At 63.6% G+C, this 55,811-nt stretch carries 56 protein-coding genes and 1 riboswitch (2 of these 57 running past the window's edge); of the genes, 24 read left to right on the top strand and 32 right to left on the bottom strand.

Annotated elements, in window-relative coordinates; genetic code table 11:
- Both BHD07_RS26060 and BHD07_RS26055 read left to right on the top strand, forming a co-directional pair.
- Positions 1-180, top strand: the 3' portion of a protein-coding gene (locus BHD07_RS26060; RefSeq protein WP_100672807.1) for a MarR family winged helix-turn-helix transcriptional regulator. It extends 300 nt beyond the left edge of the window; 180 of the gene's 480 nt are visible here — the last part of the coding sequence; its start codon lies beyond the left edge, outside the window; it ends in the stop codon at positions 178-180.
- Positions 177-1,415, top strand: a complete 1,239-nt coding sequence (locus BHD07_RS26055) for a multidrug effflux MFS transporter (protein WP_338283729.1) — start codon at positions 177-179, stop codon at positions 1,413-1,415. Before BHD07_RS26060 ends, BHD07_RS26055 begins: the two co-directional genes overlap by 4 nt.
- Positions 1,416-1,478: 63 nt before the next feature.
- Here the strand turns inward: BHD07_RS26055 and BHD07_RS26050 are convergent, their stop codons facing one another.
- Entirely contained in the window at positions 1,479-2,696 is a 1,218-nt protein-coding gene (locus BHD07_RS26050) for an argininosuccinate synthase (RefSeq protein ID WP_100672720.1), read from the bottom strand.
- A gap of 250 nt (positions 2,697-2,946) precedes the next feature.
- On the opposite strand from BHD07_RS26050, the gene BHD07_RS26045 reads away from it, so the two are divergent.
- On the top strand, positions 2,947-3,588 hold the full coding sequence (locus BHD07_RS26045; protein ID WP_100672719.1) for a LysE family translocator: 642 nt from the start codon (positions 2,947-2,949) through the stop codon (positions 3,586-3,588).
- 227 nt (positions 3,589-3,815) lie between these two features.
- On the opposite strand, the gene BHD07_RS26040 is transcribed toward BHD07_RS26045, so the two are convergent.
- The 9 genes from BHD07_RS26040 to BHD07_RS26000 form a co-directional block, all read right to left on the bottom strand.
- The gene (locus BHD07_RS26040) at positions 3,816-4,610 is read right to left on the bottom strand and encodes an ABC transporter ATP-binding protein (RefSeq protein ID WP_100672718.1); all 795 of its coding nucleotides are present in this window, start codon (positions 4,608-4,610) and stop codon (positions 3,816-3,818) included.
- Positions 4,607-5,485 carry an ABC transporter permease gene (locus BHD07_RS26035; RefSeq protein ID WP_100672717.1) on the bottom strand — a complete coding sequence of 293 codons (879 nt, stop codon included), beginning with the start codon at positions 5,483-5,485 and terminating at the stop codon, positions 4,607-4,609. The genes BHD07_RS26040 and BHD07_RS26035 overlap by 4 nt, the downstream gene beginning before the upstream one ends.
- Before the next feature lie 219 nt (positions 5,486-5,704).
- Complete coding sequence (locus BHD07_RS26030) at positions 5,705-6,658, bottom strand: ABC transporter substrate-binding protein (protein ID WP_018097379.1); 954 nt, start codon at positions 6,656-6,658, stop codon at positions 5,705-5,707.
- Positions 6,659-6,862: 204 nt separating this feature from the next.
- Positions 6,863-8,098 (bottom strand): 23S rRNA (adenine(2503)-C(2))-methyltransferase RlmN, encoded by a 1,236-nt coding sequence (gene rlmN, locus BHD07_RS26025; RefSeq protein WP_100672806.1) that lies wholly within the window; start codon positions 8,096-8,098, stop codon positions 6,863-6,865.
- A 258-nt stretch (positions 8,099-8,356) separates the two neighbouring features.
- Positions 8,357-8,860 carry an invasion associated locus B family protein gene (locus BHD07_RS26020; RefSeq protein WP_100672716.1) on the bottom strand — a complete coding sequence of 168 codons (504 nt, stop codon included), beginning with the start codon at positions 8,858-8,860 and terminating at the stop codon, positions 8,357-8,359.
- Between the two features lie 328 nt (positions 8,861-9,188).
- Positions 9,189-9,566, bottom strand: a complete 378-nt coding sequence (locus BHD07_RS26015; RefSeq protein WP_100672715.1) for a YkvA family protein — start codon at positions 9,564-9,566, stop codon at positions 9,189-9,191.
- A gap of 128 nt (positions 9,567-9,694) precedes the next feature.
- Positions 9,695-10,012, bottom strand: coding sequence for a 4a-hydroxytetrahydrobiopterin dehydratase (locus tag BHD07_RS26010; RefSeq protein ID WP_028010554.1), 318 nt, complete (start codon positions 10,010-10,012; stop codon positions 9,695-9,697).
- 127 nt (positions 10,013-10,139) lie between these two features.
- A complete protein-coding gene (thpR, locus tag BHD07_RS26005; protein WP_100672714.1) occupies positions 10,140-10,727 on the bottom strand; it encodes an RNA 2',3'-cyclic phosphodiesterase in 588 nt (195 codons plus the stop codon).
- Positions 10,728-10,841: 114 nt separating this feature from the next.
- On the bottom strand, positions 10,842-11,483 hold the full coding sequence (locus BHD07_RS26000) for an arylesterase (protein ID WP_100672713.1): 642 nt from the start codon (positions 11,481-11,483) through the stop codon (positions 10,842-10,844).
- A gap of 70 nt (positions 11,484-11,553) precedes the next feature.
- Between BHD07_RS26000 and BHD07_RS25995 the strand changes: the two genes are divergently transcribed.
- The 4 genes from BHD07_RS25995 to BHD07_RS25980 all read left to right on the top strand — a co-directional run bounded on the left by BHD07_RS25995 (position 11,554) and on the right by BHD07_RS25980 (position 16,528).
- On the top strand, positions 11,554-12,273 hold the full coding sequence (locus BHD07_RS25995) for an ABC transporter ATP-binding protein (RefSeq protein WP_018097386.1): 720 nt from the start codon (positions 11,554-11,556) through the stop codon (positions 12,271-12,273).
- Positions 12,270-14,861, top strand: a complete 2,592-nt coding sequence (locus tag BHD07_RS25990; protein WP_100672712.1) for an ABC transporter permease — start codon at positions 12,270-12,272, stop codon at positions 14,859-14,861. Before BHD07_RS25995 ends, BHD07_RS25990 begins: the two co-directional genes overlap by 4 nt.
- A gap of 246 nt (positions 14,862-15,107) precedes the next feature.
- On the top strand, positions 15,108-15,845 hold the full coding sequence (locus tag BHD07_RS25985) for a Bax inhibitor-1/YccA family protein (protein ID WP_338283722.1): 738 nt from the start codon (positions 15,108-15,110) through the stop codon (positions 15,843-15,845).
- A 125-nt stretch (positions 15,846-15,970) separates the two neighbouring features.
- Positions 15,971-16,528, top strand: a complete 558-nt coding sequence (locus tag BHD07_RS25980; protein WP_338283721.1) for a GNAT family N-acetyltransferase — start codon at positions 15,971-15,973, stop codon at positions 16,526-16,528.
- A 17-nt stretch (positions 16,529-16,545) separates the two neighbouring features.
- Here the strand turns inward: BHD07_RS25980 and BHD07_RS25975 are convergent, their stop codons facing one another.
- The 6 genes from BHD07_RS25975 to acnA all read right to left on the bottom strand — a co-directional run bounded on the left by BHD07_RS25975 (position 16,546) and on the right by acnA (position 22,571).
- Positions 16,546-17,163, bottom strand: a complete 618-nt coding sequence (locus BHD07_RS25975) for an ATP-dependent Clp protease proteolytic subunit (protein ID WP_338283719.1) — start codon at positions 17,161-17,163, stop codon at positions 16,546-16,548.
- A 44-nt stretch (positions 17,164-17,207) separates the two neighbouring features.
- A complete protein-coding gene (locus BHD07_RS25970; protein ID WP_100672708.1) occupies positions 17,208-17,567 on the bottom strand; it encodes an SRPBCC family protein in 360 nt (119 codons plus the stop codon).
- The gene (locus tag BHD07_RS25965) at positions 17,564-17,878 is read right to left on the bottom strand and encodes an ArsR/SmtB family transcription factor (RefSeq protein ID WP_018097392.1); all 315 of its coding nucleotides are present in this window, start codon (positions 17,876-17,878) and stop codon (positions 17,564-17,566) included. The genes BHD07_RS25970 and BHD07_RS25965 overlap by 4 nt, the downstream gene beginning before the upstream one ends.
- A gap of 207 nt (positions 17,879-18,085) precedes the next feature.
- Positions 18,086-18,496 (bottom strand): DUF2794 domain-containing protein, encoded by a 411-nt coding sequence (locus BHD07_RS25960; protein ID WP_018097393.1) that lies wholly within the window; start codon positions 18,494-18,496, stop codon positions 18,086-18,088.
- Between the two features lie 326 nt (positions 18,497-18,822).
- Positions 18,823-19,641 (bottom strand): DUF1223 domain-containing protein, encoded by an 819-nt coding sequence (locus BHD07_RS25955; protein ID WP_018097394.1) that lies wholly within the window; start codon positions 19,639-19,641, stop codon positions 18,823-18,825.
- A 239-nt stretch (positions 19,642-19,880) separates the two neighbouring features.
- Positions 19,881-22,571 carry an aconitate hydratase AcnA gene (gene acnA, locus BHD07_RS25950; protein WP_100672705.1) on the bottom strand — a complete coding sequence of 897 codons (2,691 nt, stop codon included), beginning with the start codon at positions 22,569-22,571 and terminating at the stop codon, positions 19,881-19,883.
- Between the two features lie 270 nt (positions 22,572-22,841).
- Between acnA and ccmA the strand changes: the two genes are divergently transcribed.
- The 5 genes from ccmA to BHD07_RS25925 are packed head-to-tail and all read left to right on the top strand — an operon-like array spanning position 22,842 to position 25,729.
- Positions 22,842-23,465 carry a heme ABC exporter ATP-binding protein CcmA gene (ccmA, locus tag BHD07_RS25945; protein ID WP_338283716.1) on the top strand — a complete coding sequence of 208 codons (624 nt, stop codon included), beginning with the start codon at positions 22,842-22,844 and terminating at the stop codon, positions 23,463-23,465.
- Positions 23,462-24,121 (top strand): heme exporter protein CcmB, encoded by a 660-nt coding sequence (gene ccmB / locus BHD07_RS25940; RefSeq protein WP_338283715.1) that lies wholly within the window; start codon positions 23,462-23,464, stop codon positions 24,119-24,121. Before ccmA ends, ccmB begins: the two co-directional genes overlap by 4 nt.
- Before the next feature lie 59 nt (positions 24,122-24,180).
- Entirely contained in the window at positions 24,181-24,951 is a 771-nt protein-coding gene (locus BHD07_RS25935) for a heme ABC transporter permease (protein ID WP_100672704.1), read from the top strand.
- Positions 24,948-25,124, top strand: coding sequence for a heme exporter protein CcmD (gene ccmD / locus BHD07_RS25930; RefSeq protein ID WP_100672703.1), 177 nt, complete (start codon positions 24,948-24,950; stop codon positions 25,122-25,124). The genes BHD07_RS25935 and ccmD overlap by 4 nt, the downstream gene beginning before the upstream one ends.
- Positions 25,121-25,729 (top strand): DsbE family thiol:disulfide interchange protein, encoded by a 609-nt coding sequence (locus tag BHD07_RS25925; RefSeq protein ID WP_338283714.1) that lies wholly within the window; start codon positions 25,121-25,123, stop codon positions 25,727-25,729. Before ccmD ends, BHD07_RS25925 begins: the two co-directional genes overlap by 4 nt.
- A 95-nt stretch (positions 25,730-25,824) precedes the next feature.
- On the opposite strand, the gene BHD07_RS25920 is transcribed toward BHD07_RS25925, so the two are convergent.
- From BHD07_RS25920 to BHD07_RS25895, 6 genes are all read right to left on the bottom strand, one after another.
- Entirely contained in the window at positions 25,825-26,415 is a 591-nt protein-coding gene (locus BHD07_RS25920) for a DUF2585 domain-containing protein (protein WP_100672701.1), read from the bottom strand.
- On the bottom strand, positions 26,412-27,044 hold the full coding sequence (locus tag BHD07_RS25915) for a septation protein A (protein ID WP_100672805.1): 633 nt from the start codon (positions 27,042-27,044) through the stop codon (positions 26,412-26,414). Before BHD07_RS25915 ends, BHD07_RS25920 begins: the two co-directional genes overlap by 4 nt.
- 97 nt (positions 27,045-27,141) lie before the next feature.
- The gene (gene ftsY / locus BHD07_RS25910) at positions 27,142-28,773 is read right to left on the bottom strand and encodes a signal recognition particle-docking protein FtsY (protein ID WP_100672700.1); all 1,632 of its coding nucleotides are present in this window, start codon (positions 28,771-28,773) and stop codon (positions 27,142-27,144) included.
- A 14-nt stretch (positions 28,774-28,787) separates the two neighbouring features.
- The gene (gene mtaB / locus BHD07_RS25905) at positions 28,788-30,062 is read right to left on the bottom strand and encodes a tRNA (N(6)-L-threonylcarbamoyladenosine(37)-C(2))-methylthiotransferase MtaB (RefSeq protein WP_100672699.1); all 1,275 of its coding nucleotides are present in this window, start codon (positions 30,060-30,062) and stop codon (positions 28,788-28,790) included.
- Positions 30,059-30,964, bottom strand: coding sequence for a diaminopimelate epimerase (gene dapF, locus BHD07_RS25900; RefSeq protein WP_198516758.1), 906 nt, complete (start codon positions 30,962-30,964; stop codon positions 30,059-30,061). Before dapF ends, mtaB begins: the two co-directional genes overlap by 4 nt.
- 93 nt (positions 30,965-31,057) lie before the next feature.
- Positions 31,058-32,074, bottom strand: a complete 1,017-nt coding sequence (locus tag BHD07_RS25895) for an MBL fold metallo-hydrolase (protein ID WP_100672697.1) — start codon at positions 32,072-32,074, stop codon at positions 31,058-31,060.
- 407 nt (positions 32,075-32,481) lie between these two features.
- Here BHD07_RS25895 and ffh point away from each other — a divergent pair, with 407 nt between their 5' ends.
- The 5 genes from ffh (at position 32,482) to trmD (ending at position 36,190) form a co-directional block, all read left to right on the top strand.
- Positions 32,482-34,014, top strand: a complete 1,533-nt coding sequence (gene ffh, locus BHD07_RS25890) for a signal recognition particle protein (protein ID WP_338283713.1) — start codon at positions 32,482-32,484, stop codon at positions 34,012-34,014.
- 12 nt (positions 34,015-34,026) lie between these two features.
- Positions 34,027-34,362, top strand: coding sequence for a chorismate mutase (locus BHD07_RS25885; protein WP_003529740.1), 336 nt, complete (start codon positions 34,027-34,029; stop codon positions 34,360-34,362).
- Between the two features lie 38 nt (positions 34,363-34,400).
- Positions 34,401-34,775 carry a 30S ribosomal protein S16 gene (rpsP, locus tag BHD07_RS25880; RefSeq protein ID WP_018097407.1) on the top strand — a complete coding sequence of 125 codons (375 nt, stop codon included), beginning with the start codon at positions 34,401-34,403 and terminating at the stop codon, positions 34,773-34,775.
- A 136-nt stretch (positions 34,776-34,911) separates the two neighbouring features.
- The gene (gene rimM, locus BHD07_RS25875) at positions 34,912-35,475 is read left to right on the top strand and encodes a ribosome maturation factor RimM (protein ID WP_338283712.1); all 564 of its coding nucleotides are present in this window, start codon (positions 34,912-34,914) and stop codon (positions 35,473-35,475) included.
- Between the two features lie 10 nt (positions 35,476-35,485).
- On the top strand, positions 35,486-36,190 hold the full coding sequence (trmD, locus tag BHD07_RS25870) for a tRNA (guanosine(37)-N1)-methyltransferase TrmD (protein ID WP_100672694.1): 705 nt from the start codon (positions 35,486-35,488) through the stop codon (positions 36,188-36,190).
- Here the strand turns inward: trmD and BHD07_RS25865 are convergent.
- Positions 36,172-36,918 carry a sulfite exporter TauE/SafE family protein gene (locus BHD07_RS25865; RefSeq protein ID WP_100672693.1) on the bottom strand — a complete coding sequence of 249 codons (747 nt, stop codon included), beginning with the start codon at positions 36,916-36,918 and terminating at the stop codon, positions 36,172-36,174. The two genes, trmD and BHD07_RS25865, sit on opposite strands and share 19 nt — an antisense overlap.
- Before the next feature lie 284 nt (positions 36,919-37,202).
- On the opposite strand from BHD07_RS25865, the gene rplS reads away from it, so the two are divergent.
- From rplS to BHD07_RS25850, 3 genes are all read left to right on the top strand, one after another.
- Positions 37,203-37,736 (top strand): 50S ribosomal protein L19, encoded by a 534-nt coding sequence (gene rplS, locus BHD07_RS25860; RefSeq protein ID WP_003529750.1) that lies wholly within the window; start codon positions 37,203-37,205, stop codon positions 37,734-37,736.
- A 126-nt stretch (positions 37,737-37,862) separates the two neighbouring features.
- Positions 37,863-38,672, top strand: coding sequence for a basic amino acid ABC transporter substrate-binding protein (locus tag BHD07_RS25855; protein ID WP_100672692.1), 810 nt, complete (start codon positions 37,863-37,865; stop codon positions 38,670-38,672).
- Positions 38,673-38,739: 67 nt separating this feature from the next.
- Entirely contained in the window at positions 38,740-39,561 is an 822-nt protein-coding gene (locus BHD07_RS25850) for an amino acid ABC transporter permease (protein WP_100672691.1), read from the top strand.
- A gap of 48 nt (positions 39,562-39,609) precedes the next feature.
- Here the strand turns inward: BHD07_RS25850 and BHD07_RS25845 are convergent, their stop codons facing one another.
- From BHD07_RS25845 to BHD07_RS25835, 3 genes are all read right to left on the bottom strand, one after another.
- Positions 39,610-41,436 (bottom strand): ABC-F family ATP-binding cassette domain-containing protein, encoded by a 1,827-nt coding sequence (locus BHD07_RS25845; protein ID WP_338283710.1) that lies wholly within the window; start codon positions 41,434-41,436, stop codon positions 39,610-39,612.
- Positions 41,437-41,440: 4 nt separating this feature from the next.
- Positions 41,441-42,091: a thiamine diphosphokinase gene (locus tag BHD07_RS25840; RefSeq protein ID WP_100672690.1), complete on the bottom strand. Its 651-nt coding sequence runs from the start codon at positions 42,089-42,091 to the stop codon at positions 41,441-41,443.
- A gap of 77 nt (positions 42,092-42,168) precedes the next feature.
- Positions 42,169-42,654, bottom strand: a complete 486-nt coding sequence (locus tag BHD07_RS25835; RefSeq protein WP_100672689.1) for a GNAT family N-acetyltransferase — start codon at positions 42,652-42,654, stop codon at positions 42,169-42,171.
- 133 nt (positions 42,655-42,787) lie between these two features.
- Positions 42,788-42,902, top strand: a riboswitch (TPP riboswitch).
- Positions 42,903-42,950: 48 nt separating this feature from the next.
- On the opposite strand from BHD07_RS25835, the gene thiB reads away from it, so the two are divergent.
- The 4 genes from thiB to BHD07_RS25815 all read left to right on the top strand — a co-directional run bounded on the left by thiB (position 42,951) and on the right by BHD07_RS25815 (position 48,164).
- Positions 42,951-43,979 carry a thiamine ABC transporter substrate binding subunit gene (gene thiB, locus BHD07_RS25830; protein ID WP_100672688.1) on the top strand — a complete coding sequence of 343 codons (1,029 nt, stop codon included), beginning with the start codon at positions 42,951-42,953 and terminating at the stop codon, positions 43,977-43,979.
- 7 nt (positions 43,980-43,986) lie between these two features.
- Positions 43,987-45,618 carry a thiamine/thiamine pyrophosphate ABC transporter permease ThiP gene (thiP, locus tag BHD07_RS25825; protein ID WP_338283707.1) on the top strand — a complete coding sequence of 544 codons (1,632 nt, stop codon included), beginning with the start codon at positions 43,987-43,989 and terminating at the stop codon, positions 45,616-45,618.
- Entirely contained in the window at positions 45,615-46,331 is a 717-nt protein-coding gene (gene thiQ / locus BHD07_RS25820) for a thiamine ABC transporter ATP-binding protein (RefSeq protein WP_100672687.1), read from the top strand. Before thiP ends, thiQ begins: the two co-directional genes overlap by 4 nt.
- A 339-nt stretch (positions 46,332-46,670) precedes the next feature.
- Positions 46,671-48,164, top strand: a complete 1,494-nt coding sequence (locus tag BHD07_RS25815; protein WP_234819239.1) for a M48 family metalloprotease — start codon at positions 46,671-46,673, stop codon at positions 48,162-48,164.
- Between the two features lie 190 nt (positions 48,165-48,354).
- Here BHD07_RS25815 and BHD07_RS25810 read toward each other — a convergent pair whose 3' ends face one another.
- From BHD07_RS25810 to BHD07_RS25785, 6 genes are all read right to left on the bottom strand, one after another.
- Positions 48,355-49,221: an RNA polymerase factor sigma-32 gene (locus BHD07_RS25810; RefSeq protein WP_018097417.1), complete on the bottom strand. Its 867-nt coding sequence runs from the start codon at positions 49,219-49,221 to the stop codon at positions 48,355-48,357.
- A 426-nt stretch (positions 49,222-49,647) separates the two neighbouring features.
- Positions 49,648-50,217 carry a CarD family transcriptional regulator gene (locus BHD07_RS25805; RefSeq protein ID WP_003535785.1) on the bottom strand — a complete coding sequence of 190 codons (570 nt, stop codon included), beginning with the start codon at positions 50,215-50,217 and terminating at the stop codon, positions 49,648-49,650.
- A gap of 409 nt (positions 50,218-50,626) precedes the next feature.
- Positions 50,627-50,965 carry a ferredoxin FdxA gene (gene fdxA, locus BHD07_RS25800; RefSeq protein ID WP_003535779.1) on the bottom strand — a complete coding sequence of 113 codons (339 nt, stop codon included), beginning with the start codon at positions 50,963-50,965 and terminating at the stop codon, positions 50,627-50,629.
- Between the two features lie 383 nt (positions 50,966-51,348).
- Positions 51,349-51,762 (bottom strand): RNA-binding S4 domain-containing protein, encoded by a 414-nt coding sequence (locus BHD07_RS25795; RefSeq protein WP_100672685.1) that lies wholly within the window; start codon positions 51,760-51,762, stop codon positions 51,349-51,351.
- Positions 51,763-51,771: 9 nt separating this feature from the next.
- The gene (locus BHD07_RS25790; protein ID WP_198516763.1) at positions 51,772-54,822 is read right to left on the bottom strand and encodes a helicase-related protein; all 3,051 of its coding nucleotides are present in this window, start codon (positions 54,820-54,822) and stop codon (positions 51,772-51,774) included.
- Between the two features lie 743 nt (positions 54,823-55,565).
- Positions 55,566-55,811, bottom strand: partial view of a beta-ketoacyl-ACP reductase gene (locus BHD07_RS25785; protein ID WP_018097420.1) — the 3' portion only. It continues 480 nt past the right edge of the window; 246 of the gene's 726 nt are visible here — the last part of the coding sequence; the start codon falls outside the window, past its right edge; the stop codon is at positions 55,566-55,568.

Genomic DNA, 55,811 nt, shown 5'->3' with positions numbered 1-55,811 from the left:
AAGGCCGACCCGCTCATCACCGAGCTGATGTCGGGCCTGCGTGAAATGATGAATGCTTATACCGAGGACCTGGGCGACGACGGACGGGAGGTCCTGCGCGCAAACCTGAGGATCCTGCGGGACAGTCTCCGCCGCCTCGACCCGTGTCTCGCCGGCAAGGAGAAGGGGGCGGCCGAATGACGCTCAGGATGAGCGAGCGGCGCACGAGCATCATCGGCGCCTTCCTGGTGGCGCTCGGCCCCATCTCGATGGCGCTCTACACGCCGGCAATGCCGGAGCTCGTGCGTGCCTTCGCCTCCACCGAAGCGGCGATCAAGATGACGCTGTCTCTCTATTTCGGCGGCTTCGCCCTTGCCCAGCTCGCCTCGGGCACGCTTTCCGACGTCATCGGCCGGCGGCGAACAACGCTGATCTTCATGGCGATCTATCTCGCCGGCAGCCTGATGGCGGCCTTCGCGCCCTCCGTCCCGGTGCTGCTCGCGGGGCTCCTCGTGCAGGGAATCGGCGCCTCCGTCGGAATGACCGTGGCGCGCGCCATCGTTCGCGACCAGTTCACCGGCACAACGGCGGCGCGCATCATGAACATGATCGGCATGATGCTGGCGCTCGGGCCGGCGGTCTCACCGACCCTCGGCGGTATCGCGCTTGGCCTGTTCGGCTGGCAGTCGATCTTCCTGCTGATGGTCGGCTTCGCGCTGATGGCGTGCTTCATCGTTCAGCTCTTCATGGCGGAGACGACGACGCCGGATCGCAACAAGGGGCATTTCCGGCCCATTCTCGCAGCCTATGGCGAGCTTATGAGGGACGCTCGCTTCGTGTCCTCGACATTGGTGATCGCCGGCGCGGTCGGCGCGCTCTATGCATGGGCGACCATGCTGCCCTTCGTGCTGATCAGCCAGGTCGGGCTCACCCCGACCGAGTTCGGCATCGGCATGCTCATGCAATCGGGACTGTTCTTTTCGGGCACGGTCACGATGCGTCTCATGATGCGTCGCTTCACGCCGCAGGCGCTCGTGCCGGCCGGTCTCTTCTTCATCGGCGCGGCGAGCCTCGCCCTCGCCTTCACCATGCATGCGCTGGAACCGACTTTCCTCTCGGTGATGACGCCGATCGGGATCTATGCCTTCGGCATCGCCTTCGTCATGCCCTATATGATGACCGCGGCGATGGCCCCCTTCCCGCATATCGCCGGCACGGCTTCGGCGATGATGGGCTTCATCCAGATGAGCGCCGGACTCCTCGGCGGCGCGCTTGCCGCTCTCGTCGGGGTGCCGGCCACAGCACTCGGAACGATCATTCCGAGCTTCGGCCTTCTCTCGCTTGCAAGCTATTTCTGGTACCGCAGGTCCGTTCGCCTAAGGCCGCTGGTCGCACCGGCGGCTGCGGAGACGCCGCTGAGCGAAGCGGCGGAGTGAGCAAAGATAAAAAACCGCGGCGGAGCGATCCACCGCGGCTCCCAACCTGCAATCCTTCAGAGCTTAGCGGTTGCGCGCTGCCAGCGTGCGCAGGCGCAGCGCGTTGAGCTTGATGAAGCCGGCGGCATCCTTCTGGTCGTAGGCGCCCTGATCGTCCTCGAAGGTGACGAGCTTGTCGGAATAGAGCGACTTGCCGCTCTCGCGGCCGATGACCATGACATTGCCCTTGTAGAGCTTCAGCGTCACTTCGCCTTCCACATGCTCCTGGCTCTTGTCGATCGCCGCCTGCAGCATTTCGCGTTCCGGAGAGAACCAGAAGCCGTAATAGATGAGCTCGGCATAGCGCGGCATCAGCTCGTCTTTCAGATGCGCCGCGCCGCGGTCGAGCGTGATGCTCTCGATCGCACGATGGGCCGCAAGCAGGATCGTGCCGCCGGGAGTCTCGTAGACGCCGCGCGACTTCATGCCGACGAAACGGTTCTCCACGAGGTCGAGGCGGCCGATGCCGTTGTCGCGGCCGTATTCGTTGAGCTTGGCAAGAAGCGTTGCCGGCGACATGCGCACGCCGTCGATCGACACGGCATCGCCACGTTCGAAGCCGACCTTGATGATGGTCGCCTTGTCGGGTGCCGCTTCCGGCGAAATGGTGCGCATATGCACATATTCGGGAGCTTCCTGGGCCGGGTCCTCCAGCACTTTTCCTTCCGAGGAGGAGTGCAGGAGGTTGGCGTCGACGGAGAAAGGCGCCTCGCCCTTCTTGTCCTTGGCGACCGGGATCTGGTGCTTTTCGGCGAATTCGAGCAGATCGGTGCGGCTCTTGAACGACCAGTCTCGCCAGGGGGCGATGATCTTGATGTCCGGATTGAGCGCGTAAGCAGAAAGTTCGAAGCGCACCTGGTCGTTGCCCTTGCCGGTCGCGCCATGGGCGATCGCATCGGCGCCGGTCTTCCTGGCGATATCGATGAGGTGTTTGGAGATCAGCGGACGGGCGATCGAGGTGCCGAGCAGGTAGACCCCTTCATAGACGGCATTGGCGCGGAACATCGGGAACACGAAGTCCCTCACGAATTCCTCGCGGACGTCCTCGATATAGATCTCCTTGATGCCGAGCATCTCGGCCTTCTTGCGAGCCGGCTCCAGTTCTTCGCCCTGGCCGAGGTCGGCGGTGAAGGTCACCACTTCGGCGCCCAGTTCCGTCTGCAGCCATTTGAGGATGATCGAGGTGTCGAGACCGCCGGAATAGGCGAGAACGACCTTCTTGACGTCTTTATGCGATGCCATGGTTTTTGTCCGTCTGCTCGTTTTGTCAGGCTCTCGGGCGCGGCGCTGCCGCATCGAAAATCTGCGGCACTTTAGCCAGAACTTGAGGGGATACAAGCGGAACTACTGCATGTCGCCCAAAACTGTGCCGCGTTTGAGCGCGGAGGACAGGCGGGAAGAAAATGCAAGGCGGTCGCCAGGTCGCGTGAATCCACTGGCAAAAGCCTCAGGCCGGAGGTATCAGCAAGGATCGTCGTTCGAGGAATGCGTCATGGATTTCGTTCCCAACCTGCCGACACTCATCGCTTTCGCCGCAGCAAGTCTCCTCCTCGCCGCGACACCGGGTCCGGACATGACGCTTTCGATCAGCCGGGCGCTGGCGCAGGGGAAGAAGGCCGCGCTTTTCGTCGTGCTCGGCACCGGACTTGGCATCGTCGTCCATACGCTGCTCGTCGCCTTCGGCATTTCGGCACTGATCACGGCATCTCCGTCCGCCTTCCTGGTTCTGAAGACCGGCGGTGCAGCCTATCTCCTCTGGCTTGCGATCCAGGCGATCCGCTACGGATCCAGCCTGTCGGTGACGAAGGTGACGGAGGCGAAGGGAACTGCGCTTTCGAACGTCGCGACCGGCTTTTCGGTGAACATTCTGAACCCGAAAGTCGTGATATTCTTCATGACCTTCCTGCCGCAGTTCGTCAGCGCCGGAGATCCCGCCGTCACGGGCAAGCTCCTGTTCCTCGGCTTTTTCTTCATCGTCATCGGCATGCCGGTCAATGCGATGGTCGTGCTCGCCGCCGATTGGCTTGCCACCTGGCTGCAACGCAACAGGCGCGTCATGCGGGCGATCGACTACAGCTTCGCCGGCGTCTTCTCGATTTTTGCCGTGAAGATTTTCCTGACGCAGGCGCGCTGAGATTACCTCCGGGCGCTTGCGGTTATTTGCCCCTCATCTGCCTGCCGGCATCTTCTCCCCGTCCTGACGGGGAGAAGAGACAAGCGGCAAGATCCGCTACCCAAATTTCGAGTCGATATTCAAGGTTGCGGATCGGGCGCCGAGATCGCGGCGTGCCCTCTTCTCCCCGTCCTACGGGGAGAAGATGCCGGCAGGCAGATGAGAGGCCACACCCCCCCCAAACTTCGTCACCCGATCAGCAGCGCATCGTCGTCCAACGTCTGCCCGCGAATGCGGCGGAACATGGCGATGAGGTCCTCGACCTGAAGCGTCTTGCGGCTGTCGCCCGCAACATCGAGCACGATCTCGCCGCCGTGGAGCATGACGGTGCGGTGGCCGAAATCGAGCGCCTGGCGCATCGAATGCGTGACCATCAGCGTCGTCAGCTTGCGGTCCGAGACGATCTTCTGGGTGAGGTTCATGATGAACTCGGCCATTCCCGGGTCGAGTGCCGCCGTGTGCTCGTCGAGCAGCAACACCTCGGAGCCCGCAAGCGTCGCCATCACCAGCGACACCGCCTGGCGCTGGCCGCCCGAAAGCAGGTCCATGCGGTCGCGCATGCGGTTTTCGAGACCCAGATTGAGTTCGGCGATACGCTCGCGGAAATGCTCGCGCCGCCGCGAGCCGAGCGCCGGCGTCAGGCCGCGGCTTTCGCCGCGCCTGGCGGCCAGCGCCAGGTTTTCCTCGATCGAGAGAGCGCCGCAACTGCCGGCGAGCGGATCCTGGAAGACACGCGCGACGAGCCCTGCGCGGGCCGCCGTGCCCTTGCGCGTCACGTCGGTCGTGCCGATCGTGACGCGGCCGCCGCTCGGCAGCACGTCGCCTGCGAGAACCCCGAGAAGCGTCGACTTGCCGGCACCGTTGGAGCCGATGACCGTGACGAAGGAACCTTCCTCAATGGTGAGGCTGACGCCGTTCAGCGCCTGCTTCTGGAGCGGCGTGCCCTTGCCGAAGACGACCTGGATGTTTTCGACGTTGATCATGCGGCACCTCCGCGGCGCAGGCGGGGCAGGATGAGCGCTATCGTCACCAGCAGCGCGGTCACGAAATTGAGATCGGAAGCCTGCAGGCCGAGCGTATCGGTCGAAAGCGCCACCTGGATGGCGATGCGGTAGAGGATCGACCCGAGCACGCAGCCGATGAGCGCGATCAGAATGCCGCGGGCGCCGAGCAGCGTCTCGCCGATGATCACGGCGGCAAGCCCGACGACGATCGTTCCGACACCCGAGGTCACGTCGGCAAAGCCGTTGGTCTGGGCAAACAGCGCACCGCCCAGGGCGACGAGTGCGTTGGAGATCGCCATGCCGAGATAGATCTGCCGGCTGGTGTCGACCCCTTGCGCCCGTGCCATGCGGGAATTGGCGCCGGTCGCCCGCATCCCAAGGCCCGCATCGCTTTCAAGAAAGCGCCAGACGAGAACGACGGCAAGGGCGACGAGAATACCGACGAAAAGCGGGCGCACATAGAAGTCCCGCAGACCGAGGCCGTAGAAGGGCGAAAGCATCGTGTCGGCATTGATCAATGCGACGTTGGGCTTGCCCATGATGCGGAGATTGACCGAGAAGAGCGCAATCATCGTCAGGATCGAGGCGAGCAGGTTCAGAATCTTGAACCGCACGTTCAGGAGCGCCGTTACCATCCCTGCGGCAGCACCGGCGACCATCGCAACCGCTGCGGCAAGCCACGGATTGACGCCGGCGATGATCAGGACCGCGGTGACTGCGGCGCCAAGCGGAAAGGAGCCGTCAACGGTCAGATCCGGAAAGTCGAGCACCCGGAAGGCGAGAAAGACGCCGACGGCGACGAAGGCATAGACAAGCCCCAGCTCCACGGCTCCCCAGAAAGCGATTTGACTCAACGCCGGTAGTCCTCTTCTCGGATGCTCCGCAGGCGTAGGGCGCTGCGGAGCACGTATTCTGAAGTTGAAGCGGGATGCGCACCATTTCCGTATCCCGCTCGATAAGCGAACCGCCCCCGTATGGAACGGGGGCGGCAAAAAGACAATGATCGCCCGGAAAGGGGATCGCCCGGAAAGGGGATCGCCCGGAGAGCGGGATCGTCCGGAGAGGGGGGATCGTTACTCGATCGTGCGGGTCGCCCGCCCCACGACGCTCTCCGGCAGTGTGACGCCCATCCGGGTGGCGGCGCCCTTGTTGATCACGAGATCGGTTCCGGCGGCGACCTTGACGGCGATATCGCCGGGGTTTTCGCCCTTGAGGACGCGAACGACGACCTCGCCCGTCTGCTTTCCGACGTCATAGTAATTGAAACCGAGGGCCGCCAGTGCGCCGCGGGAGACGGAATCGGTGTCGGCGGTGAAGAGCGGCAGCTTGCTTTCCTCTGCGACGGCGACGGCACCTTCGAGGGCGGAGATGATGGTGTTGTCCGTCGGGACATAGATCGCGTCGGCGCGGCCGACGAGCGCACGAGCCGCACCCTGGACTTCGGCCGATTTCGTCGCGGCGGATTCGATCACCGTCAGGCCGGCCTTTTCAGCCTCTTCCTTGAGGACCGCCAGCAGCGAGACGGAGTTCGCTTCGCCCGAATTGTAGAGATAGCCGATGGTCTTGACGTTCGGCAGGATCTCCTTGATCAGCGCCACGTGCTCGGCGACCGGGGACAGGTCGGAAAGACCGGTGACGTTGCCGCCGGGCTTCTCCATGTCCTTGACGAGCTGCGCGCCCAGCGGATCGGAAACGGCGGTGAAGACAACGGGAATATCGCGGGTGGAGGAAACCACGGCCTGGGCCGACGGGGTGGAGATCGGCACGATCACGCTCGGGGCCTCGCCCGCGAACTGGCGGGCGATCTGTGCTGCGGTCGCCGGGTTACCCTGCGCCGACTCGTAAATGAACTTGAGGTTCTCGCCTTCCTTGTAGCCGGCGGCGGCCAGCGCATCCTTGACGCCGTCGCGTGCGGCATCGAGCGCGGGATGTTCGACGATTGCCGTAACGGCAACCGTGACTTCGTCGGCGCGTGCCGGTAGAGAAAGCGCGACCGTGGCGGCAAGCGCGATAAGAAGCGAACGCATGGGTGTCCTCCGGTTTATGGTTGGCGATTTCCGGGAAGGTCGGCTAACGTCCCTCCCGCATCGCTTCAGAATAATTCCGCCGCTTTCTTAGGAAAGCAAGGGCCCGAAATCAATCGGCGCAAACAGCTTCATCCATCAAACTTCTTCATCGATCGCGGTGATCGTGCGGCACGCCCGAAACTGGTGGAAGGGCGATGAGCCGCCTCAGTCCTCGCCGTGATTGGCGATCATCATCGCCTCGAAGGCGAGGCGGTCGACCTTGCGCATGCGTTCCGATTCCGACTTGAGCTGTCCGCAGGCGGCAAGAATGTCGCGGCCGCGCGGGGTGCGGATCGGCGAGGCATAGCCGGCCTGGTTGATGAAGTCGGCGAACTTCTCGATCTGCTCCCAGTCCGAGCACTGATAATTGGTGCCCGGCCAGGGATTGAAGGGGATCAGGTTGATCTTGGCCGGAATGCCCTTCAGGAGCTTCACCAGTTCCTTGGCGTCTTCCAGGCTGTCGTTGACGTCCTTCAGCATCACATATTCGAAGGTGATGCGGCGGGCATTCGACAGGCCCGGATAGGCGCGGCAGGCCTCCATGAGACCCTTCAACGGATACTTCTTGTTGATCGGCACCAGCATGTCGCGCAGATCGTCACGCACGGCATGAAGCGAAATCGCGAGCATCACCCCGATTTCCTCACCGGTGCGGTAGATCTCCGGCACGATGCCTGAGGTCGAAAGAGTGATGCGCCGCTTCGACAGCGACAGCCCGTCGCCGTCGGACGCGATCAGCAGCGCCGTCTTGACGTTCTCGAAATTGTAGAGCGGCTCGCCCATCCCCATCATCACGATATTGGTGATCTTGCGGCCTTCCGCCGGCACGATCGCACCCTGCGGCGTGTCGCGCTCGGGGAAATCGCCGAGCCGGTCGCGGGCGAGCAGAAGCTGCGCGAGGATCTCTTCCGCCGTCAGATTGCGCACCAGCTTCTGCGTGCCGGTGTGGCAGAAGGAACAGGTGAGGGTGCAGCCGACCTGGCTCGAAATGCAAAGCGTGCCGCGGCCCTCCTCGGGAATGTAGACCGTCTCGATCTCTACCGGACGGCCGGCGCCGCGTGGGGGGAAGCGCAGCAGCCACTTGCGCGTGCCGTCGCCCGAAACCTGCTCTTCGACGATCTCCGGCCGTGCGATGGTGAAATGCTCCCTCAGCATCTCGCGCATGTCCTTGGAGACGTTGGACATTTCGTCGAAATCCGAGACGCCGCGAACATAAAGCCAATGCCAGAGCTGGCTGACGCGCATCTTCACCTGCCGCTCCGGCACGCCCTTTTCGACGAGCAGCTTCGCGATGTCTTCGCGCAACAGGCCGATCAGCGACGGCTTTTCCGGCTGTGGCGCAAGCCGCACCTGGGGCGCCTTGACGATGTCCGCCCTGTTTAGAATCTCGGTGGCTGCCATGCTCATCTGGTCCTGTCGTAAAGCGACGGCTCGTCCGGAGACGTTTCCGGATCCTGTTCCGATGCTCGAATTGAAATCTGGCGAGCCTCGGCCACGCGCTCGACGGGGGTGCGGGGGCTCAGAATTTGGGGGCGCTTTAGCATTCTTTTGGCGGCGAGTCACCATGGGACGTTATTCTGCCCCTGATCCGCCTGAACACCCAACGCAAAAAGGCCGGCCTCATGGCCGACCCTTGCAATCGTCACGCGCGCTTGGCTCTTACTTGCAGGCCTCGATCTGCTTCAGGGCGGCCGAAATGCCGGAGAGCGAATAGGAGTAGGAGGTTTCCGTGCCGCGCCGCGATTTCGCGTTGACCGACATGGCCTTGCCCGATTTCATCGCAGCGACCAGTGCCGGTTCCTCGGCGGCGTTTTCCACCCAGGCGGAATTGCCCTTGGTGAACATGACGAAGGTGCGGCCGTCGACCACCACGTTGACCTTGGAATTGTCCTGCAGCGGATATCCCATCATCGCCTGCGGCTCATAGCTGATGTTCTGTCCCGGACGCTGCGAAACGAGGAAGAAGATATCGCCGTGATCGACGCCGGCCGGGGTCTTTTCCTTCGGCACGGACAGCACATAGCAGACCTTGCCGTTGCCGGCCTGGTAGGAATATGCACCCCAGGCGTTGAACTGCTGGATTCGCGTCGGAGATTGAGCGGAAGCCACGCCGGATGCAGCCATTACGAGTGCGAGTGCAGTTGCGATCTTTCTTACAAACATGAGTTCCTGCCGCTTGTCTTGCTTACGGTCGCCCGATACCGCGTGGGATGGGCAACGCATAGTCACGATTTAAGTTTATTTTGACTTAATCCGGGTTACCAAACCGTCAACGACTCGGGAAAACGCCCCTTTTTGCGCCCGCATGCGCATCGAGGTCCATTCGCACACGGATTGCCGATCCGGTCGACGTCGATACTGGAGAGCCGCCCCTTGCCTCCCTCTATGTCACAAAGAATCGGGCAAGAGTTTGACTTTCCGGGCGGGATTGCGGCAAGGCGCCTCTGGCGCCGGGGATCGGACGCGCAAACGCCGCAGTAGCGGGAATACCTCACTGCCCGGCGCCGTCTCGCAGCACTTCATCGGCCTTTTGGTAATGCCGTTCCTTGATCTGGCCGCTGATTGCGGCAAAGGCGGCCGTCAATACGGCGATGTCGTCGGAGAAGCCGATCATGGCCAGCATGTCAGGCACGAAATCGAGCGGCAGGACGAAATAGCCGAGCGCCGCGAGCAGAATGCCGCGCGTGCGCGTCGGCGTCGCCGGATCGACTGCGCAATAATAGGCGGCGACGAGGTCGCGGCTGAAGGGAATCTGCCGGGCCGCGCGCCGGAAGGTCGGCCAGAACCGGCGGCGCACCTTGTGTTCCTTGCGCTCCTGCTCGGATTCCTCGCCGGGGAGGAGAATTTCACCGATCTTGATATCGTCCATCGCGTCGATTCCGGTCGTTCAGGGTACTGCGCGGCATTGTAGTGCCGCAGCCTGATATGGGAACGGTGGCCGCTATTTCAAATGGCCGGGCACGCGGCTCCTGTTTGCTATGGTCGGGCATGCGGCCCTTATTTCATGTGGTCGGGCATGCGACCCTCGGCCGCCTGGTCCATCTTTGCCGCCAATTTGAAATCGAGTTCGGTCAGTCCTTCCGCGTCGTGAGTCGACAGCGTCACGTCCACCTTGTTGTAGACGTTGAACCATTCCGGATGATGATTGAGCTTTTCGGCGGCGAAGGCGCATTGCGTCATGAAGGTGAAGGCCTCGGCGAAGGTCTTGAACCGGAAGGTCTTCCATATAGAGCCGCCGTCCTCCGCAAGGACCCAGCCCTCCATCTTGTGCAAATGCTCGGCGATGGCCGCCGCGTCCAATTTTTCCGGCCGCATGCTCTTCCTCCTTGTGCATCCCGTCCTTAACAACGAGCTTGCCCGCGACAATGTTCACGCGCAAGCCCGCCGCTCGACGAGGACGTTCCGGTCCCTATCCGGGAGCCGGCGGAGGCCTTCGGGCGCTTTACCAGACGCTCGAAGCAGGATGCTCCTCATTGCTCGCGAGGTTCGAGCGCTCTTCGTGAAGCGGGAAGACCTCTTCCGTGAGATACGGACCGCCGCCGACCGAATCGCGTGACGACAGGAGCACGAAGCGGGAGACGGTAAAGGGAGCGGTGACGAAATTACCGCGCCCGGAGAGATATTCGACGACATCCTCGACGCGCGAGGAGCGCAGGCGCGCCAGCGTCACATGCGGGGTGAACTTTCGCGGATCCGAGGGAAGCCCTATGCGCTGGCAGATGCGCTCGATCTCGGCCTGAAGGGCGAACATTTCGCAAGCCATGCTGACGCCGGCCCAGACGGAGTGCGGTTTCTTGGAGCCGAAGGCGCCGGTGCCCGACAGCTGCAGCTGAAACTCGGGCCGTTCGATGCGGTCAAGCCTGTCGATGATCTCGTCGGCGGTTCGCCAGTCGACGTCGCCGATGAAGCGGAGCGTGATGTGGTAATTCTCCACATCGATCCAGCGAGCTCCGGGAAGACCTCCGCGCAGCAAGGAAAGACTCATTGCTGCATTGCGCGGAATTTCGAGGGCGGTGAATAGTCTCGGCATGGCGAGCTCCCCGAATCTCTTGCAGATGCTTGAAGCGAATCACGCATCGCATCTGCACGCAACCATTATTTGTCCCGTCGGAACGTTTACTTTCCCTTAACTGTGGATGCGCTGTCATTCTCCTTTCGCAAGTGAGCGGACGAAAAGCTCCGCCGTCGGCAGGAAGCGCTCTACCATGACGCCGACACCCCCGCCGTTCGGATGCATGCCGTCGTCGAGCTTAAGGCCGACCTCGGTCACGACGCCGTCGAGGAAGAAAGGGTAGAAGACGAGATTGTGTTCCTTTGCGAGGTCGGGATAGATCGGATTGAAGCGCGCCGCATAATCCGGCCCCATGTTCGGCGGCGCCATCATTCCTGCGAGCAGGACGGCGATGCCGCGCTCCTTGAGCCGTGTGACCATCGCCTGCAGATTCTTGCGCGTCTCTTCCGGCGGGATGCCGCGCAGCGCGTCGTTGGCGCCGAGCTCCAGGATTACGCCGTCTGTTCCGTCGGGGATCGACCAGTCGATGCGGGCAAGACCGCCGGAGGTGGTGTCGCCGGATACGCCGGCATTGGCGATCGTGACGGCGAGCCCCTTGTCCTTAAGGGCCTTTTCGAGGCGGGCGGGGAAGGCATCTTCCGGGGGAAGTTGGTAGCCGGCCATCAGGCTGTCGCCGAAGCCGACGAGGCTGACGGGCTCGGCGCGAGCCGCCGCCGATAACACGATTGTCATTGTCAGGCCGAATAAAATGGGCAGAAAGTCTTTTAATGCCATAGGCTCGTTCCTAAATCGGCGGACAATTGTTTGATGATCCGTATCAAATTTTCATATAGGGCTCTTTCGCGTGGCAAAAACCATCATCGAGTTGAAAAATGCGGATCTGACGCTGGGCGAAGCTGCGGCGTCCGTGCATGTGCTGAAGGGCGTAAGCCTCGCGATCGATGCCGGCGAATCGGTGGGCATCGTCGGCCCCTCGGGCTCGGGCAAATCGACTCTGCTCATGGTCATGGCTGGGCTGGAGCGGCTCGACGGCGGCGAAATCATCATTGACGGCACGGCGCTCCACCGCCTCGGCGAGGACGCAGTCGCCGATTTCCGCGGCCGCAATGTCGGCATCGTTTTCCAGTCCTTTCATCTCATCCCGAACATGACCGCGCTCGAGAACGTCGCGGTGCCGCTCGAGCTCGCGAATGTCCGCAATGCATTCGACATAGCGCGTAAGGAACTGATCGCCGTGGGGCTCGGCGAACGCCTGACGCACTACCCCGGGCAGCTTTCCGGCGGCGAACAGCAGCGCGTGGCGATCGCCCGGGCGCTCGCGCCCTCTCCGAAGCTGCTGATCGCCGACGAGCCGACGGGCAACCTCGACGCGGAGACCGGCCGACAGATCGCCGACCTCCTCTTTGCCGAACAGCGCGAGCGTGGCATGACGCTCGTTCTCGTCACGCATGATGCGGCGCTCGCCGGACGCTGCGAAAGACAGATACGCGTCCGCTCCGGTGAAATCGTCCCCGACGCTGAACGGCTCTCCGCCTCGGCCCGGCAGGGAGCCGTGTCCGCATGAGCGGGACGGTTGCCGTCCGGCGGCTGCTCCCCACGATTTCCCTGCGCCCTCTGCTCGCGCTGCGCCCGCTGTTCGCGCTTCGTCTGGCACTCCGGGAAATGCGCGGGGGGCTGAGGGGCTTCTATATTTTCCTCGCCTGCATCGCTCTCGGTACGGCCGCGATCGCCGGGGTCAACTCGCTGTCCCAGTCGATCAGCGAAACGATCGCCTCGCAAGGGCAGGAACTGCTCGCCGGCGACATCCGGTTCGAGCTCAACAATCGGGTGGCGACCGCGGACGAGCGTGCCTTCCTCCAGGGTCTCGGCGAGGTTTCGGTATCCGCCGGTCTTCGTTCCATGGCGCGGCTCCCGGACGGCTCCAACCAGGCGCTGGTGGAGCTCAAGGCCGTGGACGGCGCCTACCCGCTTTACGGCAAGCTCGAAAGCGAGCCGGCAAAGCCGCTCCCTGAATTGCTGGCGAAGGACGGCGAGGTGTTCGGCGCAGTCGCCGCACCGCTGCTTCTCGAGCGCCTCGGCATCTCGCCGGGCGCGGAAATTCTCATCGGCAATGCGCGTATTCGGGTCGGCGCGGTACTCGCCAGCGAACCCGACGCTCTTTCCGACGGCTTCGGTTTCGCGCCGCGGCTGATGATTTCCTCCGATGCGCTTGTCGCTTCCGGGCTCGTGCAGACCGGCAGCCTTGTCGAACACACCTACAAGGTCCGCCTGCCGGATCCCGCAGACGTGCCGCTCATTCGCGTGCAGGCCGAGACGCGCTTTCCCTCCGCCGGCTGGTCGATACGGACGAGCGGCAATGCCGCACCCTCCCTCAACGCAAACATCACGCGTTTCTCGCAATTCCTGACGCTCGTCGGGCTCACGGCGCTGATCGTCGGAGGCGTCGGGGTTGCCAACGCCGTGCGCTCCTATCTCGACGGCAAGCGCAGCGTCATCGCGACTTTCAAATGTCTCGGCGCTCCGGCGTCGCTGGTCGCGATGATCTACCTTGCGCAGATCCTGATGATCGCCCTCATCGGCATCGCGATCGGCCTCGTGCTCGGCGCCCTCATCCCCTTCGTGGCAGCGCAGTTCCTTGCCGGCCTGCTGCCCGTATCCACCGCATTCGTGCTCTATCCCTCGGCCCTGGGTCTTGCGGCGCTTTTCGGCCTTCTGACGGCGCTGACCTTCGCCATCCTGCCGCTCGGGCGGGCGCGCCGTGTGCCGGCGACTGCGCTTTTCCGGCAGCAGGGTTTCGAGCCGGCGGGCTTGCCTGCCCTGCCCTATCTCGCCGGCGCCTTCATCTGCCTGGCAGGACTTGCCGGGCTCGCGGTCTGGGCCGCCTATGACCGTTCCATTTCGCTGATCTTTCTTGGCGCGATCGCCTTTGCCTTCATCGTGCTGCGCGGGGTTTCGCTCCTCATATCCTGGCTGGCGCGGCGCAGCCCGCGCGTCAATTCGCCGGCGCTGAGACTGGCCATCGGCAACATTCACCGGCCGGGTGCCTTGACGCCGTCGGTGGTGCTGTCGCTCGGCCTCGGTCTCACTCTTCTGGTGACGCTGGCGCTCATCGACGGCAATCTGCGGCGCGAGCTCACCGGCGACATGGCCGAGCGCGCGCCCAACTTCTTCTTCGTCGACATCCAGGGCAGCGAGATCGAAGGCTTCCGCTCCGTGCTCGCGGGAGCTATGCCGGAGGGCAAGATCATCGAAGTGCCGATGCTGCGCGGGCGCATCGTCGCGCTCAACGGCGAGGATGTGAACAGCCGCAACGTTCCCCCCGGCGGCCAATGGGTGCTGCGCGGAGATCGCGGCATCACCTATGCCAAGAACAGGCCGGAAAATTCCAAACTCACCGAAGGCAGCTGGTGGCCCGAGGACTATGGCGGCGAGCCGCTCGTCTCCTTCTCGGCGGAGGAGGCCCGCGAGCTCGGGCTGAAGCTCGGCGATACGGTGACCGTCAACGTGCTCGGCCGCAACATCACGGCCCGGATCGCCAATTTCCGCGAGGTCGAGTGGGAGTCGCTGTCGATCAATTTCGTCATGGTCTTCTCGCCGAACACCTTCGCCGGCGCCCCGCATGCCTGGCTCGCGACCATCATCGATCCCGACGCTTCGGCCGAGGAGGAGGCGGCGGTATTGAAGAGGGTGACGAATGCCTACCCGACGATCACCAGCGTGCGCGTGAAGGACGCGCTCGACATCGTCAATACGCTGCTCGGGCAGCTTGCAACTGCGGTGCGCGCGGCCGCGGCGGTCGCGCTTGTCGCGTCTATCCTCGTGCTTGCCGGCGCACTTGCCGCCGGCAACCGTGCCCGCATCCACGATGCGGTGGTCCTGAAGACGCTCGGCGCGACGCGGGCGACCCTGATCCGCGCCTTCAGCTACGAATACGTCATTCTCGGCCTGGCGACTGCCGTCTTCGCGCTTTTCGCCGGCGGCGTTTCGGCCTGGTTCGTCGTCAGCCGCATCATGACCCTGCCGTCGAGCTTCCTGCCGGACGTTGCCGTCGGGACCATCGTTCTTGCGCTGGTCGTCACGGTCGGGATCGGCCTCGCCGGCACCTGGCGCGTCCTCGGGCAAAAGGCCGCTCCGGTGCTGCGGGAACTCTGATCCTGCCATGCCTGTCGCGCGATTTCGGCCATGACGGCCGAGTTAACCGTAAATCACTCCAGTTTGATGGTCCGGCGGGCCGACTTTGTTCGATTCCAAGCGCTTCGCCCTTGTGCATGACGGCGTTCACCATCATATTTGTCCACAGGCATGCTGGAGCCCCGCAGCGGCGCCTGGGCGCGCAAAGGAACGACAAGGTTCGCCGCCCGACACCGTAACTTCAACCGGGGCTTAAATGAGGAAACAATGGCTGATCTGAGAAACTACCAAACCCGAATGTCGCCCGCCGGCGCTCAGGCGGGTGCCGTGATCGACGAAGGCCTTCGCGCTTATATGCTGAAGGTCTACAACCTGATGGCCCTCGGCCTGGCGATCACCGGCGTGGCAGCTTACGGAACCTATGCGCTTGCCGCCTCTAATCCGGCATTCGCCCAGCTTATCTACGCTTCCCCCCTGAAGTGGGTCGTGATGCTGGCGCCCCTTGCGCTGGTGTTCTTCCTGAGCTTCCGCATCAATTCCATGAGCGTTTCCGCGGCGCAGACGACCTTCTGGGTCTATGCGGCGCTGATGGGCCTGTCCCTGTCGTCGATCTTCCTGGTCTTCACCGGCCACAGCATCGTGCAGACTTTCTTCGTGACGGCTGCTTCGTTCGGCGCCCTGTCGCTTTACGGCTATACGACGAAGAAAGACCTTTCGGGCCTCGGATCGTTCCTGATCATGGGCCTCTTCGGCGTGATCATCGCATCCGTCGTCAACATCTTCCTTGCCTCTTCGGCACTCGGCTTTGCGATCTCGGTGATCGGCGTGCTCATCTTCGCCGGCCTGACCGCCTACGACACGCAGAAGCTCAAGGAAATGTACTTTGAAGGCGATGACGCCTTGGTCGCCGGCCGCAAGGCCATCATGGGTGCGCTGACGCTCTACCTCGACTTCATCAACCTGTTCATGTTCATGCTGCAGTTCCTTGGCAACAGGAACGAGTAGTAGCGAACCGGTTTGACGGAAAAGGCGGCCTCGGCCGCCTTTTTTGTTTGCCGGAGCCGGCCTTGATCGATCCGGCGCATCCATGCGAGACAGTACATCTCCAGCCATAATGCGCGAAGAATTCCATGACCGCCACGCTCCGCGACGCCGTTGCCGCCGACCTCCGCTCGATTACCGAGATCTATCGCGAGTCCGTCTTGAACGGGGTCGCGACCTATGAGGAGACGCCGCCATCCGAAGCCGAGATGGCGCTCCGCTTCTCCACGATCACCGGCAACGGCTACCCCTATGTGGTCGCGCTGGACGAGCGTGGCACGGTTATCGGCTATGCCTATGCCTCCGCCTTCCGCAACCGCACCGCCTATCGGTTCCTGGTGGAGGATTCGATCTATCTTTCGCCGGAAGCACGGGGCAAGGGTATCGGCAAGGCGCTGCTTTCCGAACTGGTCGGGCGCTGTACGGCTCTCGGCTTCCGCCAGATGATAGCGGTAATCGGCGGGGCGCACCCCTCATCGATCGCCCTGCACCGGGCGCTCGGCTTCGAACTGCAGGGGCTGATGAAGGCAACCGGCTTCAAGCATGGCCGGTGGCTGGATACGGCCTTGATGCAGCGGCCGCTCGGAGAAGGAACCGCAACGAAGCCCGCCGAGGGCGTCTATCCGGATACGCTTTATAGGAGCTGAGCCTGCGCAGGTGAGCTTCAAGCGTCAAATTCAGCGCCGAGCTCCCGTTCGGTGAGGATGCGGTCGATCAGACCCCACTCTAGAGCTTCTTCCGCCGTCATGAAACGGTCGCGATCCATCGCGCGCTCGAATTCTTCATATGTTCGCCCGCAATGCTCGGCATAAAGCCGCGTCATGCGGTGTTTGGTTCGCCTGATTTCCTCGGCATGGATGAGCATATCGGAGGCCTGTCCCTGAAAGCCGCCCGAAGGTTGATGGACGAGAATGTTTGCATTGGGCAGGGCGGTGCGCTCGCCCGCTTGGCCTGCCATCAGCAGGAACGAACCCATCGAACGGGCCGTCCCCATGCAAAGCGTATGCACGGGCGCCCGGATGTAACGCATCGTGTCGTACATCGCGAAGCCGCTGGTAACGACACCGCCGGGCGAGTTTATATAGAGTTGGATCGGTTTTCTGGGGCTTTCGGCTTCCAGGAACAACAACTGTGCGCAAACGAGAGCAGACACTGCATCGTTCACCTCGCCGTTCAGAAAGATTATTCGCTCCCGCAGCAGGCGGGAATAGATGTCGAATGAGCGCTCGCCACGGCTGGATTGCTCGACGACCATAGGGACGAGTTGCATCGCTTCGCGCATAGGCGAACTCCTGTCTGATGAGTTTGTTTTGGTAGAGTGAGACGTCAGGCGGCGCGCATCAGCCAAAGCCGGTTGCTGTTCGCCGCCGGCGGAGTTCGCGGAGCCAGCCGCTCATCCTCCAGCCCATGGATAATTCTCAGAATCGTGCCGCCGTCATTGCTGGGCCTGACCTGAAACGCCACGAGGCTTTCGAGAAAGGGAGGTTCGTCGTCGCGCATTCTGTAGCGGATTTCCTTGCCCGGCGCCGTGGAGACAGGCTCGGCCCCAGTCAGTTCGCGCCTGGGCAGCCATCGCTCACGGAACTCAGGCATGCTGATTGCCCGCCACACCTTTTCAGGCGATTCATCGAGTTCGTATTCGAGCACCAGATTCCTTGCCTGCTCGTTCAGCTCCACATCGTTCATTGATCCATATCCCTCAGCAAGACCTTCAACGCATCGATCCGCGCCGGCCAGTAGGCGCGATATTTCGCCAGCCATCCGGCAACGAGCGCCAGCCCCTCCGGGTCGACCTCGTAGTTCACGAAGCGCCCCTGCCGCTCCTCCCGCACCAGCTTTGCATTACGCAACACGTGGAGATGTTGGGACATGGCCGGCTGGCTGATGTCCATTCCGTTGCGCAAGGCACTGGCATTCATACTTCCGCTCGCCAGCTTCTCGAAGATTGCACGGCGTGTCGGGTCGGCGAGCGCTTTGAATATGTCGTTCTCAGTCATGACGTCAGATAAGCATACACTTATCTGATTCGCAACACGGATGGCACGCTTCGATGCAAGCGATTTGCCGCCGCCAACCGATTCAGGGATAAACCCGCATGCGGGGAGAGGGGACCGAGGCGAAGCGCTGCCGCTTGTCCCTTCGCCCCGCCTGCGGGGAGAAGGTGCCGGCAGGCGGATGAGGGGCGGCTCCGAGTGATATGTCGGTCAGGTTTTGACGAGCTTCAGCACCTTGTCGAAGGCCTTGAGCACCTGGGCGAGCTCGTGGCCTCGCTTCAATATCGTCCCGTGAGCGTTGAGCACGCTGAAGGCGCCCTGTTTCGCGGCGAGCTTCGGGTTTTTCTCGATGCGGTAGAGAGGCACTTCTCCGGCGCGCTTGAACACCGAAAAAACGGCCCGGTCCCTCAGGTGGTCGATCGCATAGTCGCGCCACTCCCCTTCGCCCACCATACGGCCGTAGACCTTGAGAATCAGGTCGAGTTCGCGGCGATGGAAGGTGACGGGCGGGGGGTTCTTGGCTTGCTTGTATTCGTGAAGATCGACGACCACATCGGAGGTGGTCTGGCCGTAGTGACGTGCTTCGCCTCGCGGCAAATCCGTTTCATCAGTCATCGGCATTTCGGCCTTCTAATGTGACAGGACCACGACAGTGTGCCTCACACGATCGGAAAAGCAAGCCGGAAGCTGTTGATCAATGTCAGCAATTCTTGGGGCTGCCGCAATTCAGTCAAAACGCCGCCCCAATTCGCCGCAACACTCCGACCGCTGCCGGACAGAGTCGTTGCCACCGTATGTCCGGCCAGCCGTCATGCTGCGGGAGGTTCTCGAACGCAGACATGGCTGGTTCGGTCCGGTAACTTCGAACCCTCAGCCCCAGCCCCTCGATGCTGCCGGGCCGAACCATCCCCTGTTCCGCCGCAAGCGATGCGGAACATTTCCTGTCATCAGAGCTTTCCCTGCGGCCCCGCGAGAACCGTTGCGGCGCCGATAATGGCTCCCGGCGTTTCCTTGTCCTTCATCGATTGCAGCAGCACCGCGCAACCGCTGTTGCCCTGGCCTTCGAACAGGACCGAGGCGGGCAGCGTGAACTCCGCGGGCTTGCCCTCCCACATGCCGATGGTCTGGATGTCGCGCACGGCATGCCAATACGCGATCTCCTTGCCGCTGTTCTCGCCCTTCTCGACCTTGACCACCCTTGCCCGGTCGAAATAGACGACGACGACATTCGCCCTGCCTTTGCCGGCACCGACCTTGATCGAGATTTCATCGCCGCCGATCGAGGCGGCGATCGGCACCGACAGGCCCTTGCCCTTCTCGTCCATCAAGGCAAGCCGGTTCCTGATGGCCGGCAGGTCCGCGCCGTTGGCGTGGTCGCGCCCGTTCAGGATCGCCTGCGGCGTATAGACGCCGTAGCGGCCGAGCATGCGCGCATAGGCATATTGCCGCTCGGTATTTTCCTTGGAAGCGAGCGTGTCCGCCCATCCGAGATAGTTCCAATAGTCGACATGATAGGCGAGCGCGACGACCTCGCCTTCATCGACGAGCTTCTTGAGCGCCGCGTCCGCCGGGGGACAGGAGGAGCAGCCCTGGCTGGTGAAAAGTTCGACGACGCCCTTGAGCGCCCCGTCCTTGACCGCTCCATCCTTCACCGGCCCGCTCTCGGCCGCCCTGCCGTCATCCGCTGCGGATGCTCCGCAGAACGCACCAAACAGCCCGATCGCCAGGGCGAGACGTCGGATTGTTGGTGTGCAGGCGGATATCATGGCGTCTTTGTTCGTGCTCGTTAGAGCACTTCCGGGAAAATGTGGAACGTTTCCATCCGGAAGTGCGTCGCTTCAACGCGTTTGCCGCGCGGGGAGACCCCTACATACGACGGGTATTCTTCAACGAAAAGTCACGTTGGAGTGACTGCCGCAAAGCCGTGCAAAACCCTGTGGACCGGACAATAAAAAGCCGGGGCGTCGATGTGGACGCCCCGGCTTTTCTGTTCATACGTCGCCGATCAGGCGGCGAGATCGCGCAGAACCGTCTGCAGGATGCCGCCATTGTTGACGTAGGTGACCTCGTCGAGCGTATCGATGCGGCAAATGAGCGGGACCTCCTTCACCGAGCCGTCGCCATAGGTGATCTTCGCCACGCGCTTCTCGCGCGGTTGGACGTTGGCGAGATTCTCGATCGTCACGACTTCGTCGCCCTTGAGAGCCAGCGATTCCCAGGTCGTGCCTTCCTCGAAGACGAAGGGTACGACGCCCATGCCGACCAGGTTCGAACGATGGATGCGTTCGAAGGACTGGGCAATCACGGCCTTGACGCCGAGGAGGTTGGTGCCCTTGGCCGCCCAGTCACGCGAAGAGCCGTTGCCGTATTCGACGCCGGCGAAGATGACGAGCGGAACGCCCTCCTCCTTGTACTGCATGGCCGCGTCATAGATCGACATCTCCTCCTTGGAGGGATAGTGGATCGTATAACCGCCTTCCTTGCCGTTCGGGCCGAGCATGTGGTTGCGGATGCGGATATTGGCGAAGGTGCCGCGCATCATCACCTCATGATTGCCGCGGCGCGTGCCGTACTGGTTGAAGTCGGCAATCCCGACGCCGTGCTCGAGAAGATAAGCGCCGGCAGGCGAGGCCGCCTTGATCGAACCGGCCGGGGAAATGTGGTCGGTGGTGATCTTGTCGCCGAAGAGACCGAGGACACGGGCGTTCTTGATGTCGGAAATGCCGGCGCCCTTCTTGCCCATGCCGACGAAGTAGGGCGGGTTCTGGACGTAGGTGGACCCCTCGTCCCAGGCATAGGTCTGGCCGGCCGGAACCTGGACGGCCTGCCAGTTGGCGTCGCCCTTGAACACGTCCGCATATTTGGTCGCGTAGAGCTCGCGGGTGACGTATTTGAAGATGAAGTCCTGGATCTCCTGCGAAGTCGGCCAGATGTCCCTGAGGTAGATGGGCTGCCCGTTCTGGTCTTCGCCGATCGGCTCCTTCGTCAGGTCCTTCTGGACGGAACCCGCCAGCGCGTAGGCGACGACGAGCGGCGGCGAGGCGAGATAGTTCGCCTGCACGTCCGGCGAGATGCGGCCTTCGAAGTTGCGGTTGCCGGAAAGCACGCCGGCGGCGATCAGACCCTTGTCGTTGATCGTCTTGGAGATCTCCGTCGGCAGCGGGCCGGAATTGCCGATGCAGGTTGTGCAGCCGAAGCCGACCAGATTGAAGCCGAGCTTGTCGAGATCTGTCTGGAGGCCGGATTTCGACAGGTACTCGGCGACGACCTGCGATCCGGGCGCCAGCGACGTCTTGACCCAGGGTTTCGTCTTCAGGCCCTTGGCGACCGCCTTGCGGGCAAGCAGGCCGGCGGCGATCAGCACCGAGGGGTTCGAGGTGTTGGTGCAGGAGGTGATCGCGGCGATCGCGACGTCGCCATGACCAAGATCGTAGTCGGTCCCCTCGACCGCGTAGCGGTTGGCGAGCTGGCCGGGCTTCTTGTAGTCGTTGTCGAGCGCCGCCGCGAAGCCGGAGGCGATGTTCTCGAGCGCGATGCGGCCCTCGGGGCGCTTGGGGCCGGCCATCGACGGCACGACGTCGCCGAGGTCGAGTTCCAGCGTGTCGGTGAAGACGAGCTCGGAACCATCCCCTTCCCGCCACATGCCTTGGGCCTTGGAATAGGCTTCGACCAGCGCGATGCGGCTCTCTTCACGACCCGAGATGGTGAGATAGTTGATCGTTTCGGCATCGACCGGGAAGAAGCCGCAGGTGGCGCCGTATTCCGGGCCCATATTGCCGATCGTCGCGCGATCCGCGAGCGTCATGTTGTCGAGGCCGGAGCCGAAGAATTCGACGAACTTGGAGACGACGCCCTTCTTGCGCAGCATCTGCACGACGGTAAGCACGAGGTCGGTCGCGGTCACGCCTTCCTTGAGCCTGCCGGTGAGCTTGAAGCCGATGACTTCCGGCAGGAGCATGGAAACCGGCTGGCCGAGCATCGCCGCTTCGGCTTCGATGCCGCCGACGCCCCAACCGAGCACGCCCAGCCCATTGATCATCGTCGTGTGGCTGTCCGTGCCGACGCAGGTATCCGGATAGGCGGTGACTTCGCCGTCCTCTTCCCTGGTCCAGACGGCCTGGCCCAGATATTCGAGATTGACCTGGTGACAGATGCCGGTGCCGGGCGGCACGACGCGGAAGTTCTTGAAGGCCTGCTGGCCCCATTTGAGGAAGCGGTAGCGCTCGCCGTTGCGCTGGTATTCAAGCTCGACATTGCGGGCAAAGGCGGTCGGCGTGCCGAATTCGTCGACGATCACCGAGTGGTCGATGACGAGATCGACGGGAACGAGCGGATTGATCTTTTCCGGGTCGCCGCCGAGCGAAACCATCGCGTCGCGCATTGCCGCGAGGTCGACGACGGCCGGAACGCCGGTGAAGTCCTGCATCAGCACGCGCGCCGGGCGATAGGCGATCTCGTTCTCGGCCGTGCCCTTGTCGCCGAGCCATGCGGCGATGTTTTCGATGTCCTTCTTGGTGACCGAGCGTCCATCTTCATTGCGCAACAGGTTTTCCAGCAGAACCTTCATCGAATAGGGAAGCTTCGAGATGCCGGCGAGGCCGTTCGCCTCCGCCTTCGGCAGGCTGTAGTAGACATAGTCCACGCCGTTGACCGTGAGCGTGGAGCGACAATTGAAGCTGTCTAGGGATTTGGACACTGGATGATACCCCGTTCCGTCTGATCGCCAAAAACTGACGTACGAACGCCCGAGCACCTGTGAGGCGCGAAGTGGGATGCGGGTACGGTCATTTCCGCTGTCCGTACGTGGAAGCTCGTTCCATGTTCGGCGCTAGGATGAAATTCACGCCGACCGCTGGCGTGTTGGCCGCCTTATAGATAATTTCTCCAAATCGTGCCAGACCAACCAAGGTTCAATCGGAACTTTTTTTGCTCCGCGAAAAGACACGTCAAGGGAAGCTGGAAATTCATGCGCCTCATGGCTGAAGGTTTGAGTGCGAGGCGCGGCGAGGACCTGATTTTCAACGATATTTCGTTCGCGCTGGCTGCCGGCGAGGCGCTTGTGGTAACGGGTCCGAACGGTGCCGGCAAGTCGACCCTCCTGCGCGTCCTGGCGGGGCTCCTCGAGCCGGAATCGGGCCGCGTCCGGCTGGAGGACGGCCCATCGGGATACGAACATCCGCGCGAACTCAGCCACTATCTCGGCCACCGCAACGCGATGAAGCGCGAGCTGACGGTGGAGGAAAACCTCACCTTCTGGCAACGCTTCCTTGGCGATTCGCCGGGCGGCTCCGGCATCGGCCTCGTCGAAGCGGCGGAGGCAGTGGGGCTCGCCGACATCATTCATCTGCCCTTCGGCTATCTTTCCGCCGGCCAGCAGCGGCGCATGGCCATGGCGAAGCTCATTGTCGCCTTCCGGCCCATCTGGCTTCTCGACGAGCCGACGGCGGCGCTCGACGTCAGCGCCGACAGGCTTTTTGCCGGACTGGTCGCCGCCCATCTCGCCCGCGGCGGCGTCGTCGTCGCGGCCACCCACCAGCCGCTTGGATTCGCGGGGGCGAAAAGCCTTGAAATGACGGGATTCGTCCATTGATCGCGCTCTACTTCCGGGATCTCAAGCTTTCGGTGCGCGCCGGCGGCGGCGCGATGATCGGCGTGCTTTTCTTCATGACGGTCGTCGCGGTCATCCCCTTCGGCGTCGGCCCCGATCTGAACCTGCTCGCCCGCATCGGCCCGGCGATCCTCTGGATCGGCGCGCTGCTCGCGTCGCTGCTCGGCCTCGACAGGCTCTTTCAGGCGGAGCGCGAGGACGGTTCGCTCGACCTCATCATGATGCAGGAGACGCCCTTGCTCCTGGCCGTTCTCGTCAAGTGCGCCGCTCATTGGACCGCCACCGGCCTGCCGCTGGTGATCGCCTCGCCCTTTCTCGGACTGTTCATGAACATGGACGAAGGCGCCATCGGAGCCACCATGGTCACCCTGCTCGCGGGGACGCCGGCGATAACCTTCATCGGCGCGGTCGGCGCTGCTGTCGCGGTGGCGCTGCCGCGCGGCGGGCTGCTCGTCTCGATCCTCGTCCTGCCGCTTGCCATACCGGTGCTCATCTTCGGCGTCAGCGCGGTCTATGCGGCGATCGAGGATCCGGCCCCGTTTCTGCCGCCTTTCATGATATTGATGGCGATAACCCTGTTCTTCGCGGTGATCGGACCAGTGGCGGCCGCGGCGGCACTCAGGCACTCGGCCGACTGAGGAGACCCGGCACCTTAGGATGAATTGCGGAAGCCGGCCTTCCGCGTTAAAGAACCGTCATGAGTGAAAGCAGCCTGGCCATTCGGAAATTCAGCGATCTCGCCAACCCTACCCGGTTCCTGGCGCTGACGGATCGCGTGCTGCCCTGGCTTGCTGCTCTCACGCTGCTCGTCTTTGCGGCCGGGCTCTGGCTCTCCTTCACCACCGAAGGCGACTACCAGCAGGGCGAGACGGTGCGCATCATGTATGTGCATGTGCCTTCGGCCTGGCTTTCCATGATGTGCTACACGGTCATGGCGATCTCCGCTCTCGGCACGCTCGTCTGGCGTCATCCGCTCGCCGACGTCTCGGCAAGAGCCGCAGCGCCGATCGGCGCCTGCTTCACCTTTCTGGCTCTCGTCACCGGCTCGCTCTGGGGCAAGCCGATGTGGGGCACCTGGTGGGTCTGGGATGCGCGGCTGACCTCGGTCTTCGTGCTCTTCCTCATGTATCTAGGGCTGATCGCGCTGAACCGCGCCATGGATGAGCCGAGCCGATCGGCGCGCGTCTCGGCCGTGCTTATCCTCGTCGGTTTCGTCAACATCCCGATCATCAAGTTCTCGGTCGAATGGTGGAACACGCTGCATCAGCCTGCAAGCGTCATGCGCCTCGACGGGCCGACGATCGATCCGGAGTTCCTGCGGCCGCTCATCGTCATGGCGATCGCCTTCACGCTCCTGTTCTTCACCCTGCATATCGCCGCCATGCGCAACGAGATCTGGCGCCGTCGCGTGGCCTCGCTCAGACGCCAGGCGGCGCGCAATGCCGGCCGGGAGCAGCTTACGCCATGATGAGTCATGCCGCCTATGTCATTGCCAGCTACGCGGTTGCCGCCGCCACCGTAGCCGGACTCATCCTTTGGGTCCTCACCGACGGCCGCGCCCGCAGGCGCGAATTGCAGCAGCTCGAGGCCGCCGGGATCCGCCGCCGCTCCGCGGAACTGCCGGCCGGAGGGGCCAAATGACGAACGCTGAGACGCCGCAGGACGAGCGCAGGCCCGGAGCCCTCCGCTATCTCATGGCGGCGCTTCCGCTCCTCATCTTCGCGGTGCTCGCACTCATCTTCTGGAGCCAGTTGAACTCCGGCAAGGACGTCAGCGAAATTCCCTCGGCGCTGATCGGCACCAAGGCGCCGATGCTCGCCATGCCGCCGCTCGAAGGGGCTGCAACGCCATCGGGCGAACCCATGCCGGCTCTCGACGACACGGCAGTCAAGGGCAGGCTCACGCTCGTCAATGTCTGGGCTTCCTGGTGCGTGCCCTGTCGGCAGGAGCATCCGATCATTCTTCAGCTGTCGAAAGACCCGCGCCTCACCGTCGTCGGCATCAACTACAAGGACCGGAACGAAAACGCGCTGCGCTTCCTCGGCGAACTCGGCAACCCTTTCTCTGCAATCGGCGTCGATCCGAACGGAAAGGCGGCGATAGACTGGGGCGTCTACGGCATCCCGGAATCCTTCCTCGTCGCCGCCGACGGCACGATCCTCTACAAGCGTGCCGGCCCCTTCGACGAAAAGAGCCTCAGGGAAGGGCTGCTGCCGGCGATCGAGAAGGCGCTTGCGGGCTCGTAGGCCGCGACCGCCCTCATCCGGCCTGCCGGCCACCTTCTCCCCGCAAGCGGGGCGAAGGAGACTCGCGACACCTCACTTCCCTATCGAAGGAGCGGCTAAACGCCCGCCTGCCAAGCCTTCACCGCATCGAGCGGCCAGACCAGCATCAGCACGTTGAGCGTCAGGTTGTCGCGCACCATATAGCCGGTGAAGAGTTCGAAAACGATGGCGATCGCGACCGTGGCTGCGACCGGCAGCCGCAAGGCGATGAGAAAGCCGACAGCCATGGCGAGCGTATCCATGGCCGAATTCAGGATGCTGTCGCCGAAATAATCGAGCGAGATCGTCGCGGCCCGGTAACGGTTGATCACCACCGGCGTGTTCTCTGCGATCTCCCAGGCGGACTCGATCACGGTCGCGAGAAGCAGGCGGGCGCTCCAGGGTTTGCCGCGCATGAGAAGGTGACCGAGGCCGTAGAAGAGAAAGCCGTGGATGACATGGGACGGCGTGTACCAGTCGGAAAGGTGCTGGGAGTTGCCGCTGGATTTGACGACGCCTTCCCAGAGCTTGATGTAGCCGCATTCGCAGATCCATAACCGCCCCATCAGGTGCTGCACGAGGACCTGGATTGCCAGCACGCCGAGGCAGGCAAGCAACCAGAGCGCCGCTCGTCGCTGCTTGTCCTGCGAGGCGGCCGCGATCGTCACTCCGCGCTATCCTGTTCGAGCGAATGCTTCATGATCAGCGGCATCTGGGCGAGCGTGAAGAGGATGGTGATCGGCATGGTGCCCCAGACCTTGAAAGCGACCCAGAAATCCGTCGAGAAGGAGCGCCAGATCACCTCGTTGAGCACGGCGAGGAACAGGAAGAACACGCCCCAGCGGACCGTCAGCTTCCGCCATCCCTCCTCGTCCAGCTTGAAGGCGGCGTGGAAGACGTAGCCGAGCAGCGATTTGCCAAAGAGGAGCCCGCCGAGCAGGATCGCGCCGAAGAGCGTATTGACGATGGTCGGCTTCATCTTGATGAAGGTGTCGTTCTGCAGCCAGAGCGTCAGCGCGCCGAAGACGAAGACGACGATGCCGGAAACGAGCGGCATCATCGGCAGCGTGCGCGTCATGATCCAGGAAGCAATCAGCGCCGCCGCCGTTGCCGCCATGAACAGGCCGGTCGCGATGAAGATCGGCCCGCCGAGCTCGGCCAGCGCGGGAAAACGGCCAGCCAGCCATTCGCCCCGCGAATTGGCGAAGAAGAAGACCATCAGGGGGCCGAGTTCCAGCACGAGCTTGAGCAGCGGGCTTACCTCTGTCTTCGGCTTGGCGGCCTCGATCGTCGACATGTGCGGATCCTGTTCTGTCATCTTCTGCCGCTCATAGCATCAGGATTGCGGCAAAACCATATCAACCGCGGTTTTGGCGCAAACCTCCTCCGCTTCGTCAAGGAGCAGCAACGCCGGCGATCGCCTCGGCGAAGTCCTTGGCTTCGAACGGTTCGAGGTCCTCGATCCCTTCGCCGACGCCGATGAAGTAAACCGGCAGCTTGTGCTTGGCGGAGATCGCCACCAGAATGCCGCCGCGTGCGGTGCCGTCGAGCTTGGTCATGATCAAGCCGCTGACGCCGGCGACGTTGCGGAATATTTCGACCTGCTGCAGGGCGTTCTGCCCTGTCGTCGCGTCGAGCGTCTGCAGCACCGTATGCGGCGCGTCCGGATCGAGTTTTCCGAGAACGCGCACGATCTTTTCGAGCTCCGCCATCAGTTCGGCCTTGTTCTGCAGCCGTCCGGCGGTGTCGATGATCAGCACGTCCGCCTTCTGCTCGCGGGCACGCTGGAACGCCTCGTAGGCAAGCCCGGCCGCATCGGCGCCGAGCTTCGAGGAGACGATTTCGGATTTCGTCCGTTCGGCCCAGATCTTCAGCTGCTCGATCGCCGCCGCCCGGAAAGTATCGCCGGCGGCCAGCATGACCTTAAGTCCCGCGCCGGAAAGCTTTGCCGCAAGCTTGCCGATCGTCGTCGTCTTGCCGGTTCCGTTGACGCCGACGACGAGGATCACGTGCGGCTTGTGGCTGAGATCGAGTTCCAGCGGCTTGGCGACGGGCGCCAGCACCTTGGTGATCTCGCCGGCCATGATGCGCGAAACGTCCTCGCCGGACACATCCTTGCCATAGCGCTCCGAGGCCAGCGTGTCGGTGACGCGCATCGCCGTCTCGACGCCGAGGTCCGCCTGGATCAGCAGGTCCTCGAGGTCCTGCAGCGTCGCCTCGTCGAGCTTGCGCTTGGTGAAGAGGCTGGCGATCTGGCCGGTGAGTTGCGACGAGGTGCGCGCAAGGCCGAGGCGAAGGCGCTGGTACCAGTTGAGCTTGGCTTGCGGGGCGGGTGCTTCTTCCGTGGGGCGCCTCTCGGCGGCGGCGAAGCCTTTGGGAAGGCTGGGTGCCAGGGGCTCGGATGGAGGCTCACCCCCCTCTGCCCTCCCCGGCATCTCCCCCGCGAGGGGGAGGATTGGGAGAGGCACGCTCTCGTCCTCCGGCGCTGCCGTTTCATCTGCCGAAGAGCCTGCGCCTTCCGCACGGTCGTCTGCGTCAATCTCCGCCTCTTCGACGTCGGCGGCGGCGGCGGCTTCGTGCTCCTCCTGCTCTCCCGAAGGGACAGAGGCGGGTGCCAGGAGCTCGTCGACAGTCGTTGGGTGTTCGGAAGGCGACTCACCCTCCTCTGCCCTGCCGGGCATCTCCCCCGCAAGGGGGGAGATCGGATGCGGGACGCTCTCGCCTTGCTCCACAGTGTTTTCATCTGCGGTGGCAGCAGTGCTTACTGGCTCTTCCTCACGCGTGGTTTCGGTCGTTGGCGTGTCTGGCGCGAAGGAAACATCGCGATCGTCCGTGCTAGCTTCCGTTGCCGCGGCTGCACTACGATCTTCCTCGACCGGTGCCTGGGTACCGCCCTGTTCTCCCGAAGGGACAGGGGGGGTTACCGCGACCTCATCGGCAGCGGCCGTCTCCTGCGGCGGCGCCGGTTTCTCTTCGACGACATCCTTGCCGAAGGAGAAGATCTTCTTGATGAAACCAATCGCCATGTGAATGTCCGCTGTCAGGCCGCAGCCATCTGTTTGCGCTCGATCGTCAGATGCTTGCCATTGTGGCCGGTGATTCCGACCGTCACAAGCGACCGCGGCTCAAGGCCGGCCGCATCTACGAGCGTGAAGTTTTCCGTATGGGCCAGACCGTTCATTTCCACAAGGATCGTCTGGCTGCTGCCGATCATGCCCTCGAGGTGGCCCGCATGAAGCTCCGCCCCCTTCGCACGCAGGCGCGCGGCACGCTCCTTGACAAGCGCGCGGTCGAGTTGCGGCATGCGGGCGGCCGGGGTGCCGGGGCGCGGGCTATAGGGGAAGACGTGAAGATGCGCGATGCCGCAATCCTCGGCGAGCCGCATGGCGTTCTCGAACATCGGCTCGGTCTCGGTCGGAAATCCGGCGATCATGTCCGCACCTAAGCTGATCGCGGGGCGCAGGCGCCGGACCTCGTCGCAGAAGGCGCGCGCATCGGCGCTCGAATGCCGCCGCTTCATGCGCTTCAGGATCAGGTCGTCTCCGTGCTGCAGCGAAAGATGCAGATGCGGCATGAAGCGCGGCTCCTCGGCGATGAGGTCGAGGAGGTGGCCGTCCGCCTCGATGCTGTCGATGGAGGAAAGCCGCAGGCGGAGGATTTCCGGCACCTGTTTCAGCAGGGTCTTCCCGAGAAGCCCGAGGGTCGGCGTTCCGGGCAGATCGGCGCCGTAGCTCGTGGCGTCGACCCCGGTCAGAACGATCTCGCGATAGCCGCTTTCGGCAAGGCGTCTCGCCTGGTCGACGACGGCGCCCATCGGCACGGAGCGCGAATTGCCGCGGCCATAGGGAATGATGCAGAAGGTGCAGCGGTGGTCGCAGCCGTTCTGCACCTGGATGAAGGCGCGCACGTGCCCGTCTATGTGCTTCACCATCTGCGGCGCGGTGGCGCGCACGCTCATGATGTCGTTGACACGGAGTTTCTCTTCGGCCGAGACGCCGAAATCCGGCAGCGCGCGATAGGAGGCGCTGGCGAGCTTCTCCTCGTTGCCGAGCACCGCGTCCACCTCCGCCATTTCGGCGAAGGTTTCCTTCTCGGTCTGGGCGGCGCAGCCGGTGACGATGATACGGGCGTGCGGATTTTCGCGCCGCGCCCGGCGGATCGCCTGTCGGGCCTGGCGCACGGCCTCGGCGGTGACGGCGCAGGTATTGACGAGGATGGCGTTGTTCAGCCCCGCCTTTTCGGCCTCCGCCCGCATCACTTCCGACTCATAGGTGTTTAGCCGGCAGCCGAAGGTTATGACCTCGACCCCGCTCAAAGGGCTCTCGCTCCGTTGTCGCCGCTCTCCGGCTCATTGCGTGCAAAGATGCCGGTGACGGGATCGACGGTGCCGGACCATTCCCATTCGGCCGGCCCCGTCATGATGACGTGGTCGTCGCGCTCGCGCCATTCGATCTTGAGCGGACCGCCGGGCACGTTCACGGTAACCATCCGCTCCGTCCGGCCGGTTCTCGCACCGCTGACGGCGGCGGCACAGGCGGCCGAGCCGCAGGCAAGCGTCAGGCCGGCGCCGCGCTCCCAGGTCCGCAGGTCCATCTCCTGGCGGGAGCGGATGCGCGCGATGGAGATATTGGCGCGCTCGGGGAAGATCGGATGGTTCTCGAGGAGTGGTCCGAACCGGTCGAGCTCGTAGCTCCACACATCGTTCTCGACCCAGAAGATCGCATGCGGATTGCCCATGGAGGCGACCGAGGGAGAGTGCAGCACGGGCGCATCGATCGGCCCGATCTGCAGCTCGATGCGCCGCGTGTCGTGGAATTCCTCCGCGAGCGGGATCTGGTCCCAGCCGAAACGGGGCTTGCCCATATCGACCGAGATCGTGCCGTCGTCGTGTTCCTTGGCTTCGAGAAGGCCCGCGACCGTATGGAAGAGGAAGGCTTTCCTGCCGGTCTCGGCCGCAAGCGCCTGGACGACGCAGCGGGTGCCGTTGCCGCAGGCCTGGGCCATCGACCCGTCGGAATTGACGATGTCGATCCAGGCATCGGTCCCGGCAGACTTCGGGTCATGAATTGCCATGATCTGGTCGAACTCGGTCGCCGGGTCGGCATTGAGCGCGATCGCCGCCTGCGGCGTCACGCGGTCCTTGCGCCCGCGCATGTCGACCACCAGGATCTTGTTTCCAAGCCCGTTCATCCTGGCAAATTGCACCTGATCGGCCATGTCGCGACTGTCCAAACGCTGGCCCCCGCTTCGGAGGCGCCCTTCATTCGCGCTGTATATGGCGGAAAAGCCCGGAAATTACCAGTGCTGGCGTCATTCCCGTGCCGTCGGCGGGAGAGGGACGTCGAAGACTTCCCCCGGTCGCAACGCCCGGAAACGGTTTTGATCGATACCGTGCTTGGCGAGCGCAGTCGCCAGCGCCCGGAGCGGCTCCTCGACCCCCTCGTTGGTCAACCGGAAGGTGCCCCAATGGTGACCCGCCGCGTATTCGGCGCCGCAGGCGACCATGCCCAGGACCGCCTCTTCCGGATTCTGGTGCTGAGAGGCCATGAACCAGCGTGGCTCGTAGCTGCCGAAGGGCAGGTTGGCGAGGCGGAAGCATCCGTGTTTTTCGCGCGCCGCACGATAATTGATGCCGTCGTGAAAACCTGTGTCGCCGACATGATAGATCTTGCCGGCCGGCGTCTCGATGACGAAGGCGGCCCAGAGCGCCATGCGCCGGTCGTTCGAGCGGCGAGCCGACCAATGGTGGCATGGCTCCGCATGAATGACGACGCCATCACCGAGGTCGAGCCGGTCGCCCCAGTCGACGACGGAAATCTCGGCACCCGCGACGGCGCGGCGAATGATCGTGTCGTTGCCGAGCGGCGTTACGAGATGCGGCGCGTGCTTGGTGTGGAGCGAGCCGAGCGTGGCGAGATCGAGGTGGTCGTAGTGGTTATGGGTGACGAGCACGATATCGATCCGCGGCAGGTCGTCCATGAGAATGCCTGGCGGGTTGCGGCGGCGGGGTCCGGCAAACGTAAAGGGGCTGGCGCGATGCGACCAGACCGGGTCGGTCAGGATGTTGAGGTCCGCGACCTGGATCAGCAGCGTTGCGTGACCGACCATGGTGACGCGCAGCCGCTCGCCATCGACACTGATATCCGGCCTCGCCTGCGGAAAGGGGCTGTCGTAGTGGCGCGGCCATTGCTCGCGTCCGCCGCCGGACTGCCAACGCAGGAGGTCGGCGAAGCCGCGCGGCGGTGTGCCGCCCGGATTGTAGAAGCGAATGCCGTCGAAGTGGTCCGAAACGGGCCCGCTATAGTAGGGATTGCCGCTTTTCTTCATCGCTGCCTCGGTTGAGGGACACCTGCAGAGAAATAGGCGCATTTGCCGCCGGATCACAGGGCTCGGGCAGGAGCGGCCGACAATTGCCTGATGATGCGACCGGACGGAGGTGGTGGTCCTGCTCGCGTGTGGGATCATAGGTGGAGCCCGAGCGCAGCGTCTCCGCGGTCGATCCTTGACTTTTCTCCCGGTTTCCTGTTTATCGCGGCGAATTCCTTCGCAAGTGATGACTTCCGAAGCCACCGACCGGGCCCCGCAAAGGTATAAAGAGAGCCCGGAGGTCAACACCCGACAGCGCGCTGCGCCCTCGGGTGGTTTTTGGCTTTGCGCCTTGTTTTCCGCGCGAAGGGACCCACGTTTCCGGACGAGCCGATCTATCGCAATCCGGAGACAAGAAGGAAGAGAATATGTTCGAGAGCCTCCAGGACCGTCTTGGTTCCATATTGAATGGACTGACCGGCCGCGGCGCCCTGTCGGAAGCCGATGTTTCCGCAGCGCTTCGGGAGGTTCGCCGTGCGCTGCTCGAAGCGGACGTGGCGCTCGATGTGGTGCGGTCCTTCACGGAGAAGGTTCGCGAAAAGGCGGTCGGCGCCGAAATCGTAAAGTCGATCAAGCCCGGCCAAATGGTCGTCAAGATCGTTCATGACGAGCTCATAGCGATGCTCGGCTCCGAGGGCGTCACGATCGATCTCAATGCGGCGGCTCCGGTCGTCATCATGATGGTCGGCCTGCAGGGCTCGGGCAAGACGACGACGACCGGCAAGATCGCCAAGCGGCTGACCGCGCGGGACAAGAAGAAGGTCCTGATGGCCTCGCTCGATACCCGCCGCCCGGCCGCGCAGGAACAGTTGCGCCAGCTCGGCGTACAGACCGGCGTCGATACGCTTCCGATCATCGCCGGCCAGTCGCCGACCGATATCGCTGCGCGCGCCGTGCAGGCGGCCAAGCTCGGCGGCCACGACATCGTCATCCTCGACACCGCAGGCCGCACCCATATCGACGAGCCGCTGATGATCGAGATGGCGGAGATCAAGCGGAAATCCAACCCGCATGAGATCCTGCTGGTCGCCGATGCGCTGACCGGACAGGACGCCGTCAACCTCGCCCGCAACTTCGACGAACGCGTCGGCATCACCGGCCTGGTGCTCACTCGCATGGACGGCGACGGCCGCGGCGGTGCGGCGCTCTCCATGCGCGCCGTCACGGGCAAGCCGATCAAGCTCATCGGCGTCGGCGAGAAGATGGACGAACTCGAGGAGTTCCATCCGCGCCGCGTCGCCGACCGCATCCTCGGCATGGGCGACATCGTCTCGCTCGTCGAAAAGGCGGCGGAGAACATCGACGCCGAAAAGGCGGCCGCCATGGCCGCCAAGATGGCCAAGGGCAAGTTCGACCTCAACGACCTCGCCGATCAGCTGCAGCAGATGCAGAAGATGGGCGGCATGGGCGGCATCATGGGTCTGATGCCCGGCATGGCCGGCATGAAGGACAAGATGTCCGCCGCCGGCCTGGATGACTCGCTCTTCAAGCGCCAGCTCGCGATCATCTCCTCGATGACCAGGGCGGAGCGCGCCAATCCCGATATTCTCAAGCATTCGCGCAAGAAGCGCATCGCCAGCGGCTCCGGCACCGATGCCTCCGACATCAACAAGCTTCTGAAAATGCACCGCCAGATGGCGGACATGATGAAGATGATGGGCGGCAAGGGCAAAGGCGGCATGATGAAGCAGATGATGGGCGGCCTCGCCGGCAAGATGGGTCTCGGCGGCCTGGGCGGCGGAATGCCCGATCTTTCGAAAATGGATCCGAAGCAGCTCGAGGCCCTGCAGAAGCAGGCCCAAGCCGCGGGTCTCGGCAAGCCCGGCGGCGGCCTGCCTGGCCTTGGCGGTGGTTTGCCCGGTCTGGGCGGCGGTTTCCCCGGCCTACCGAAGAAGAAGTGAGGATCGCGACGAATGCTTGATCCCGAGATCAAAGAGGAATTGGCGAGCTACCGGCAGTCGATCGACAATATCGATGCCGCGCTCGTCCACATGCTGGCCGAACGCTTCCGCTGCACCAAGGCGGTTGGCGTGCTCAAGGCCAAGCACCAGCTGCCGCCGGCCGATCCGGCGCGCGAAGAATACCAGATCGAACGCCTCCGCCACCTGGCGAAAGACGCCAATCTGGATCCGGATTTCGCCGAGAAGTTCCTGAACTTCATCATCAAGGAAGTCATCCGGCATCATGAAGCCATCGCCGCCGATTGCTCGCAGAACGCGGGCAGCGCCGGCACCACCCATTCCGCTTGAGTCAAGCGGTCAAGAAAGCCTGCAAGGAGTAAATTGAAATGGCACTGAAAATTCGTCTCGCCCGCGGCGGTTCCAAGAAGCGTCCCTACTACCAGATCGTCGTTGCCGACGCGCGCAGCCCGCGTGACGGCCGCTTCCTCGAAAAGCTCGGCTCCTGGAACCCGATGCTTGCCAAGGACGACGAAAAGCGCATCGAACTGAACGCCGAGCGCGTTCAGCACTGGATCGCCCAGGGCGCCCAGCCGACCGACCGCGTCATGCGCTTCCTCGACCAGGCCGGCCTTGCCAAGCGTCCGGCCCGCAACAACCCGACCAAGGCGCTGCCCGGCAAGAAGGCACAGGAACGTGCCGCTGAAGCCAAGCAGAAGGCGGAAGAAGCAGCCGCCGCGGCTGCGGAAGCTGCCGCGGAATAATTTCCGGCGGAATGGCATTGAGAACGGGCGGCATTTCCATGCCGCCCGTTTTGCTTTATGTGCACCGGAAAATCGCATGTTTTGATCCCGATGTGGTTCGGGAAACATGCAGCAAGTTCACCCTGGATGCCCGACGATGACACAGCTGAAGAACCCTGTCCTGATGGCGACGATCGGCGCGGCGCAAGGGCTGCGCGGCGAGGTGCGGGTAAAGTCCTTCACCGACGATCCGGCTGCACTCGGCGACTATGGCAAGCTCCACAGCGAGGATGGCCGCGTCTTCGAGGTGCTTGAAATCCGCGAGGCCAAGAACGTCGTCGTCGTGCGGTTTCGGGGCATCAACGATCGGACTGCTGCCGAAGCGCTCAACGGTCTCGAACTCTTCATCGAGCGCGACAATCTCCCCGACGACGATCTCGACGAGGACGAATTCTTCTACGCAGACCTCGAGGGCCTGGAAGCGGTCGATCGCACCGGAAAGAGCTATGGTTCGGTGACCGGCGTCTTCGATTTCGGCGCTGGCGATCTCCTCGAACTGAAAGGCCCGGGCCTCAGGCCGGTGCTTATTCCCTTCACGGAATGGTCGGTACTCGAAATCGATCTCGAAGCGGGCAAGCTCGTCATCGACCCGACCGCCGCCGGGCTCGTCGACGACGAGAAGAGCGGGCCCGGCAGGCCCTTTCCGACCAAGCGCAAGTGAGCTCACGGCAATGCCCTTTCGCGCGACCGTCCTGACGCTCTATCCGGAGATGTTTCCGGGGCACCTTGGCGTTTCGCTCGCCGGAAAGGCGCTGGAGCGCGGAGACTGGTCGATGGAGGCCGTGCAGATTCGCGACTTTGCCGGTGACAAGCACCGCACCGTCGACGATACGCCGGCGGGCGGCGGTGCCGGAATGGTATTGAAGCCCGACGTTCTTGCCCGCGCCATCGATCATGTCGCTGCAGACGACGGGCGGCCGCGGCTTCTGATGAGTCCGCGCGGACGGCCGCTGACACAGGAACGGGTGCGGGCGCTGGCCGCCTGTCCCGGCGCTGTCATCGTTTGCGGACGTTTCGAGGGCGTCGACCAGCGGGTCATCGACACGCGTGGACTCGAGGAAGTCTCGATCGGCGACTACATTCTTTCCGGCGGCGAGCCGGCAGCGCTCGTTCTGCTCGACGCCGTGGTGCGTATCCTGCCGGGCGTGATGGGCAATCAGCTGTCAGGCGTCCACGAGAGCTTCGAGGGAGGGCTCCTCGAACACCCCCACTACACGCGTCCCCAGATCTTCGAAGGTCACGAAATCCCGGCCGTCCTCACCTCCGGCAACCACGCGGCCATTGCGCAATGGCGGGAAGCGGCGGCGCGCCGGCTGACGGCGGAACGCCGGCCGGATCTTCTGGAGCGTGATCCGGCTCAGCCCGTGAAGAAATAATAGGCCGCGAGCAACAGACCCACCGCCACCACCACGGCTCGGATGACCGCCTGCGGAACGCGTCGTGCCGCCCAGACGCCCATGTAGCCGCCAAGCGCTGCGCCCGGCACCATGATTGCCGCATGCAGCCAGGAGACGACGCCGCCCGCAGCGAAAACCACGATGGCGATTGCGGCGATGACGATGGAGATGAAGTTCTTGAGTGCATTCAGCCGGTGATAGCCGCCGCCGGTGGCAAGTCCGAGCACGGCGAGCATCATGATGCCCATGCCGGCGCCGAAAAAGCCGCCATAGACGGAGGTCGCCAGCTGGCTCGCAACGCCCAGCGGTCCGATGCGATGCTCGTCACTGCGCGCCTTCGGCTTCAGGAGGGGGCCGGCGGCGAAGATCGCCGTTGCCGCGATCAGCAACCAGGGCACCATCGCACGGAAGGCCGGATTGGAGAGCGACAGAAGCAGGAGGGCGCCGGCGAGCCCGCCGATCGCCGAAATGATGCCAAGGACGATGGCGTTCTTCCGGTCGGCGCGGATCTCCTTGGCATAGGCAAGCGTCGACGTGATATAGCCGGGGAACTGGATGATGGACGAGGTCGCGTTGGCGACGATCGGCGGGAGCCCGCCAAGGGTCATCGCTCCGAAAGTCAGGAAGGTGCCGCCACCGGCAATGGCATTGACGACGCCGGACAGGAAGCCGGCGACGAAGAGCAAAAAGGCCTGGAGCAACGTCATGGCTTTCTCCCGAAACGTGTGAATCGGGATAGCCGGTGGCGCGGTCGACCGCAAGTCCGTGGGGAGGGGCATTCTTGAAGCGCGCGCGACAAAATCCGCTTTCGGGGATGACAAGGCCGGTCATATGGTGTATGTGCCGGCCCGGTTCGGGTTCCTTGCCCGTCGACCGTCAACAAAGAATGGCGAATACGCTCCTGCCGCAAATGCGGCAAGGCCTGAAGGAAAGTCCGACAGGCCGATAGAGAGCGCTCTGGCTGTTTCAGAAAAACGCAAAGGTTAGACCGATGAACATCATCCAGCAGCTGGAAGCCGAACAGGCCGCCAAGATCGCCGCAAAGCGCACCCTTCCCGAATTCTCCCCGGGAGACACCGTCCGCGTCAATGTCCGCGTTGTCGAAGGCAACCGCACCCGCGTACAGGCTTACGAAGGCGTCTGCATCGCCCGCTCAGGCGGCGGCATCAACGAGAGCTTCACCGTTCGCAAGATTTCCTACGGTGAAGGCGTCGAGCGCGTATTCCCCGTCTACTCCCCGCTCGTCGAGAGCGTCGACGTGGTTCGCCGCGGTAAGGTGCGCCGCGCCAAGCTCTACTATCTGCGCGACCGCCGCGGCAAGTCGGCTCGTATCGTCGAGAACACCGGCACCCGCGCCCGCAAGCTGAACGACGCCGAGCGTCAGGCCGTTGTCGAGGAGAAGGCACGCATCGAGGCTGAAAAGGTGGCAGCCGCCCAGGCTCTGGCCGCCGAGAAGGCAGCAGCCGAAGCCGCTGAGGCAAAGGCGGCGGAAGAAGCAAAGGCGGCGGAAGCTGCAGCAGAATAAGTTTTCAACTCTTCAGAGTTGTGCGGAAAGGCGGCCCTCGGGCCGCCTTTCTTTTTGGTTATCGGCCGCTTGTGTTCCCCATAGATTTTATGACATTTTCTGTCGCCACAATCTGGGAGTTCCTCAATGACAATTCTTCGCCGCGTGCTTGCGGGCATTGCCGCAGTTCTTGCCGTTCCATTCGCAGTCCCGGCGCCCGTTTTCGCCAGCGACCTGCCCGACCTCGGTGGCAAGACGGTTGTCGTGGTGACGGAGAACGCCTACCCGCCGCTGCAGTTCGTCGATCCGAAATCCGGCCAGGCCATCGGTTGGGAATATGACGCGATGAACGAAATCGCCAAGCGCTTGAATTTCAAGGTCGAGTATCAGAACACGAGCTGGGACGCGATGATCCAGGCGGTTTCCGACAGTCAATACCAGATCGGCATGACCGGAATCACCATCAAGGACGACCGCAAGGAGAAGGTCGATTTTTCGGATCCCTATATGCGCTCGCAGCAGTTCATGCTGGTGCGCGGCGACGAGACCCGGTTCGACGACGCCAAGAGCTTCGCAGCGCTCGAAAGCGGTCTGGTCGGCGCCCAGCCCGGCACTTCGCCTTTCTACACGGCCGTCTACGAGGTTCTCGACGGCAACGAGCAGAACCCGCGCATCAAGCTGTTCGAAACCTTCGGTGCGACGGTGCAGGCGCTGAAGGCCGGCGACGTCGATCTGGTTTTGACCGACAGTGTCGCGGCCAGAGGTTATGTCGAATCCTCCGAGGGCCAGCTCAAGGTGGTCGGCGAGCCGCTCGGCACCGAGGATTTCGGCTTCATCTTCCCGAAGGGATCGGAACTCGTGGCGCCGGTCAATGCCGCCATAAAGGCGCTCAAGGAGGACGGCACCTTCGACGCGCTCAACAAGAAGTGGTTCCTCGACTACAAGATGGGCGGCTGACCGCGGAACGGGATAAACACATGGGCGGCTTTCCGCCCATGTCCCGCTTCCCCTTATTGGAATTGCAATGACGCCGATCCAATCATCCGACACTTCCGGGAAGGGCGATTATCCTTGGTGGCTTATCGCCCTTCTCGTGATCGCTGCGGCACTGGCCGTGGTCATCGCCGCCAATGATATCTTCACGCAGGTGTTCACCGTCGTCCTGAAGGGTTTGGGCGTCACCGTTTTCGTCACTCTCGTCGGATTCGTGCTCGCAACGGTGCTCGGCCTCGGCGTGGCCCTGATGGCGCTTTCCGAGCACGTGGTCCTGCGTCAGATCGCGCGCTTCTACACGGAAGTCATCCGCGGCGTACCGATCCTCGTGTTGCTGTTCTATATCGCCTTCGTCGGCGCGCCTGCGCTAGTGACGATCGCGAATTTCCTGTCGGCGCCGTTGATTTCGGCGGGCTGGATCGAGCCGTTCGCCGTTCGCGACGTGTCGCTGATGTGGCGGGCGATCATGGCGCTGATGATCGGCTATTCGGCCTTCATCGCCGAAGTCTTCCGCGCCGGCATCCAGTCGGTCGACAAGGGCCAGGTGGAGGCGGCAAAGGCGCTCGGGCTCTCCCGCTACCAGCGCTTTCGCCTCGTCGTCTTTCCGCAGGCGATCCGCGTCATCCTGCCGCCGCTCGGCAACGACTTCGTGGCGATGGTCAAGGATTCCTCCCTCGTCTCGGTGCTCGGCGTCGCCGACATCACCCAGATGGGCAAGGTCTATGCCTCAGGCTCCTTCCGCTTCTTCGAGACCTATTCCATCGTCGCCTATGTCTATCTCGTGCTGACGATAGGACTGTCGCTGGCCCTTCGGGCGGTCGAGCGGCGGTTGAGGCGGTCGCAAGTCCGGTAGGCAGAAGGGGTACTGCACCCCCAACGCTGCCGTCACAGTTCCGCCCGCTCAGCCCTCGATTTCCTCGCGCAGCATTTCCAGTTCGAGCCATTCCTCTTCCATGCGCGTGAGGTCCGTCCTGAGCTTCTCGAGCTCGGCGGCGAGCTTGGCAAAGCCGTTCGGGTCGCGCGAGAATAGGTCGGGATCCGCCATCTTCTCTTCTCGCTTCGCGATCTCCGCCTCCGATCTGGCAATCTCCTTCGGCAGGTTCTCGAGTGCGAATTTCTGCTTGAAGGAGAGCTTGCCTTTCGCCTTCTGAGGTTCGCTCGGTAAGGGGGAGGCGCCGCTCGATCTGGCCTTTTCGGCTTTTTCGCTCCGGCGCCTTTCCTCGAGTGCGCCGCGGCGCTGCGCCATCATGTCGGAATAGCCGCCGGCATATTCGATCCAGCGACCATCGGGCGCCTCCGGGTTGGCCGGCGCGATGGTCGAGGTCACGGTCCGGTCGAGGAAATCGCGGTCGTGGCTGACCAGGATCACCGTTCCGGAAAATCCGGCAACGATCTCCTGCAGCAGATCCAGCGTCTCGATATCGAGATCGTTGGTCGGTTCGTCGAGGATCAGGAGGTTGGTCGGGCGTGCCAGGATGCGGGCGAGCATGAGACGCGCGCGTTCGCCGCCGGACAGATCGCGGATGGGCGTTCGCGCCTGCTCCGGCTGGAAGAGGAATTCCTTCATGTAGCCGGTGACATGGCGCTGCTCGCCATTGACGAGGAGGGTCTCGCCGCGCCCGTCGGTCAGATAATGCGCCAGCGTCTCGTCGAGGTTCAGTTCCTCGCGTTTCTGGTCGAGCGTGGCGATCTCCAAATTGGTGCCTAGCTTGACGCTGCCCGTGTCCGGCGCGAGCTGACCGGTCAGGAGCTTCAGCAGCGTCGTCTTGCCGGCACCGTTCGGCCCGACGAGGCCGATGCGGTCGCCGCGGTGGACACGGATCGAGAACGGCGCGACGATCGTGCGATCGCCATAGGCCTTGGTGATCTTTTCCGCCTCGATGACGAGCTTGCCCGATTCCCTGGCGTCGGCAACGGTGGCCTGGACCGTACCCTGCGGCCCCTTGTGCCCGCGATGGCGGGCCCGCATGTCCTGCAGCTCCCCGAGCCGACGCATGTTGCGCTTGCGCCTGGCGGTCACGCCGTAGCGCAGCCAGTGCTCTTCGCGCTCGATCGCCTTACCGAGCTTGTGCTGCTCGAGCTCTTCCGCCTCCAGCACCTCGTCGCGCCAAGCCTCGAAATGCGCGAAGCCGCGATCGAGGCGGCGCGATTGGCCGCGGTCCAGCCAGACGGTCGCAGTCGATACCTTTTCGAGAAAGCGCCGGTCGTGCGAGATCAGTACCAGCGCCGAACGGCTGCGGACGAGCTCGTCTTCCAGCCATTCGATCGTCGGCAGATCGAGATGGTTCGTCGGCTCGTCGAGAAGCAGAATATCGGGCTCCGGCGCAAGCACACGGGCAAGGGCGGCACGACGCGCCTCGCCGCCGGAAAGGCGCGTCGGCTCTTCCTCCCCGGTCAGCCCCAGATGCTGCAGCAGGTAGGCGACCCGGTAGGGATCGTCGCCTGGCCCGAGGCCGGCTTCGGCATAGGCCTGAACCGTATCGAAGCCGTCGAAATCGGGCGCCTGGTGCAGATAGCGGATCGTCACCGATGGATGCCGGAAGATCTCGCCCGACTGGGGTTCTGCAAGCCCGGCGGTGATCTTCATCAGCGTCGATTTGCCCGAACCATTGCGGCCAACGAGGCAGATGCGATCGCCGGGCTCGACCTGCAGGCCCGCACCCGCAAGCAGCGGCGTGCCGCCGAAGGTCAGTAGAATGTCGTCAAGCTTCAGGATGGGAGGCGCCAAGGCATCAGGCTCCGGAAAGATCATAGGGGCGGGCGAGAATGACGGCCCGGCCGGATTTCAGGGTCAAGCGGACCGTGCCATCCGCGATGTTCGAAATGGTGCGCGACGAGCCGAAGGGCAAATGAAAATCCTTCAGCGGATAGCGCACGTTCTCGATCGAAAGACCGTCAAGGTCCGCAAAGCCGAGGATCGAGAAGAGGCTGCCTTTCGGCAGCTCGATCTCCTGCGAGCCGGGCAGCAGCGGATAGGCCTCCTCCTCGCCGGAGGTCATCATCGCCGAAACGCCGCTCTGGGCAAGCGCGACTGTACCGAGGAGATGCAGGAAAGCGTGATCGCTGCGCGCGCCGCCGAGTCCCCCCGCGAAGACGAGCGAGGTCGCGCCACGCTCGAGGGCTGCCTCGACGGCGATTTCCCCGTCGGTCGCGTTCTTGGCTGCTGGATGGCGTTCACGCGGGACGCCGGCAAACTCCGCCAGAAGCGCCTCATCGGTGGAATCGAAATCGCCGACCCAGAGATCGGGAACGATTCCCAGCGTCCTTGCATGGCGCATGCCGCCGTCGGCGGCGACGAAGCGGCTGCCTTCGAGCTGTCGAGCAAGCCGGTCTGTCGGCGTCAGCGCGCCGCCGAGCAGGATGGTGAAGGGTGATCGGGTCATGGCAGAAGCCCATAGCGCAAAGCAGCGGCGAAGGAAAAGGGCTCCGGCTGCTGTTTTGCGAACGCATGCTGCGCGGATCAGGTTCCGGACGCCGGATCCCCGGGAAAGAGCATGCCGTTGTAGATGCCGGGCGTCGACCCGGCGATCTCCACCGCACCCACCGCGCGAGCATAGAATTCGGCAGGGCCGACGCCGCCGATGATCGCATAGGCATAGCCGGCGGCGCGCATGGATAGCAGGCTTTCGACGAGCAGGGCCTCGCCGATGCCCTTGCCGCGCATGGTCGCGTCGACTCCGGTCGGACCGAAGAAGCCGAGCGCGGTTACGTCATGGCAGGCGAAGCCCACGATCCGATCCCGATGGTGAGCGATATGGATGCGCGTCGGCGTCGAGGAGAAGGCGGTTTCGGCCTCGCCGGCCCACCCGGCCCCGAAGCGCTCCTCGATCCAGGGAATGACGGCCCGCCGCTCGGCCGCAAGCGCCCGGCGGATGCGGATGTCGGGGTCGAGACGCGATGGGCGGCCCTCGGGCAAGGCATAGAGGCGGACGAGCATGTCTGGCATGAAATTGTCTCCGCTTTCGGCGAACAAACGGCGCCGGTAATTGTTTGACTTTTAATAGCGCGGCTGACGCGGACGGCAAACGTCCCTGCTGAAACTCAGCTTGCCTAAGCCGTCGCCGGAAGCTAAATCTCTTGCTGCTCTAACGGGGTGCCCTGGTCGGCTTTTGCGACCGTGGCTGAGAGGCTTCGAGCCAACCCGCGGAACCTGATCCGGCTCATACCGGCGGAGGGATTAGAAGCGATCGGACCGATACGCGCTTTTCCCATTGCAGCAACAACAAAGGGAGAGGTGCCAGAATGTCCAGTTCACTCCATCGAAAAATCCTTGGCCGGCTTGCGATCGCCGCAGCTTCGATCGCGGTATTTTCCGTGAGCGCGGCGGCCGCGGAAAAAACCCTGACGGTCTATACCTATGAGAGCTTCATCACCGAATGGGGGCCGGGCGCCAAGGTGGCGGAAGCGTTCGAGAAGACCTGCGACTGCAAGGTCGACTATGTAGGGGTTGCCGACGGGGTCGAACTCCTGACGCGGCTGAAGCTCGAAGGTCAGGCATCCAAGGCCGACATCGTACTCGGTCTCGACACCAATCTGGTGGCGGAGGCGAAGGCGACCGGCTTCTTCGCGCAACACGGCGCCGATACCGCTTCCGTCAAGGTCCCGGGCGGCTTCTCCGACGACACCTTCATACCGTATGACTACGGCCATTTCGCCGTCGTCTACGACACCGAGACGCTGAAGGATCCACCGAAGAGCCTCAAGGAACTGGTCGAGGGCGATCCGTCGCAGAAGATCGTCATCGAGGACCCCCGGACCTCAACCCCCGGCCTCGGCCTCCTGCTGTGGGTGAAGTCGGTCTATGGCGACCAGGCCGGCCAGGCCTGGGCGAAGCTCAAGGACCGCGTGCTGACGGTCACGCCGGGCTGGTCGGAAGCCTATGGTCTCTTCACGAAGGGCGAGGCCCCGATGGTTCTCTCCTACACCACCTCGCCCGCCTATCACATGGTGGCGGAGAACACCGAGCGCTACCAGGCGGCCTCCTTCGCCGAAGGCCACTATATCCAGATCGAAGTCGCCGCATTGACGAAGAACGCGAAGGACCCGGAACTCGCCCGAAACTTCCTGACCTTCATGATCGGTCCGGAATTCCAGTCGATCATCCCGACGACCAACTGGATGATGCCGGTGACCGCAACCAAGGAGCCACTGCCGGAAGCCTTCAGCAAGCTCGTCGACCCGCAAAAGACGCTCCTCATTCCCTCCGAGGAGGTCGCCGCCAACCGCAAGGCCTGGGTCGACGAATGGCTGGCCGCCATGAGCCGGAACTGAGGCCGGATTGTCCGGCACGAAGGAAAGCAAGATGACAATCGCCGCCGGGGCCTTCGCCTTCGGCGGCATCCTGCTTTTCGTCGGCCTCGCCGGCGCGGCACTGCTTGCCCAGTCGGCCGGCAGCGCCGGCGCCGGTCCGCTTTTCGATGCCTATATCTGGCGCATCACACGCTTCACGCTGCTGCAGGCCAGCCTCTCGACGCTTCTTGCCATCCTTTTCGCCATACCCGTGGCCCGGGCACTTGCCCGCCAGGCTTCGTTCCCCGGCCGCATCTGGGTGCTGCGGCTTCTGGCGCTGCCACTCGGCCTGCCGGCGATCGTCGCCGCACTCGGGCTGATCGAAATCTGGGGCCGGCAGGGGCTCTTGAACAGGGTGCTTTCGGCAGGCGGGTTGGAGCAGCCGGTCAGCATCTATGGCCTCTCCGGCATTCTCATTGCCCATGTCTTCTTCAACATGCCGCTCGCCGCACGCTTGATGCTTGCCGGCATCGAGCGCATTCCGGCCGAATACTGGCGCAGCTGCGCCAATCTCGGCATGGGTTCCTTCGCCACCTTTCGCTTCATCGAGTGGCCGGTGATCCGTGGATTGCTTCCCGGCATCGCCGGGCTCATCTTCATGCTCTGCGCCACCAGCTTCACGCTCGTGCTGACGCTTGGCGGGGGGCCGGCCGCGAGCACGCTCGAAGTGGCGATCTACCAGGCGCTGCGCTTCGACTTCGATCCGCCGCGGGCGATCGCCCTTTCGGCACTTCAGGTCGCCCTTACCGGAGCGCTGCTTCTCGTCTTGAAATTGATCGCGCCGGCGCCGCTGGAGGGAGAGACGAGCGGCAGGGCCATCCGGCGTTTCGACGGCGCGAGCGGTCTGTCGCGGCTTGCCGACCGTATCTGGCTGGTACTCGCCGTCATCCTCATCGGCCTGCCCTTTGCGGCCATCGCCTATAGCGGATCGAAGGCCGACCTCGTCCGTCTCGTGAGCGAGCCGGCATTCCATCGGGCGCTCGCCATGAGCGCGACGATCGCCCTTGTCTCCGCCGCGATTTCGGTAATCATCGCGGCGCTGATGATCCGTACCGAACGCCTCGCGCTGGCGCGCCGGCGCCCGGGGCCGGCGGCTCGCCTCTTTGCCGGAGGGATCGGCGCAAGCACCTCCTTCATACTGCTCGTGCCTCCCGTCGTGCTCGGCGCCGGATGGTTCCTGCTCCTGAGGCCGTTCGGGGACGTCGCCCGTTTCGCGCCGGCCGTCGTCGTCGCCATCAATGCGCTGATGGCGCTTCCCTTCGTTCACCGGGTGCTGGCGCCGGCCATGGCGACGCATGCCGCTCGCACCGCGCGCCTTGCCGCGAGCCTCGGCATCGGGGGCTTCCACCGCCTGCTGTGGATCGACTGGCCGGGTCTGCGCAAACCTCTCTTCGTCGCCTTTTCCTTTGCCATGGCCCTCTCGCTCGGCGATCTGGGAGCCGTCGCTCTTTTCGGCTCCGAGGACATGGTAACCCTCCCTTATCTGCTCTATAGCCGGATGGGCAGCTATCGCACCGCGGATGCGGCCGGACTGGCGCTGGTTCTCGGCCTTCTCTGCCTTGTCCTGACGGTGCTCGGCACGGCGGGAGAGGAGAGGCGGCCGGAGGGTAAATACACATGAGTTCCACCGCTCTCGCCGTAAAGGGCATCGAGATAAGCTTCGAAACAACGACGCTCGCCTTCGACTGCACGGTTCCCGCGGAGCGGATCGTCGCCGTGGCCGGCGCCTCCGGCTCGGGCAAGTCGACGCTCTTCAACGTCATCGCCGGCTTCGAGCAACCGGAGCGCGGGGAAGTCCGCATCTTCGGCGAGGAAATGACCGGTCGCCCGCCGGCGGAACGGCCGGTATCGATCATATTTCAGGAACATAACCTCTTCGCACATCTCGACGCCGCAACCAATGTCGGCTTCGGCATCAGCCCGGCGCTGCGACTGGACGCGGCCGACCGCATGAAAGTGGAGGACGCACTGGCCCGTGTCGGGCTCGCCGGTTTTGGCAAGCGGCTGCCGCCGACGCTTTCAGGCGGCGAACGCCAGAGGGTCGCGCTCGCGCGCGCCTTCGTGCGGCACCGCCCGATCCTCCTGCTCGACGAGCCTTTCGCTGCGCTCGACCCCGGCATGCGCGCCGAGATGCGGACACTCATCAGCGATCTGCACGAGGAGGAAGGCAACACGATACTGATGATCACGCATCATCCCGATGACGTGAGGGCGCTCGCCGACAGCGTTCTTTTCCTCGACCGGGGCCGGATTGTCGCCCATGATGAGGTCGATCGGTTTCTCGGGCGCCGCGACATCACGGCCATCAACCGGTTCCTCGGCAAGGAGGGATGACGACCTGTTCGCGGCGACCGATCCGACGCCGGACGAACTAAATTCGCCGGACGCCACAATTTGACCGCCGCGCCGTGCGAGGCGCGGGAGACACCAGCGGGTATCTCGCAAAATTCGCGCATCCGTTGCTGCGATACCACGGGGCAACTATTTCTACTGGGGTCGGCTAGGCAGGCGGCGCTGAAATCGGATACAGCAGAATCCTGGCTGAAACACCCGCGCCGGTGCGCCGCATCCGGCTGAAAAAGTAGGACTTTTCGCCGATTGCGATGAATGGCTTCGAGCCGCGGGTCGCGCCGGCGGATGGGGACGGGCTGAGGCATGATAAGGCAGGCAGTCATGAATGGCTGGTTTCCGCGGCGGCATGGAGCCGTGCGCGCACGAGCGCTGGTCGCATTGGGTGCCACGACGCTGATGGCTGGCTGCCAATCCGTCATCGAGCAGACCTACGAGCCCACCGTTTCGCCATCTTCGAATCCGCAGATCGTCGAGGAAGTGCAGAAGAACGACCCGCGGGCCCAGCTCGGTGCGCGCGAGCATCCGCGCATCGTGGCGAGCTACGGCGGAGAATACCGCGACGCCAAGACCGAGCGGCTGGTCGCCCGGATCACCGGCGCCCTGACGGCGGTTTCGGAAAACCCGCAGCAATCCTACCGCATCACCATTCTCAACTCGCCGGCAATCAACGCTTTCGCGCTTCCGGGCGGCTATCTCTACGTGACGCGCGGTCTGCTGGCGCTCGCCAACGACGCCGCGGAAGTGGCCGCCGTGCTCTCGCACGAGATGGCGCATGTGACGGCCAATCACGGCATCCAGCGGCAGCAGCGCGAGGAGGCGGAGGTGATCGCCAGCCGCGTCGTCTCCGAGGTGCTCTCCTCCGATCTTGCCGGCAAGCAGGCGCTTGCCCGCGGCAAGCTGCGCCTTGCCGCCTTCTCGCGCAATCAGGAACTGCAGGCCGACGTGATCGGCGTCCGCATGCTGGGCGAGGCGGGATACGACCCCTATTCGGCGGCGCGCTTCCTCGATTCCATGGCCGCCTATAGCCGCTTCAGCGCGGTCGATCCGGAGGCGGACCAGAGCCTCGACTTCCTGTCGAGCCACCCCAACGCGCCGCAACGCGTCGATCTCGCGCGCCGGCATGCCCGTGCCTTCGGCCCCGAGGGGACGAGCGGCGATCGCGGGCGCGACTATTATCTCGCCGGCATCGACGGTATCCTCTATGGCGACAGCCCGCAGGAGGGCTATGTCCGCGGACAGACCTTCCTGCACGGCCAGCTCGGCATACGCTTCGACGTGCCCACCGGCTTCCAGATCGACAACAAGGCCGAGGCGGTGCTTGCCACCGGCCCGGGCGAGGTCGCCATTCGTTTCGACGGCATCGCCGATACGAGCCGGCGCAGCCTCACCGACTACATCGCCAGCGGCTGGGTCACGGGCCTCAAGCCCGATACGATCCGCCCGATCACCGTCAACGGCCTCGAGGCCGCAACGGCGCGCGCATCGGCCGACCGCTGGGATTTCGACGTCACGGTGATCAGGTTCGGCGAGCGCATCTACCGCTTCCTGACGGCCGTTCCGAAAGGCTCGAGCGCACTCGAGCCGACGGCAAACCAGTTGCGAACCTCCTTCCGCCGCATGACGTCCGGCGAGGTCCAGTCGTTGAAGCCGCTGCGCATTCGGGTGGTCACGGTCAGGTCCGGCGATACGATCGCGACCCTTGCGGCCCGCATGATGGGTACGGACCGCAAGCTCGACCTTTTCCGGCTGATCAATGCGATGCAGATCACATCGACGGTCAGACCCGGCGACAAGGTGAAGATCATTTCGGAGTGAGGCGGCGTAACGGCGCCGCAGCCGCGGCCTTCTCCCCGCTCGCGGGGAGAAGAGGACTCACGTCGCCGTTTCGCCTCTCAGTCGCTCAATTGAGCATTGGCGAGGCCGAGGCTCGTCCCCCGGGCCCGTTTACGGGGAGAAGGCGCCGGCAGGCGGATGAGGGGCAAATGGCGTTCCGAAGCATCGCGCTTCAATGCATCGCCGCCGTCAGTGCGGGCGCCTTGGCGGTGAGCGCCGCACGAAGCTTTTCGAGCGCGCGCGTTTCGATCTGCCGCACCCGTTCCTTCGATATTCCAAGCGCGACGCCGAGTTCCTCCAGCGTGGCGCCATCCTCCGTCAGGCGGCGGGCGCGAATGATCTTCATTTCACGTTCGCTGAGTTCTCCGAGCGCGATCTGCAGCCATCGGCGGGCGCGCTCGCCGTCGATCAGATCGCTCACCTGTTCGTCGGGCAGAGGTGCTTCGCTCGCCAGGAAATCCAGCCGGGCGCCGGCATCCGGGTCGCCGCCGCCGATCGGCGCCTGCAGCGACGCGTCGTTTCCGGAAAGGCGCGCATCCATTGTCTGCACGTCGGCAAGGCTGACACCGAGCGCCGCGGCTATCTCCTCGTGCATCGCCTGAGAGGTCAATTGTCTGTCCCCCTGGGCGAGCCTCGCGCGCAACCGGCGCAGATTGAAAAACAGCGCCTTCTGCGCCGAACTGGTGCCGCCGCGTACGATCGACCAGTTGCGCAGCACGTAATCCTGCATCGATGCGCGGATCCACCAGGTCGCATAGGTCGAGAAACGCACCTCCCGGCTCGGCTCGAAACGCGCTGCGGCCTCCAGGAGCCCTATATGCCCCTCCTGCACGAGATCTCCCATGGGCAGCCCGAAACTGCGGAACTTCGCCGCCATCGAAATCACCAGACGCATGTGCGACATTGCGATCTTGTTGCGCGCCTCCTGGTCGTTATCGTTCCGCCAGGCCTGTGCGAGCGCATGTTCCTCGTCCCGCTCGAGATAGGGCGCTTCCATGGCAATCTTGATCATACGCCTGTCTGCTGTGAGGGTCTTCATCGATTGCTCCGTAGCTGGCGGCGAGCGCCATTTCACGATTGAACTCCAAACGCCGAGCGCTCTCTTGCTGCGTTCGGCAACGGGACGGATGGCGCTGGTTGACGAAATGACAGGGCGCCCTAGATGGAAGAATACGAACCTGAGGCGTGAGGAAATCACGGGGCCAAGATCGCTCGGCAGCACAGGCGAAGACCTCCCTGCCGGGAGTGTTAAACGTGCGCGGGCGCGAAAAGTTCCGCGGGCGACAGCGATTTTTGATTGTGGATACCGCCGCTGTACGCCCCAACGATTGTAACGCGGCTTCGCCGCCCCCAGTCTCTCGCCTTCTTGCGCCATCGGGCGCTCAGCTTCCGGGAATATACGGCAACAAAAAAGCCCGGCCTTTTTGATGGCCGGGCTGATCTGGTTGATCGACGCAAGGAGCGCTTAAGCGGCTTCGTCCTGTGCGTCGTCTTCTTCGATAGCCTTGCCGCGCTTCGGGCCTTTGTTGAGATTGGCCTCGACGAGGCGAACGGCCTCCGTTTCCGACATCCTGTTCACGGCCGCGATTTCGCGCGCCATCCGGTCAAGCGCGGCTTCATAGAGCTGGCGCTCGGAATAGGACTGTTCCGGCTGGTTCTCGGCGCGATAGAGGTCGCGTACGACTTCCGCGATGGAAATAAGATCGCCGGAATTGATCTTGGCATCGTATTCCTGAGCGCGGCGCGACCACATGGTCCGCTTCACGCGCGCCTTGCCCTGCACGACCTTCAACGCGCGGTCGACGAAATCGGTTTCGGACAGCTTGCGCATGCCGATGCCCACGGCCTTCGCCACCGGCACCTTGAGACGCATCTTGTCCTTCTCGAAGTCGATGACAAAGAGTTCGAGCTTCATGCCCGCGACTTCCTGCTCCTCAATCGCGACGATCTGGCCAACGCCATGGGCCGGGTAAACGATCGATTCACCGGTCTTGAAGCCTTGGCGCGTTGAAGATTTCTTCTGCTGGGTGGTCATTCGTTTCAAACACTCCCTAGTGCGCACCCGGCCTTCACAGGGGCCGGGGCCGGGTCAGTCAGGCCCGGGATAGACGGGGGTACCGCCGGGTGGGTCCACCTGGTCCTCCAACGAAACGCAAACAAGCTCTTAGGGCGCAGTCACAAGCAACGGGCCGTTGCATATCTCAAAAGTGCCGCGCGGTGGAGATCGTTTGCTTTCGTGCTGGTTTTCGGGCGCGCAAAAGCACCCTCTGTGGATCAGTGCGTGAAAACTATCACAAAAAAGAGCGGAAATCAATAATTTGCTGCACGGCAACGATCAAGTCGCCGCGCTCGCAAGCGCGAAGTGCCGGCGGGATTTCCCCAGCTTTCCGGCCTCGCCATCTGTCGTCCGTCAGCATCGACGAACCGAGCGGCCGAAGCCCGTCTCAGTCGCCCTGTCCCGGTTCGGAAGAAAAATACTTCTCGTATTTTTCTTCTACCCCATCCATCTCCTTGGCCTCCGGCAGCGGGTCGCGCTTAACGGTGATGTTCGGCCACTGCGTGGAAAATTCCGCGTTCAGTTTCAACCACATATCGAGCCCCGGCTCGGTATCCGGCTTGATTGCACCCGCGGGACATTCCGGCTCGCATACGCCGCAGTCGATGCATTCATCCGGATGGATGACGAGGAAGTTCTCCCCCTCATAGAAACAATCCACCGGGCAGACTTCAACGCAGTCCGTGTACTTGCAGCGAATGCAGTTATCGGTCACGACATACGTCATGAGGTACTCCAGCCAATGCTCACATTTGATGGCAGACGGCAATCAACGGTGATACTCGATCGCCCGCGCATGCTAGGCATGTCCGGCACGCATAGCTGCCGATGCAGACCCGAATGCCATCCTCAGCATGGCTTCGTGAATCGGAATCGATCCGGTGAAACCACACATCGGTTCAAGCTGCTACACCAACCTTCGCCCCTCGAACTGGACGTTCGGCACTGTAGCGTTGCTTGTCACGTAAAGGCTTTGACGGGCCTTTGCAAGAATTATCCATGCGCGATTTGCCCCTCTGGGGGCACAGTTTTCCAGCCTCGGGACGGGCGTGCCGAAATCGGTTGCAGGCCGCTGCGACGGTCTACGGCACCGGGTCCAAAGTCTGAAAATCAGTCGTCATCGGGGTCCGGCCCCGGCCGCAAGCGGTCCGTCTCGCGGCGCTCCCGCTTTGTCGGCCGCCCTGCGCCGCGGTCGCGCGTCGCCTGCTCGAAAAGCGTGGGCCTGCCGGCGGGTACGGCGGGAGTCAAATCCTCGTAGAGGAGGCGCGCTTCCTCATAGGGGCCGCGGCGGGACCCGGGCAGCAGCACGCGCACGACGAGATCGCGCCGCTCCAGCGACACCTCGAGCATGTCGCCGGCCCTGATCTGGGCGGACGATTGCGTCTCACGCTTGCCGTTGACGGCCACATGGCCCGCCTCGATCGCCTTCTGGGCGAGCGAGCGCGATTTGATCAGCCGGGCGAAGAACAGCCACTTGTCGAGCCGCTGGCGCATTGCAGGGGCGGACGGCGGCTCTTTTTCCATGGGCCTGACCTACTTCTTCATCTGCTCCTTCAGAGCAGCGAGTTTGGCGAAAGGCGAATCCGGATCGATCGGCTTTTCCTTGCGGGGCGGACGCCCTTCGAACTTGGAGGGAGACGACTTGTTTCGATCGTGCCGGTCGCCGCGGTCCTTTCGCTGACCGCCCGGCCTTCCTTCGGACCCCTTGCCTTCCTGCGGCTTGCCTTCCCGGGGCTTGCCCTGCGACTTGCCATGAGGAGCCTGCCTGCGGCCGCCCTCGCGGCCTTCGGTCTGGCCATGGCGCTGGCCCCCTCGGCGCTGTTCGCCCTGGCGACCGCCCTGTCGCTGATTGTCCTGACGGGTGCCCGGACGCCACAGGAGCACCGGCTTGGCTTCAACCGGGGCCTCCGGCTCAGCCGGTGCCGCTGCATCGTCGCTTGCCGGCGCCGCCGGCGTCGTTGCAGCTGCGGTATCGGCGGCGGCTTCCGTCTCTGCGGCAGGCGTCTCGGCAGCCGCGGTTCCGGCGGCCTCCGTCTCTGCGGCAGGCGCATCCGCGGCCTCGGCCTCGACGCCTGCATCCGCTACGCTCGCACCGGCCTCTTCGGCAGACGCCGTGTCCCCGTTCTGGCTTGCCAGGAAAGCTGCCGCCTCTTCGGCCGGCACGGCGTCGGCGCGATAGCCGAGACCCTTGAGGATTTCCTCCATGTCATCCGGCGTCGCCCCGAGAATGGACAACATCGACGTCGTCGCGACGAAACGGCGGCCGTCATAGGCGCCTTCCGGACGCGGCGACGTCCCCGGCTTCCACTGCAGGAGCGGACGGATGAGATCGGCAAGCCGCTCGAGGATATCGATCCGCACAGCGCGCTTGCCGAGGAAGCGGAAGCCCGCGAGCTTGTAGAAGGTCCGCTCGAAAGACGGATCGGTGACGACCGAGGTACGGCCGGCGGCAAGCATCGGGATGAGCTCGCCGTAACCGGGCTTGTCCAGCCCGTCATTCTTCAGGGCCCAGAGAAGCGTGATCAGCTCCGCCGGAGCCGGCTTCAAAAGCGCGGGGAGGAAGATGTGATAGGCGCCGAAGCGTACACCGTATCTGCGAATCGACGCGCGGCTCTCCTGATCGAGCGACTTTACGTCTTCGGCGACGTCGCGACGGAAGAGCACGCCGAGATTCTCGACGATCTGGAAGGCGAGACCCTTGGCGAGACCCTCCAGATCCTCGGCGCGCGAAATGTCGTCCAGCGGCTTCAGCACCGTGCTGATGTGATGGTTCACGAAACGCTCGATCCGCGCCAGGACATGTTCGCGGGCATTAGCCTGAAGCTGATCGTCGGCAAGCAGGATGACGCGGGGACGCATGACGTGGTCGCTCGCCGTGAGCCGCGCGACCGGATCGCCGAGCCAACGGACAAGACCGTCCGACGACAGAGCCAGGTCGCCATTGCCGGCGGCATGGAGACGAGCGGCGCGCGCTTCGAATTCCAGCGCGAGCGCCTTATGGGCGGCACCCTGAACGGCCTTCGCGTCCGTTCCCTCGCTGCCCGCGGCGAGCGTGAACCGGAAACCGGCTAGCTGACCCACATGGTGTCCCTCGACGAAGACATCACCATTCACACTGATTTCTGCTTCCAGCATCGCATTCTCTCTCAGGCGCTTCATGAGCACAGATGTCCTGCGATCAACAAAGCGTTTCGTCAACCTTTCATGTAGCGCGTCGGACAATCGATCTTCGATTTCCCGCGTCTTTTCTTGCCAGTGTGTCGGATCGGCAAGCCACCCGGGCCGGTTGGATACATAGGTCCAGGTCCTGATCTGCGCAATTCGCGCCGAAAGTGTGTCGATTTCGCCGTCCGTATGATCGGCGCGCCGGACCTGTTCGGCCATGAAATCCTCGTTGACCGTGCCATGGCGAACGAGGTCCGCATAGATGGTCGAGATCAGATCCGCATGCTGAGCCGGCGTGATGCGGCGATAATCCGGGAGCGCGCAGGCTTCCCAGAGCTTCTCGACGCGCTCGGACGCCGTGGCGACGTCGACGATCTCCGGGTAGCGGGTCAGATGCTCGAGAGCCTGCTGATCGACGGCCGGGAGCGCCCGCGCCAGGCCGGATACCGCCGGTGCGGCCTCGAGGCTCTTTTTCAGTGCCTTCAGGGAAGAAAAGTCGAGCGCCTTGGAGCGCCACTGCAGCACGCGGACCGGGTCGAACTCATGCGATTCGATGCGGTGCACCAGCTCCTCGTCGAACGGATCGACGCGTCCGGTCACGCCGAAGGTCCCGTCCCGGACGTGCCTGCCCGCGCGCCCCGCGACCTGGGCGAGCTCCGCCGGATTGAGGTTACGGTACTGGTAGCCGTCGAACTTCCTGTCCTGAGCGAAGGCGACATGATCGACGTCGAGGTTCAGCCCCATGCCGATGGCGTCGGTCGCCACGAGGTAGTCGACGTCCCCCTCCTGATAGAGCGCCACCTGGGCATTGCGGGTTCGCGGCGAAAGCGCGCCCAGTACGACGGCCGCGCCGCCGCGCTGGCGCCGGATGAGCTCCGCGATCGCATAGACCTCGTCGGCCGAAAAGGCGACGATTGCCGAGCGGTTCGGCAGGCGGGTGATTTTCTTGGAGCCGGCATAGAGAAGCTGCGACATGCGCGGCCGCTCGACGACGGTGATGCCGGGCAGCAGATATTCGAGGATCGGCCGCATCGTCGCGGCGCCGAGCAGCAGCGTCTCGCCGCGGCCGCGCAGGTGCAGTATCCGGTCCGTGAAGATATGGCCGCGTTCGAGATCGCCCGCCAGTTGAACCTCGTCGATCGCCACGAAGGAGGCCGTGGTCTCGCGCGGCATCGCTTCCACCGTGCAGACCGAAAAGCGGGCACGATGCGGGGCGATCTTTTCCTCGCCCGTGATCAGCGCGACATTGTGGTGGCCGACCTTCTCCACGAGACGCGTATAGACCTCGCGTGCGAGCAATCTCAGCGGCAGCCCTATGACGCCGCTGTCATGCGCGATCATGCGCTCGATCGCATAATGGGTCTTGCCGGTATTGGTGGGTCCGAGCACCGCGGTCACGCCGCGGCCGCTCAGGATCATGGATTGAAAAGACAAGGTCTCGATCCCGGACAGTCTCTACAGCACCGCGCTTCCTTGGTCGCGCAAAGCTCGCTGCAGTGCTGATTTGGCGTATGTATTATCCTTAAAACGGCTCCGATTTAAGGAACACGTATGGTGAGCCGGCGCGCGTTCACGCTCCGGCGGGAAACAGATGCCTATGCGACGTGCCAAACGCAAGGGTTCACGGGGAATAAATGCGCCAAGCGGCCAACCATATCTTGCGGCTCCCCTTTCAACTGCAGTTCAGGATTCTGGAACAGCGACGGAACGAATCAGAGACGAATCGCTGACTCCCGCTGATTCACTTTATGTTCACGGCTATATATAGATATCAACATCTAGTTACGCACCAGATGCTGAATCCAAGGGAGGATCACCCCTCAGAAGCTGCCGATCGGCTTCGGCTGTCGTCACTGCAGCCTTTGACCACGCAAAGGATTCCGAATCCAAGAGTCTGGAAAGATTGAAAAATTTTAACGGGATTCGCCGCCGATCGGCCGAGTCCGGAAATAGGAATCGCTTCACAGGCACCCGCTCCCGCATGGGCAGAGCGGCGCCGACTCGCCCGGAGGAACGTTTTCCCCTTTCGTTCGCCACAATATCTAGTGGCACCTATAGACATCGGGGGCAGGCTTCAGCATGGACACGGATGCGAGATCCGAGGGCCAAAACGAATCCGGCGCCCCGAAGGGCGCCGAAAAAAAAGCCGCCGGCATTACGCCTCAGGCGAAGTACTGGCCCCCGTTGGCCGAAATCGTCGAGCCGGTGATGAAGCCCGCGTCGTCGGAAGCGAGAAACACGACGCAGCGTGCCACTTCCTCCGGCTCGCCCAGGCGTCCCACCGGTATCTGTGGAATGATCCGCTCGTTGAGCACCTTTTCCGGAACGGCGCGCACCATCTCGGTGCCGATATAGCCGGGGCAAATCGCGTTGACGGTGATCCCCTTCGCCGCCCCTTCCTGGGCCAG

It is taken from the genome of Sinorhizobium sp. KGO-5 (assembly GCF_036245905.1).
GTDB lineage: Bacteria > Pseudomonadota > Alphaproteobacteria > Rhizobiales > Rhizobiaceae > Sinorhizobium > Sinorhizobium meliloti_A.
The sequence above is the reverse complement of the archived record's forward strand: the minus strand, read 5'-3'. Positions and strand labels throughout refer to the sequence as shown.

Bases quoted from the DNA above. Each gene is read 5' to 3' on its own strand.
- fdxA (WP_003535779.1), bottom strand. From the start codon at position 50,965: ATGACGTATGTCGTGACCGATAACTGCATTCGCTGCAAGTACACGGAC.
- BHD07_RS26020 (WP_100672716.1), bottom strand. From the start codon at position 8,860: ATGTTTGTAAGAAAGATCGCAACTGCACTCGCACTCGTAATGGCTGCA.
- rimM (WP_338283712.1), top strand. From the start codon at position 34,912: ATGACACAGCTGAAGAACCCTGTCCTGATGGCGACGATCGGCGCGGCG.
- ftsY (WP_100672700.1), bottom strand. From the start codon at position 28,773: ATGGCGATTGGTTTCATCAAGAAGATCTTCTCCTTCGGCAAGGATGTC.
- BHD07_RS25985 (WP_338283722.1), top strand. From the start codon at position 15,108: ATGGCTGATCTGAGAAACTACCAAACCCGAATGTCGCCCGCCGGCGCT.
- BHD07_RS26010 (WP_028010554.1), bottom strand. From the start codon at position 10,012: ATGCGGCCGGAAAAATTGGACGCGGCGGCCATCGCCGAGCATTTGCAC.
- BHD07_RS25810 (WP_018097417.1), bottom strand. From the start codon at position 49,221: ATGAAGACCCTCACAGCAGACAGGCGTATGATCAAGATTGCCATGGAA.
- rplS (WP_003529750.1), top strand. From the start codon at position 37,203: ATGAACATCATCCAGCAGCTGGAAGCCGAACAGGCCGCCAAGATCGCC.
- BHD07_RS26055 (WP_338283729.1), top strand. From the start codon at position 177: ATGACGCTCAGGATGAGCGAGCGGCGCACGAGCATCATCGGCGCCTTC.
- BHD07_RS26040 (WP_100672718.1), bottom strand. From the start codon at position 4,610: ATGATCAACGTCGAAAACATCCAGGTCGTCTTCGGCAAGGGCACGCCG.
- BHD07_RS26050 (WP_100672720.1), bottom strand. From the start codon at position 2,696: ATGGCATCGCATAAAGACGTCAAGAAGGTCGTTCTCGCCTATTCCGGC.
- BHD07_RS25790 (WP_198516763.1), bottom strand. From the start codon at position 54,822: ATGATCCTGAGCGGCCGCGGCGTGACCGCGGTGCTCGGACCCACCAAT.
- BHD07_RS25990 (WP_100672712.1), top strand. From the start codon at position 12,270: ATGAGCGGGACGGTTGCCGTCCGGCGGCTGCTCCCCACGATTTCCCTG.
- BHD07_RS25955 (WP_018097394.1), bottom strand. From the start codon at position 19,641: ATGATATCCGCCTGCACACCAACAATCCGACGTCTCGCCCTGGCGATC.
- BHD07_RS25975 (WP_338283719.1), bottom strand. From the start codon at position 17,163: ATGCGCGAAGCGATGCAACTCGTCCCTATGGTCGTCGAGCAATCCAGC.
- BHD07_RS25935 (WP_100672704.1), top strand. From the start codon at position 24,181: ATGAGTGAAAGCAGCCTGGCCATTCGGAAATTCAGCGATCTCGCCAAC.
- BHD07_RS25865 (WP_100672693.1), bottom strand. From the start codon at position 36,918: ATGACGTTGCTCCAGGCCTTTTTGCTCTTCGTCGCCGGCTTCCTGTCC.
- ffh (WP_338283713.1), top strand. From the start codon at position 32,482: ATGTTCGAGAGCCTCCAGGACCGTCTTGGTTCCATATTGAATGGACTG.
- rpsP (WP_018097407.1), top strand. From the start codon at position 34,401: ATGGCACTGAAAATTCGTCTCGCCCGCGGCGGTTCCAAGAAGCGTCCC.
- BHD07_RS25965 (WP_018097392.1), bottom strand. From the start codon at position 17,878: ATGACTGAGAACGACATATTCAAAGCGCTCGCCGACCCGACACGCCGT.
- BHD07_RS25895 (WP_100672697.1), bottom strand. From the start codon at position 32,074: ATGAAGAAAAGCGGCAATCCCTACTATAGCGGGCCCGTTTCGGACCAC.
- BHD07_RS26000 (WP_100672713.1), bottom strand. From the start codon at position 11,483: ATGGCATTAAAAGACTTTCTGCCCATTTTATTCGGCCTGACAATGACA.
- BHD07_RS25855 (WP_100672692.1), top strand. From the start codon at position 37,863: ATGACAATTCTTCGCCGCGTGCTTGCGGGCATTGCCGCAGTTCTTGCC.
- thiQ (WP_100672687.1), top strand. From the start codon at position 45,615: ATGAGTTCCACCGCTCTCGCCGTAAAGGGCATCGAGATAAGCTTCGAA.
- BHD07_RS25885 (WP_003529740.1), top strand. From the start codon at position 34,027: ATGCTTGATCCCGAGATCAAAGAGGAATTGGCGAGCTACCGGCAGTCG.
- BHD07_RS25840 (WP_100672690.1), bottom strand. From the start codon at position 42,091: ATGACCCGATCACCCTTCACCATCCTGCTCGGCGGCGCGCTGACGCCG.
- BHD07_RS25815 (WP_234819239.1), top strand. From the start codon at position 46,671: ATGAATGGCTGGTTTCCGCGGCGGCATGGAGCCGTGCGCGCACGAGCG.
- BHD07_RS25915 (WP_100672805.1), bottom strand. From the start codon at position 27,044: ATGTCGACGATCGAGGCCGCCAAGCCGAAGACAGAGGTAAGCCCGCTG.
- BHD07_RS25980 (WP_338283721.1), top strand. From the start codon at position 15,971: ATGACCGCCACGCTCCGCGACGCCGTTGCCGCCGACCTCCGCTCGATT.
- rlmN (WP_100672806.1), bottom strand. From the start codon at position 8,098: ATGGCAGCCACCGAGATTCTAAACAGGGCGGACATCGTCAAGGCGCCC.
- thiB (WP_100672688.1), top strand. From the start codon at position 42,951: ATGTCCAGTTCACTCCATCGAAAAATCCTTGGCCGGCTTGCGATCGCC.
- dapF (WP_198516758.1), bottom strand. From the start codon at position 30,964: ATGGCCGATCAGGTGCAATTTGCCAGGATGAACGGGCTTGGAAACAAG.
- BHD07_RS26030 (WP_018097379.1), bottom strand. From the start codon at position 6,658: ATGCGTTCGCTTCTTATCGCGCTTGCCGCCACGGTCGCGCTTTCTCTA.
- BHD07_RS25795 (WP_100672685.1), bottom strand. From the start codon at position 51,762: ATGGAAAAAGAGCCGCCGTCCGCCCCTGCAATGCGCCAGCGGCTCGAC.
- trmD (WP_100672694.1), top strand. From the start codon at position 35,486: ATGCCCTTTCGCGCGACCGTCCTGACGCTCTATCCGGAGATGTTTCCG.
- BHD07_RS25970 (WP_100672708.1), bottom strand. From the start codon at position 17,567: ATGAACGATGTGGAGCTGAACGAGCAGGCAAGGAATCTGGTGCTCGAA.
- BHD07_RS25835 (WP_100672689.1), bottom strand. From the start codon at position 42,654: ATGCCAGACATGCTCGTCCGCCTCTATGCCTTGCCCGAGGGCCGCCCA.
- ccmA (WP_338283716.1), top strand. From the start codon at position 22,842: ATGCGCCTCATGGCTGAAGGTTTGAGTGCGAGGCGCGGCGAGGACCTG.
- BHD07_RS25960 (WP_018097393.1), bottom strand. From the start codon at position 18,496: ATGCCGATGACTGATGAAACGGATTTGCCGCGAGGCGAAGCACGTCAC.
- ccmD (WP_100672703.1), top strand. From the start codon at position 24,948: ATGATGAGTCATGCCGCCTATGTCATTGCCAGCTACGCGGTTGCCGCC.
- BHD07_RS26015 (WP_100672715.1), bottom strand. From the start codon at position 9,566: ATGGACGATATCAAGATCGGTGAAATTCTCCTCCCCGGCGAGGAATCC.
- BHD07_RS25850 (WP_100672691.1), top strand. From the start codon at position 38,740: ATGACGCCGATCCAATCATCCGACACTTCCGGGAAGGGCGATTATCCT.
- BHD07_RS25805 (WP_003535785.1), bottom strand. From the start codon at position 50,217: ATGACCACCCAGCAGAAGAAATCTTCAACGCGCCAAGGCTTCAAGACC.
- BHD07_RS25925 (WP_338283714.1), top strand. From the start codon at position 25,121: ATGACGAACGCTGAGACGCCGCAGGACGAGCGCAGGCCCGGAGCCCTC.
- thpR (WP_100672714.1), bottom strand. From the start codon at position 10,727: ATGCCGAGACTATTCACCGCCCTCGAAATTCCGCGCAATGCAGCAATG.
- BHD07_RS26045 (WP_100672719.1), top strand. From the start codon at position 2,947: ATGGATTTCGTTCCCAACCTGCCGACACTCATCGCTTTCGCCGCAGCA.